38 protein-coding genes and 2 tRNA genes (1 of these 40 cut by a window edge) are annotated in these 42,867 nt (G+C 71.2%); 14 read left to right on the top strand and 26 right to left on the bottom strand.

The genetic code is table 11. The annotated features are described in order from the left end of the window. Nucleotides 1-120: 120 nt before the first annotated feature. From ACZ7PG_RS47520 to ACZ7PG_RS47500, 5 genes are all read right to left on the bottom strand, one after another. Nucleotides 121-960 (bottom strand): SAM-dependent methyltransferase, encoded by an 840-nt coding sequence (locus tag ACZ7PG_RS47520; protein WP_470245832.1) that lies wholly within the window; start codon nt 958-960, stop codon nt 121-123. A gap of 136 nt (nt 961-1,096) precedes the next feature. Next, nucleotides 1,097-2,191 (bottom strand): sialidase family protein, encoded by a 1,095-nt coding sequence (locus ACZ7PG_RS47515; RefSeq protein ID WP_470245831.1) that lies wholly within the window; start codon nt 2,189-2,191, stop codon nt 1,097-1,099. Nucleotides 2,192-2,248: 57 nt separating this feature from the next. Continuing rightward, nucleotides 2,249-2,380, bottom strand: a complete 132-nt coding sequence (locus ACZ7PG_RS47510) for a hypothetical protein (RefSeq protein WP_470245830.1) — start codon at nt 2,378-2,380, stop codon at nt 2,249-2,251. Next, nucleotides 2,377-3,231 carry an alpha/beta fold hydrolase gene (locus ACZ7PG_RS47505; RefSeq protein WP_470245829.1) on the bottom strand — a complete coding sequence of 285 codons (855 nt, stop codon included), beginning with the start codon at nt 3,229-3,231 and terminating at the stop codon, nt 2,377-2,379. The genes ACZ7PG_RS47510 and ACZ7PG_RS47505 overlap by 4 nt, the downstream gene beginning before the upstream one ends. Continuing rightward, complete coding sequence (locus ACZ7PG_RS47500) at nt 3,228-3,656, bottom strand: helix-turn-helix domain-containing protein (protein WP_470246480.1); 429 nt, start codon at nt 3,654-3,656, stop codon at nt 3,228-3,230. Before ACZ7PG_RS47500 ends, ACZ7PG_RS47505 begins: the two co-directional genes overlap by 4 nt. A gap of 168 nt (nt 3,657-3,824) precedes the next feature. Between ACZ7PG_RS47500 and ACZ7PG_RS47495 the strand changes: the two genes are divergently transcribed. Continuing rightward, complete coding sequence (locus ACZ7PG_RS47495) at nt 3,825-4,250, top strand: hypothetical protein (protein WP_470245828.1); 426 nt, start codon at nt 3,825-3,827, stop codon at nt 4,248-4,250. Nucleotides 4,251-4,302: 52 nt separating this feature from the next. Here ACZ7PG_RS47495 and ACZ7PG_RS47490 read toward each other — a convergent pair whose 3' ends face one another. The 3 genes from ACZ7PG_RS47490 to ACZ7PG_RS47480 form a co-directional block, all read right to left on the bottom strand. Continuing rightward, nucleotides 4,303-4,464 carry a hypothetical protein gene (locus ACZ7PG_RS47490; RefSeq protein ID WP_470245827.1) on the bottom strand — a complete coding sequence of 54 codons (162 nt, stop codon included), beginning with the start codon at nt 4,462-4,464 and terminating at the stop codon, nt 4,303-4,305. 123 nt (nt 4,465-4,587) lie between these two features. Continuing rightward, on the bottom strand, nt 4,588-5,130 hold the full coding sequence (locus ACZ7PG_RS47485; protein ID WP_470245826.1) for a type 1 glutamine amidotransferase domain-containing protein: 543 nt from the start codon (nt 5,128-5,130) through the stop codon (nt 4,588-4,590). A 76-nt stretch (nt 5,131-5,206) separates the two neighbouring features. Next, nucleotides 5,207-6,760, bottom strand: a complete 1,554-nt coding sequence (locus ACZ7PG_RS47480) for a SpoIIE family protein phosphatase (protein ID WP_470245825.1) — start codon at nt 6,758-6,760, stop codon at nt 5,207-5,209. Nucleotides 6,761-6,899: 139 nt separating this feature from the next. Between ACZ7PG_RS47480 and ACZ7PG_RS47475 the strand changes: the two genes are divergently transcribed. Next, the gene (locus tag ACZ7PG_RS47475; RefSeq protein WP_470246479.1) at nt 6,900-11,561 is read left to right on the top strand and encodes a HAMP domain-containing protein; all 4,662 of its coding nucleotides are present in this window, start codon (nt 6,900-6,902) and stop codon (nt 11,559-11,561) included. Here ACZ7PG_RS47475 and ACZ7PG_RS47470 read toward each other — a convergent pair. After that, nucleotides 11,513-11,586, bottom strand: a tRNA-Gly gene (locus ACZ7PG_RS47470). The genes ACZ7PG_RS47475 and ACZ7PG_RS47470 overlap by 49 nt on opposite strands. 78 nt (nt 11,587-11,664) lie before the next feature. On the opposite strand from ACZ7PG_RS47470, the gene ACZ7PG_RS47465 reads away from it, so the two are divergent. Both ACZ7PG_RS47465 and ACZ7PG_RS47460 read left to right on the top strand, forming a co-directional pair. Further along, nucleotides 11,665-11,738: transfer RNA gene (locus ACZ7PG_RS47465), tRNA-Pro, on the top strand. Nucleotides 11,739-13,059: 1,321 nt separating this feature from the next. Further along, entirely contained in the window at nt 13,060-13,959 is a 900-nt protein-coding gene (locus tag ACZ7PG_RS47460; RefSeq protein ID WP_470245824.1) for a pentapeptide repeat-containing protein, read from the top strand. Here the strand turns inward: ACZ7PG_RS47460 and ACZ7PG_RS47455 are convergent. Together ACZ7PG_RS47455 and ACZ7PG_RS47450 are read right to left on the bottom strand one after the other, a co-directional pair. Further along, nucleotides 13,926-14,726 (bottom strand): haloalkane dehalogenase, encoded by an 801-nt coding sequence (locus ACZ7PG_RS47455; RefSeq protein WP_470245823.1) that lies wholly within the window; start codon nt 14,724-14,726, stop codon nt 13,926-13,928. The genes ACZ7PG_RS47460 and ACZ7PG_RS47455 overlap by 34 nt on opposite strands. Beyond that, on the bottom strand, nt 14,723-15,502 hold the full coding sequence (locus ACZ7PG_RS47450; protein WP_470245822.1) for an SDR family oxidoreductase: 780 nt from the start codon (nt 15,500-15,502) through the stop codon (nt 14,723-14,725). The genes ACZ7PG_RS47455 and ACZ7PG_RS47450 overlap by 4 nt, the downstream gene beginning before the upstream one ends. 66 nt (nt 15,503-15,568) lie before the next feature. Here ACZ7PG_RS47450 and ACZ7PG_RS47445 point away from each other — a divergent pair, with 66 nt between their 5' ends. Continuing rightward, nucleotides 15,569-15,940, top strand: coding sequence for a winged helix-turn-helix transcriptional regulator (locus ACZ7PG_RS47445; RefSeq protein ID WP_470245821.1), 372 nt, complete (start codon nt 15,569-15,571; stop codon nt 15,938-15,940). Nucleotides 15,941-15,971: 31 nt separating this feature from the next. Here the strand turns inward: ACZ7PG_RS47445 and ACZ7PG_RS47440 are convergent, their stop codons facing one another. The 3 genes from ACZ7PG_RS47440 to ACZ7PG_RS47430 all read right to left on the bottom strand — a co-directional run bounded on the left by ACZ7PG_RS47440 (nt 15,972) and on the right by ACZ7PG_RS47430 (nt 18,989). Then, the gene (locus ACZ7PG_RS47440; RefSeq protein WP_470245820.1) at nt 15,972-17,540 is read right to left on the bottom strand and encodes a carbohydrate-binding protein; all 1,569 of its coding nucleotides are present in this window, start codon (nt 17,538-17,540) and stop codon (nt 15,972-15,974) included. A gap of 115 nt (nt 17,541-17,655) precedes the next feature. Then, nucleotides 17,656-18,108 carry a nuclear transport factor 2 family protein gene (locus tag ACZ7PG_RS47435; RefSeq protein ID WP_470245819.1) on the bottom strand — a complete coding sequence of 151 codons (453 nt, stop codon included), beginning with the start codon at nt 18,106-18,108 and terminating at the stop codon, nt 17,656-17,658. Between the two features lie 5 nt (nt 18,109-18,113). Then, entirely contained in the window at nt 18,114-18,989 is an 876-nt protein-coding gene (locus ACZ7PG_RS47430; protein ID WP_470245818.1) for a TIGR03619 family F420-dependent LLM class oxidoreductase, read from the bottom strand. A 148-nt stretch (nt 18,990-19,137) separates the two neighbouring features. Here ACZ7PG_RS47430 and ACZ7PG_RS47425 point away from each other — a divergent pair, with 148 nt between their 5' ends. Both ACZ7PG_RS47425 and ACZ7PG_RS47420 read left to right on the top strand, forming a co-directional pair. Further along, nucleotides 19,138-19,956: a hypothetical protein gene (locus tag ACZ7PG_RS47425; protein WP_470245817.1), complete on the top strand. Its 819-nt coding sequence runs from the start codon at nt 19,138-19,140 to the stop codon at nt 19,954-19,956. 23 nt (nt 19,957-19,979) lie between these two features. Next, nucleotides 19,980-20,819 (top strand): type 1 glutamine amidotransferase domain-containing protein, encoded by an 840-nt coding sequence (locus ACZ7PG_RS47420; RefSeq protein WP_470245816.1) that lies wholly within the window; start codon nt 19,980-19,982, stop codon nt 20,817-20,819. On the opposite strand, the gene ACZ7PG_RS47415 is transcribed toward ACZ7PG_RS47420, so the two are convergent. Both ACZ7PG_RS47415 and ACZ7PG_RS47410 read right to left on the bottom strand, forming a co-directional pair. Next, nucleotides 20,807-21,616 (bottom strand): Fpg/Nei family DNA glycosylase, encoded by an 810-nt coding sequence (locus tag ACZ7PG_RS47415; RefSeq protein WP_470245815.1) that lies wholly within the window; start codon nt 21,614-21,616, stop codon nt 20,807-20,809. The two genes, ACZ7PG_RS47420 and ACZ7PG_RS47415, sit on opposite strands and share 13 nt — an antisense overlap. Further along, nucleotides 21,616-22,089, bottom strand: a complete 474-nt coding sequence (locus ACZ7PG_RS47410) for a ribose-5-phosphate isomerase (RefSeq protein WP_470245814.1) — start codon at nt 22,087-22,089, stop codon at nt 21,616-21,618. Before ACZ7PG_RS47410 ends, ACZ7PG_RS47415 begins: the two co-directional genes overlap by 1 nt. A gap of 45 nt (nt 22,090-22,134) precedes the next feature. On the opposite strand from ACZ7PG_RS47410, the gene ACZ7PG_RS47405 reads away from it, so the two are divergent. Further along, on the top strand, nt 22,135-22,857 hold the full coding sequence (locus tag ACZ7PG_RS47405; protein WP_470245813.1) for a 2-phosphosulfolactate phosphatase: 723 nt from the start codon (nt 22,135-22,137) through the stop codon (nt 22,855-22,857). Then, nucleotides 22,854-23,663: an MBL fold metallo-hydrolase gene (locus tag ACZ7PG_RS47400; protein ID WP_470245812.1), complete on the top strand. Its 810-nt coding sequence runs from the start codon at nt 22,854-22,856 to the stop codon at nt 23,661-23,663. The genes ACZ7PG_RS47405 and ACZ7PG_RS47400 overlap by 4 nt, the downstream gene beginning before the upstream one ends. Nucleotides 23,664-23,670: 7 nt before the next feature. Here the strand turns inward: ACZ7PG_RS47400 and ACZ7PG_RS47395 are convergent, their stop codons facing one another. Then, a complete protein-coding gene (locus ACZ7PG_RS47395) occupies nt 23,671-24,291 on the bottom strand; it encodes a mycothiol-dependent nitroreductase Rv2466c family protein (protein ID WP_470245811.1) in 621 nt (206 codons plus the stop codon). Nucleotides 24,292-24,452: 161 nt separating this feature from the next. Between ACZ7PG_RS47395 and pepN the strand changes: the two genes are divergently transcribed. After that, on the top strand, nt 24,453-27,020 hold the full coding sequence (gene pepN, locus ACZ7PG_RS47390; protein WP_470246478.1) for an aminopeptidase N: 2,568 nt from the start codon (nt 24,453-24,455) through the stop codon (nt 27,018-27,020). Nucleotides 27,021-27,085: 65 nt separating this feature from the next. Here pepN and ACZ7PG_RS47385 read toward each other — a convergent pair whose 3' ends face one another. Together ACZ7PG_RS47385 and ctaJ are read right to left on the bottom strand one after the other, a co-directional pair. After that, nucleotides 27,086-27,574: a DUF5130 family protein gene (locus ACZ7PG_RS47385; protein WP_470245810.1), complete on the bottom strand. Its 489-nt coding sequence runs from the start codon at nt 27,572-27,574 to the stop codon at nt 27,086-27,088. Then, a complete protein-coding gene (ctaJ, locus tag ACZ7PG_RS47380) occupies nt 27,561-27,815 on the bottom strand; it encodes an aa3-type cytochrome oxidase subunit CtaJ (RefSeq protein WP_470245809.1) in 255 nt (84 codons plus the stop codon). The genes ACZ7PG_RS47385 and ctaJ overlap by 14 nt, the downstream gene beginning before the upstream one ends. Nucleotides 27,816-28,093: 278 nt before the next feature. Between ctaJ and ACZ7PG_RS47375 the strand changes: the two genes are divergently transcribed. Next, a complete protein-coding gene (locus tag ACZ7PG_RS47375; RefSeq protein ID WP_284742168.1) occupies nt 28,094-28,465 on the top strand; it encodes a hypothetical protein in 372 nt (123 codons plus the stop codon). Between the two features lie 100 nt (nt 28,466-28,565). On the opposite strand, the gene ACZ7PG_RS47370 is transcribed toward ACZ7PG_RS47375, so the two are convergent. Then, on the bottom strand, nt 28,566-29,063 hold the full coding sequence (locus ACZ7PG_RS47370) for an HNH endonuclease (protein ID WP_470245808.1): 498 nt from the start codon (nt 29,061-29,063) through the stop codon (nt 28,566-28,568). A gap of 358 nt (nt 29,064-29,421) precedes the next feature. Between ACZ7PG_RS47370 and ACZ7PG_RS47365 the strand changes: the two genes are divergently transcribed. From ACZ7PG_RS47365 to ACZ7PG_RS47355, 3 genes are all read left to right on the top strand, one after another. Further along, nucleotides 29,422-30,411, top strand: a complete 990-nt coding sequence (locus ACZ7PG_RS47365) for a mechanosensitive ion channel family protein (RefSeq protein ID WP_470245807.1) — start codon at nt 29,422-29,424, stop codon at nt 30,409-30,411. Between the two features lie 141 nt (nt 30,412-30,552). Further along, entirely contained in the window at nt 30,553-30,936 is a 384-nt protein-coding gene (locus ACZ7PG_RS47360) for a globin (RefSeq protein ID WP_470246477.1), read from the top strand. Then, nucleotides 30,933-32,483, top strand: coding sequence for a glycoside hydrolase family 13 protein (locus ACZ7PG_RS47355; protein ID WP_470245806.1), 1,551 nt, complete (start codon nt 30,933-30,935; stop codon nt 32,481-32,483). The genes ACZ7PG_RS47360 and ACZ7PG_RS47355 overlap by 4 nt, the downstream gene beginning before the upstream one ends. Here ACZ7PG_RS47355 and ACZ7PG_RS47350 read toward each other — a convergent pair. The 6 genes from ACZ7PG_RS47350 to ACZ7PG_RS47325 form a co-directional block, all read right to left on the bottom strand. Then, the gene (locus ACZ7PG_RS47350) at nt 32,480-32,914 is read right to left on the bottom strand and encodes a hypothetical protein (protein WP_470245805.1); all 435 of its coding nucleotides are present in this window, start codon (nt 32,912-32,914) and stop codon (nt 32,480-32,482) included. The genes ACZ7PG_RS47355 and ACZ7PG_RS47350 overlap by 4 nt on opposite strands. Before the next feature lie 39 nt (nt 32,915-32,953). Then, nucleotides 32,954-33,202 carry a hypothetical protein gene (locus tag ACZ7PG_RS47345; protein ID WP_470245804.1) on the bottom strand — a complete coding sequence of 83 codons (249 nt, stop codon included), beginning with the start codon at nt 33,200-33,202 and terminating at the stop codon, nt 32,954-32,956. Between the two features lie 52 nt (nt 33,203-33,254). Further along, nucleotides 33,255-33,890: a DUF8010 domain-containing protein gene (locus ACZ7PG_RS47340; RefSeq protein WP_470245803.1), complete on the bottom strand. Its 636-nt coding sequence runs from the start codon at nt 33,888-33,890 to the stop codon at nt 33,255-33,257. After that, the gene (locus tag ACZ7PG_RS47335; RefSeq protein WP_470245802.1) at nt 33,883-34,302 is read right to left on the bottom strand and encodes an acyl-CoA thioesterase; all 420 of its coding nucleotides are present in this window, start codon (nt 34,300-34,302) and stop codon (nt 33,883-33,885) included. Before ACZ7PG_RS47335 ends, ACZ7PG_RS47340 begins: the two co-directional genes overlap by 8 nt. Beyond that, nucleotides 34,299-39,284, bottom strand: coding sequence for an NAD-glutamate dehydrogenase (locus tag ACZ7PG_RS47330; RefSeq protein ID WP_470245801.1), 4,986 nt, complete (start codon nt 39,282-39,284; stop codon nt 34,299-34,301). Before ACZ7PG_RS47330 ends, ACZ7PG_RS47335 begins: the two co-directional genes overlap by 4 nt. 820 nt (nt 39,285-40,104) lie before the next feature. Continuing rightward, nucleotides 40,105-42,867, bottom strand: the 3' portion of a protein-coding gene (locus ACZ7PG_RS47325; protein WP_470245800.1) for a DNA polymerase III subunit gamma/tau domain-containing protein. 3 nt of this gene lie beyond the right edge of the window; 2,763 of the gene's 2,766 nt are visible here — the last part of the coding sequence; its start codon lies beyond the right edge, outside the window; the stop codon is at nt 40,105-40,107.

Here is a 42,867-nt window from a genome sequence, read left to right as displayed (position 1 = left end):
GGGACCCGGGGAAACAGGGAAAAAAGACACACACCAGACGAAAACCGTTAAAACCCCCCCGACCCCTGGGGGGGGGGGAAAACGGGTTCCAACCCTTTTTCCCCCCCCACGACCCGGGCGTCACTGCTTGCGGGCCACGCCGCCCAGCGTGAGGAAGTTCAGCTCGCTCAGCGGGTGGATGCGGGGGCCGTCGGGCCACCATTCGTGCAGGTAGACCAGCCCCGGCCGGAGCAGCTCCGTGCCGTCGAAGAACTCCGTGATCTGCTCCCGGGTGCGGAACACGCTGCCCAGCCCGGTGCCCTGGAAGCTCGTCTCCAGCAGCCGCGCCAGCTCCTGGCGGGGCGAGTCCTCTTCCGGGTCGAAGTTGTGCGTGAGCAGCAGGTACGAGCCGGGCACGAGCGCCGCCACGTACTCCGCGACGATCGACTTCGCGCGCTCGAAGTCGTCGATGTGGTGGATGATCGACGTCAGGATCAGCGCCACCGGCCGGGTGAAGTCCAGGTACTCCTTGACGACCTCGTCGGCCAGCGTCTCCGCCGGCCGGGTGAGGTCGGCGCCCGTCACGTGGGTCAGGTAGTTCTCCTCGAGCAGCGCCCGGCCGTGCACCTGCACGACCGGATCGATGTCGACGTACACCACCTGCGCGTCCGGGTTGTACCGCTGGGCCACCTGGTGGGTGTTCTCCGCCGTCGGCATGCCCGAGCCCAGGTCGAGGAACTGGTCGATGCCGCGTTTCCCGGCGAGGAACCGGACCGCGCGCACCAGCCAGTCCCGGTGCTCCTTCGCCATCGTGCGCGCGCCGGGGGCGATCGCGAGCAGCCGCCGCATCGCCTCACGGTCGACCTCGTAGTGGTCGTGGCCACCCAGCAGTGCGTCCGACAGCCGGGCCAGGCTCGCCTTGGAGAAATCGAGGGAAGCCGAGCCCCCCTCGGTTCCGGACCGCAGGTCGCCAGGCGTCATCGACTGTTCTCCCTCGTCTGTGGAGCCGGCCCCTGCCCGGGTCCGGCCACCTGTGTCCGGCAACGGACAGTGCTCAGACTACGACATGGCGTTCACCAAGTGAACCAGGCCGAAGGGCCTTACCTGCCAGGGACAACTACCCGATCGTCACTTCGCGCCAGATGTGTCCGCCGTCCGTGGTCCGGTACAGGGCGGAGCCACCGTCGGCGTCCGGCTGGCCGTCGACGACCACTCCGGTGCCCCGGCCGGGGAAGTCGAGATCGGTCAGGCTGAGCCCGCGATCGGACAGCACGGTCGTCGTCCAGGTGCGGCCACCGTCGGCCGTGCTGTGCAGGAACCCGCTGCCGCCGCCCTCGGCCGCGACCGTCGCGGACGCCGGCGAAGCCGCGCCGAAGCCCTGCGTGATCCCGGCGAAGGGCGCCGCGTCGGCACCGCTGAACGTCCCGCCGAGCTGTGCCGCGTGCCGCAGCCGGCGCTCGGTCGACCCTGGCTGCGGCGAACCGGGGCTGCCGCTGCACAACGCCACGACCTGCCGGTCGCGGACCCCGGCGAGCGAGGCGACCGACCCCACCGGGCACGGCGGTTCGGCGGGGGTGAAGCGGACGCCGTCACGCGAGGTCCAGTACTGCTCCGTGCCGTAGTCCGCGCCGAGCGCGACCTGCAGGCCGCCGCCGACGGCCAGGTCGCCGTAGGTGATCCCGCCCGCGGCCGCGAAGCCGGGCACCGGGACCAGCACCGGCGAACCGGCGGCACCGGAGTACAGCCGCGTCGAGCCGTGACCGTCGCCGAAGGTGGTGAGGACGGCGAAGACCCGGCCGGCGGTTTCGGTGATCTTCGAGAGGTAGTAGGGCTCCCGGGCGCCCACCAGGCCGACGGGGTGCCAGCTCGCGCCGCCGTCGCGGGTCGTGCGCACGTGGACGCCGTCGCTGACGTACGCGACACGGTCGCCGGCGAACGTCAGCGCGACGTGGTTGTGGTTGTCCGGCAACGCCATCGGCGGCGCGCCCAGGCGGCGCCAGTGCCTCCCGCCGTCGGTCGTGCCCAGCAGCGCCGGGCACCAGGACTGCGCGCACGGCGAGTACCCCAGGACGTACCCGGTATCGGGGCCGGTCCAGCTCGTCGAAGCGGGCCGGAACCCTTGGGGGACAACGGTTTCCGCCGTCGCGGGCGAGCCGGACACGGCCAGCAGGGTGAGGACGGACGCGAGCAGCGCCGGGATTCTCATGATCACCTGGACGTGCCGCGCGGGACGGGGTTGCCCGTCGCGCGCGAGGTTCCACCGCGCGGATCAGCGCGCCGCGGCCGGCCGGGCGTCGAGCTCGGTGCGCATGTCGAAGAACCGTTCGACCGGCACGACGAGGACGTCGGCCCCCTGGCCGTAGGTGAACCACACCGCGGTGCCGTGGCGCCGGTCGATCACGATCCCGCTCCCTTCAAGAACTTCGCCGCGGCGTCCGCCCAGCCGGGCAGGAAGTGCCCGGCGTCCTCGGCCAGCCGGACGTCGGCGGCCGGCAGGGCCCGCCGCAGCTTGGCCGCGGCGTCGCGCTGGTCGAGCAGGACGTCGTGCGCGCCGAAGTGGGCCTGCACCGGCATCGGCAGCTCGCCCAGCCGCTCGACCGGGAAGACCGGGATCTTCTCCAGCCGCGGCTTGAAGTGCTCGAACGTCGCCAGCGTGAACTCGCCGACCGCGCGACGCTCCAGGTCGGCGGGACTGCCCTTCGCGACCATCGCCAGCGAGCGCCGCCGTCCCCAGGCACCGAACCGGCTGTAGGCGGCGAACTTGAGCAGGGGCGCGACCCGGCCGCGGCCGATCCCGGACGGGTTGACCAGCACCAGCGCCGTGACGCGCGCCGGGCGGCGCAGCGCGTGGTCGAGCGCCCACCAGCCGCCCAGTGAGGTGCCGAGGAAGGCCGCGCGAGGCAGTTCGAGCGCGTCGAGGACGTCGTCGAGCCAGTCGGCGTGGGCCGGCGACCCGAGCGGCGGCCGCGCTTCGACGGTCCGGCCCGGCTCCCCGGGCGCGTCGACGGCGTGCACCCGCAGGTCCTGCGCGAGCGTCGCGATGTCGGGCAGCCAGTGCGCGGCGGTGCCGCCGGAGCCCTGCAGCGCGACGACCGGCGGCGCGCCTGCCGGGCCCGAGACCACGGCGAAGGTGTCGCCGAGACGGGTCTTCAGAGTGGACGTCTCATGCGGCACGGGCCAGCTGTCGAGAAGCGCGTCGTAGCGCCGCCGGACCGCCTCCGCGCCCTCGGCCGAGCGGTAGACGGTGCTCACGCCAGGCCTTCGGTGAACGAGGCCACGAAGCGCAGCAGATCGGCGCCGGCGGCGAGGTCGCCGAGCACGATGATCTTCAGGGTGGCGCGCTCCTTGTCGTAGATGGTCTCGACGCGCAGGGGCCGCTCACCCCCGTCCCGCGGCCCGTTCACCGAGGCGACGACGACGGTGGCGATCCGGTCGGCCATCGCCCGGTCGACGCCGCTGACCTCCGCGACGCTCGAAAGTTCGGCGACGGGCCGGTCCGGCCGCGGTTCGGCCACCGACAGCCCGGTGAAAGCCTCGAGGTCGTCGGCGGCGATCCGGTACTGCTTGCCGATCCGGACCGCCTTGAGCCGTCCGTCCCGCACGTAGTTCCGGACCGTCCGGACATGCAGCCCGAGCTTCGCGGCGACCTGGTCGACGGAGAAGACCTCCTGCGCCATGACCCTCCTCATGTTCCTCAAACTACCCTACCATGTCATCATTCAGGGAAGTTTGAGGAACGGGCGGTTTGCCCGCCCGAGTGCCGGGTATTCCCCGGTGTTGCTCCCGCTCGCCCAGGTACGTCCGCAGTGCGTCCACATCGGACAGTCGAAAGGACGGCGACGTCGATGCCGTATCCCCCGCCCCCCGAGCCCTACGAACCGCCGTACGAGCCGGCCCCGGCCGAAGAAGTCGTGGAGCGCACCCACCCGCGCATCCGGATCGTGCGCACGGTCAACGCCCTCATCCACCTCGTCTGCGCGGTGTTCGCCCTGGTGCTCGCCGTGCACATCCTGCTGGTGTTCGGCGAGGCGAACGCGGCGAACGGCTTCGCGCACCTCATCTCCGAGTGGTCGTCCGGCGTCTCGCTCGGCCTGCGGAACCTCTTCACCCCGGACAACGAGAAGTTCCGGGTGTTCTGCAACGACGGCCTGGCCGCGGTGATCTGGCTGGTCATCGGGGCCGTGCTGACCGACGTCATCACACGCGTCGGCGTGCCGGGACCCAAGCGGGTCTGGTACCGCCGCCGTCGCAACACCAGCTACTACGGCTGACGGACGAGAAGCCGCCCCGGCCTGGACCGGGGCGGCTTCTTCATGAGCTGGGTCAGCCTTTCGGCTGTTCGGCGACCGGTTTGACGGGCTCCGGCTCGGGCCGCGACGCGACCTCGGCGACATCGGCCGGCCGGGGAGCGGGAACGCTCTGAGTGGCGACCACGTCGAAGTGCTCCCGGCACCAGCGGCCGTAGCGGCGTGCCTGCACTGTCATGGTGTCCACCTCCTCTCCGCGAGCGATCCTGGTCACACCCCCAGCGTCCTCCGCCGGGCCACCGAAAGCCAACACATTTAAGCGGGACTTAACACACGGCCGGGTGAACGTCTACAAAGGACTTCAGCCCGCGAACTCCCGCACGACCGTCCGGCAGAACGCCGGCAGGTCGTCCGGGTTCCGGCTCGAGACCAAGCCGTTGTCGACCACCACTTCTTCGTCGACGACGGTGGCGCCGGCGTTACGCAGGTCGGTCCGGATGCTGGGGTAGGAAGTCAGCGTGCGGCCACGGACGACATCCGCTTCGACGAGCGTCCACGGACCGTGGCAGATCACCCCGACCGGCTTGCCCGCGCGCACGAAGTCGCCGACGAACTTGACCGCGTCGCCGTCCGTCCGCAGGTTGTCGGGGTTCATCGTGCCGCCCGGCAGCAGCAGCGCGTCGAAGTCGCCGATGCCGACGTCGGCCACCTTGCGATCGACCGCGAACCTGTCGCCCTTGTCGATGTCGCCGTTCATCGCCTGGATCTCGCCGGTGTCCAGCGACACGAGCTCGACGGTGGCGCCTTCGTCGAGGACGGCCTGGCGCGGCTGCTCCAGCTCGACCTGTTCGACGCCGTCCGCGGCCAGGATCGCGACCCGGCGGCCTTGCAGTGAGTTCGCCATGAAACTTTCCTCCGTGAGATCAATGCACGGAGGAATTACCCGCTCGGAACCCGGTCAAACCCGGTCCACAGTGGACTCAGTCGGAGCACTCGATCGCCAGCACGGCGATGTCGTCGTGGGCCGAACTCCCCAGCCAGTCGCGCACGGCCTGGCGCAGCCGCCGCACGACCTCGCGGGCCGGCTGGCCCGCCGCCGTCGCCAGCACCGCGCGCAGCCGGTCGTCGCCGAACAGCTCCGTCGGGTCGTGGCGGTTGCGGGCCTCGGTGATGCCGTCGGTGTACAGCAGGCAGACGTCACCGCGCTCGAGCCGCACCTCCGCCTCGGCGAACCGGGCCTGCGGCGAGATCCCGACCAGCGTCCCGGGGACGGTGACCTCCTCGACCACGCCACCGCGGCGGACGATCAGCGGCGCCGGGTGCCCGCCGGAGGCCAGGGTCAGGCCGACGCCGCCGTCCGACGGCCGGGCCGTGCCGAGCACCAACGTGGCGAACCGGCTGCTGCCGCCGGCGATGAGCAGCTCGTTGAGCAGCCGCAGCAGCGTCCGGCCGTCGCGCTCGACCATCGCGAGCGCGGTCAGCGCGTGCCGGACCCGCCCGGTCAGCGCCGCGGCCTCGGCGCCCTTGCCGCAGATGTCGCCGAGCACCAGGAACGCGCTGCCGTCGTCGTGCGGGAGGACGTCGTAGAAGTCGCCGCCGACCGCGAGCACCCCGGCGGCCGGCTCGTACCAGGTCTCGAACCGGGCGCCGTCGAGCTCGGGCGGGTCGACCGGGCGCAGTGTCGTCTCCAGGCCGCGCGTGGCCTCCTCCTGGCGGGCGTAGCGCTGCGCGTTGGCCAGCGCCGTCCCGGCCGCCTTGGCGAACTCGACGACCGCGCGGCCCTGCTCGGCACCGAACTCCGGGTCCACCTTGCGGCCCAGCAGCAGGGCGCCGGTGACGCCGGCGCCGCCGCTCGGGCCCAGCGACACCACCACCACCTCGGCGTGGCCGGCGAACCGGTCGGCGACGACCGACGGCAGCGTGGCGACCTCGGGCGCGGGCACCGGTTCCGGCCGGGGCTTGCCGGTGGCCGCGAACGTCGCCGCCAGCACCGGCGCGACCTGCGCCGGGACGCGGCGGATCCGGCCGTGGCCGTGCGCCGACGGGCGCTCGCAGCTCCACCACTCCCACCGGCCGCGGGTGGTCGGCAGCAGCACGAAAACGGTCTCGGCCAGCGCGGACGCGGCCAGCTCGGCGATCACCCGCGCCGTGCCGTGACGCCCGCGCGCGCCGGCCAGCCGGGGCCCGGCCTCGGCGAGGAAGTCGCCGACGTGCCGCTGGGGGACGTCTTCCGCGGGCACGGTCCAGGCGTGCCAGCCGCCCGGCAGGGCTCGGATCCGGGCGGGACGACGATTACCGGCCACCTCGACGTGCCCCGAGGTCTCGGCGATCGGGTGCAGCCGCGGCTCGGCGCCGCCGGTCAGCGTGCGTGCGGCCGGGTTCGCCCAGCGCAGCGCGCCGTCGGTGTCCTGGAGGAACACCGCGTCGCGCACGTCTTCGAGGACCGCCCGCCCGAAGGCGTCGAAGCCCGGCGGCGCGTCCTCACCGGTCATCGGCGGCAGGGCCGCCGAGGCCGGGGCCGGACGTGACACCATGCACGGACCTCCTGCCTCCGGACTGCTATCGCACGGTTACCGCGTGAGCGGGCGGACTGGCTCGAAGTGTAGGGCGAATCATGACACGCTGGGTCGAGGACCATGGCTGGCGCATGCGTGGTGGAGAGGGTCGGCACACATGACAACGGAATCCCAGAGCGAGGCGGCGGCGCTGGAGCGGCTGCTCGTGGCGGTGCGGGATCTCGGGGACGGCAACTTCCGCCGGCGGCTCGTCCCGCACGGCGACGGCATCTCGGCGCAGCTCGCGGTCGCGTTCAACGACATCGCCGAGCGCAACCAGCGGCTGGTCAGCGAGCTGCTGCGGGTACGCGCGGCCGTCGGCCAGGACGGCAGGCTGAGCGAGCGGGTGGAGGCCGAGGTCGGCCCCGGCGGCTGGACCACGGCCGTCGACAGCGTCAACGGCCTGGTCGAGGACCTCACGCGCCCCACGATCGAGCTGGACCGGGTGCTCGGCGCGGTCGCCGAGGGCGACCTGTCCCAGCCGATGACCCTGACGCTGGACGGGCGCCCGCTGCAGGGCGCGTACGCGACGCTGGCCAAGACGGTCAACGGCCTCATCGCGCAGCTGTCGCGGTTCGCCGCCGAAGTGACGAGGCTCTCTCGCGAGATCGCGGGCGAGGGCCGGCTCGGCGGCCAGGCGGTCGTCCCCGGCGTCTCCGGCACCTGGCGCGACCTGACCGACTCCGTCAACTTCATGGCCGACAACCTCACCGAGCAGGTCCGCAACATCGCCCAGGTCACCACCGCCGTCGCGCGCGGCGACCTGACCCAGAAGATCAACGTCGACGCCCGCGGCGAGATCCTCGAGCTCAAGAACACCATCAACACGATGGTCGACCAGCTTTCGTCGTTCGCCGACGAGGTCACCCGCGTCTCCCGCGAGGTGGGCTCCGACGGCAAGCTCGGCGGCCAGGCCCAGGTGGCCGGGGTCGCCGGGACGTGGCGCGACCTCACCGACTCGGTCAACCAGATGGCCGACAACCTGACCGACCAGGTCCGCGGGATCTCGCAGGTGGCGACCGCGGTGGCCAACGGCGACCTGACGAAGAAGATCGAGGTCGACGCCCGCGGCGAGATCCTGCAGCTGAAGAACACGCTGAACACGATGGTCGACCAGCTCTCCGCGTTCGCCGGCGAGGTCACCCGCGTGGCGCGCGAGGTCGGCAGCGAGGGCAAGCTGGGCGGGCAGGCCGAGGTGGCCGGCGCGGCCGGGACGTGGCGCAGCCTCACCGACTCGGTCAACGGCATGGCCGACAACCTCACCGACCAGGTCCGCAACATCTCCCACGTGACCACGGCCGTGGCGAAGGGCGACCTGACCCAGAAGATCACCGTCGACGCGCGCGGCGAGATCCTCGAGCTCAAGACGACCATGAACACGATGGTCGACCAGCTCTCGGCGTTCGCCGACGAAGTCACCCGTGTCGCCCGCGAGGTCGGCACGGAGGGTCAGCTGGGCGGGCAGGCGCAGGTCCCGGGTGTCGCCGGCACCTGGCGCGACCTCACCGGGTCCGTGAACTTCATGGCGAACAACCTGACCACCCAGGTCCGCAACATCGCCCAGGTCGCCACGGCCGTCGCGCGCGGCGACCTGACCCAGAAGATCGCGGTGGACGCCCGGGGCGAGATCCTCGAGCTGAAGACCACGCTCAACACGATGGTCGACCAGCTCTCCGCGTTCGCCGACGAAGTCACCCGCGTCGCCCGCGAAGTCGGCACCGAAGGCAAGCTCGGCGGCCAGGCCACCGTGCCCGGCGTTGCCGGCACCTGGAAGGACCTCACCGACAACGTCAACTTCATGGCGAACAACCTGACCGACCAGGTCCGGAACATCGCCACGGTGACGTCGGCGGTCGCGAAGGGCGACCTGACCCAGAAGATCTCGGTCGACGCGCGCGGCGAGATCCTCGAACTCAAGACCACGCTCAACACGATGGTCGACCAGCTCTCCGCGTTCGCCGACGAAGTCACCCGAGTGGCGCGCGAAGTCGGCACCGAAGGCAAGCTCGGCGGCCAGGCCACCGTCCGCGGCGTCGCGGGCACGTGGAAGGACCTGACCGACAACGTCAACGTCATGGCCACCAACCTGACCGACCAGGTGCGCAGCATCGCCACCGTGGCGGCCGGCGTGGCCAACGGCGACCTGTCGAAGAAGATTTCGATCGTCGCGCAGGGCGAGGTCGCGGCGCTGGCCGAGACGCTCAACGGCATGGTCGAGACGCTGCGCGCGTTCGCCGACGAGGTCACCCGCGTCTCGCGCGAGGTCGGCACCGAAGGCATCCTCGGCGGTCAGGCGCGGGTCCCCGGCGTGGCCGGGACCTGGAAGGACCTGACCGAGAACGTCAACTTCATGGCGCACAACCTGACCAGCCAGGTGCGCAACATCTCGCAGGTGACCACCGCGGTCGCGAAGGGCGACCTGACGAAGAAGATCGACGTCGACGCCCGCGGCGAGATCCTCGAGCTCAAGACCACGATGAACACGATGGTCGACCAGCTCTCGGCGTTCGCCTCGGAGGTCACGCGCGTGGCGCGCGAGGTCGGCACCGAGGGCAAGCTGGGCGGCCAGGCCGAGGTCGACGGCGTGTCCGGCACCTGGCAGCGGCTCACCGAGAGCGTGAACCAGCTGGCCGGGAACCTGACCACGCAGGTCCGCGCGATCGCGCAGGTGGCGACGGCGGTGACGGCGGGCGACCTGACCCGGCACATCGCCGTCGACGCGTCCGGCGAGGTCGCGGACCTCAAGGACAACATCAACCAGATGATCGCGAACCTCAAGGAGACGACGAGGACCAACCGCGAGCAGGACTGGCTGAAGACGAACCTCGCGCAGCTCTCGGGCCGGATGCAGGGTCACCGCGACCTGGCGTCGGTCGCGGCGCTGATCCTGTCCGAGCTGGCCCCGCTGGTCCGGGCCCAGCAGGGCGCGTTCTTCCTGGCCCGCGACGACGACCGCGACGGCACGGTGCTCGAGTGCATCGCCGCCTACGGCCTCGCCCAGTCCCGCGCCGGCCTGCGGTTCTCGATCGGCGAGTCGCTGATCGGGCAGGCCGCCGTCGACCACCGCACGATCCTGGTCCAGGACGCGCCGCCGGAGTACGCGCTGGTGTCGTCCGGGCTCGGGTCGGCGTCGCCGGTGAACCTGATCGTGCTGCCGGTGCTGTTCCAGGGCGAGGTGCTCGGCGTGCTGGAGCTGGCCTCGGTCAACGAGTTCAGCACGGTCCACCAGGACCTGCTGGAGCAGCTGCGGCACACGATCGGCGTCAACGTCAACACGATCCTGTCCAACTCGCGGACCGAAGCGCTGCTGACGGAGTCGCAGCGGCTGGCCCAGGAGCTGCGGGCGCGGTCGGAGCAGCTGCAGGCCCAGCAGGGCGAGCTGCGGCGGTCCAACACCGAGCTGGCCGAGAAGGCGGCGCTGCTGGCCCAGCAGAACCGCGACATCGAGGTCAAGAACAGCGAGATCGAGCAGGCGCGTCAGGAGCTGGAGGAACGCGCCGGGCAGCTGACGGTGGCGTCGCAGTACAAGACCGAGTTCATGGCGAACATGTCGCACGAGCTGCGCACGCCGTTGAACAGCGCGTTGATCCTGGCGAAGCTGCTGTCGGAGAACCCCGAGGGGAACCTGACGGAGAAGCAGATCCAGTTCGCGAAGACGATCTACGCGGCGGGCTCGGACCTGCAGCAGCTGATCAACGACATACTGGACCTGGCGAAGGTCGAAGCGGGCCGCCTCGACCTGCAGATGACCGACATCACGCTGCCGGAGCTGGTGGACTACGTCGAGTCCCTGTGCCGGCCGTTGACGGCGGACAAGGGCCTGGAGTTCGCGGTCCACATCGACCCGCCGGTGCCGGGCAGCGTCCACACCGACGAGCATCGCCTCCAGCAGGTCCTGCGCAACCTGCTGTCGAACGCGGCGAAGTTCACCGACGAGGGCCGCGTCCGCCTCCACATCCGGGCGGCGGACCCGGCGGAGGTCGAGCAGGAGGCGCTCCGGAACGCGCCGGGCATCATCGCGTTCGCGGTCGAGGACACGGGGATAGGGATCCCGGAGGAGAAGCTGGCGGTGATCTTCGAGGCGTTCCGCCAGGCGGACGGCACGACGAGCCGCAAGTACGGCGGAACGGGCCTCGGGCTGAACATCAGCCAGCAGCTGACGGAGCTGCTCGGAGGCGAGCTCCGCGTGATCAGCGAACCGGGCGTGGGCTCGACGTTCACGCTGTACCTCCCGGTGGCGGCATCCAACCTGGTCGACCCCGCGGTGACGGCCCTGTCGTCCCCGCGGCTGCCCCCGGTCCCGAGCACGGTCCTGGTAGCGGCCCCGGACGTGACGCCGAAGAGGTTCCACGGCGAGAAGGTCCTGATCGTCGACGACGATTTGAGGAACGTGTTCGCCCTGGCGGCCGTCCTGGAGCAGGCGGGCCTGGAGGTGGTCTACGCGGAGACGGGCGTGGACGGAATCAGGGCCCTGGAGCGCCACGAGGACACGGCGCTGGTGCTGATGGACGTGATGATGCCGGAACTCGACGGCAACGCGACGATCGCGGCGATCCGCGCGGAAGCGGTGAACGCGGACCTGCCGGTGATCGCGGTAACGGCCAAGGCAACCGCGGAGGACCGAGCCCGCACCCTGGCCAGCGGCGCCGACGACTACATCACGAAGCCGGTGGACACGGACAAGCTGCTGGACGTGATCGCGGCGTCGTTGGAGGCGGACGCTGCGTCGTTTGGAGCGGGTGACGGGAATCGAACCCGCGTAGCTAGTTTGGAAGACTAGGGCTCTACCATTGAGCTACACCCGCGTGCCCCCGAGGTACCCGGGTGCGAGGTCAGCTTAGCGTGACCCGCTAGGCTGACCACACACCCCCCTGGGGGTGTCACGGGATGTGGCGCAGCTTGGTAGCGCATCCGCTTTGGGAGCGGAGGGTCGCAGGTTCAAATCCTGTCATCCCGACCCGGGTTCGAGGCTTGGCTTCGCCTTCGCCTCTTACCCTCCTTCCCACTGCCCGGGGGGCCGAGCCCCCCGGACCCCCACGGTGCCTCTGGCCTCCCCCGTCGGGTCTGCCGTCATTCAGCCCTTCCGGGCGTTCGCTCCAGCGCGAACAGGCAACTGACTCGTCGGCGGATAAGTTTGGGGTGTCGCGCACCTGGTGCAGCACCGGGGTCATCAGGTCGTCTGTGTGGAACCGGGCCCGCTTGCCGCCAGCGTTCGCGGAATCCGCTCTCCCGACGCGGAACGCGGCCGAACCGAAGCTCCCTTCCTCGGGGCGCAGGCGGTCCAGTTTGCGGAGACGGAAGAGGACGCTGGTCGCCGCGCCCATGGCGCCGCCTCCGAGACACACGAGGAGGTCGCGCACAGCCGCGACGCCGGAGTCTCCGAGTCTCATCGCTCCGCTGAAGTCCACCAGGGCCGCGGTTACGGCAATCAAGATCAGGAGTACCAGCGCCCCGACGTTCGAATACAACAGACCGAGCGCGAGCTGTCTTCTGGCCATCAGGTCGGATCGCCGGTCCACAAGCGACTCGATCCTGGTCGCCGTGTCCTTGAGAATTCCCCGCGCGACCTCCAGTTCTTCGTGCGGTTTCACCTCGGTTCTGCGCGCCCGTCCGAAATGGGACAGCACCCGGGCGAGTCGCGATTCACGTGTCCTCAAGTCAGCCATCCGGTGTGCTTCGTGTTCGCGAAGCAGCGCACAAGCTCCGGGCAGCTGTGAAGCGATCATCGCTTCGCAATGCTGCACGTCCTTGGCCTTGAGGTCCCGCTGAGCACGGACGTAGCTGCTGGCGATGATCGTGATGGCCTCCGGCGAATACCGGTACGCCAAGTCGATGTCGTCATTCCCGACGCGTTCGCCCGCCGCATCGAGCAGTGAACGCACGCCCGGGGTCTCGCCATTCTCGGCACGGCGCTTCTGCAGGATGTCCAACGCGATCTCCGCGGCGTTGGACAACGTCCGCGTCGAAGTCAGCAAGCTCGTCGTCATCGAGTCCATACCCGCGGGTCGTTCGCCGGGTTCGGGAAGTTACGTTCGCGGAAAAGTGTCGCGCAACCGAAGCAGGACGGTTATTCGGTCGCCGAAGAGAGTCGATCCCCGGATAGGGTGTCGCGAGCACACGGGTGGGCGGGTAGGAGGCGCGACGCGATGGGTGGGTTCGAAGACCGATTTCCGCCACTCCCCGGCCATCCTCGGCGGGATGAGGTCGCTCCTGAGCCGCCGCGGCGGCGGTGGCTCGGTGCTCGGGCCGGGCTCTCGCTGCTTGCTCTTGGTGTCGTTGTGGCGTTTGTCGTCCTGGGGCCGCGGTGGATTCTCGACTGGGATCTCGGCGGTGCGGGGAGCGGCGATCGGGCCAAGGCCGTCACCGATGTCCGGGAAAGCCTGCTCAAAGCCTTCGGTGGACTGGCGGTCATCGCCGGGGCCACGGCCACCTGGCGGCAGCTGAAGCTCAACCGCCACAGCCAGGTCACCGATGCCTTCTCCACCGCCATCACCCAGCTCGGTGATCCCGTTCTCGACGTACGGCTCGGCGGGATCTACGCACTCGAACGGATCGCCCGCTCCTCCCCTGCCGATCTTCGCGCCGTCGAGGAGGTGCTGTGCCTGTTCGTCAAGAACCGCCCCCGGGGCACGGACGTCGACATCGCCGTGGTCGTGCTCGGGCGGCGGGAAACCCGGAAACCGATCAGGCCGTTGCAGCTGGACCGGGTGAAGCTGCCGGAAATCCGGCTGCGGTTCGCCGTCCTGCCCGAAGCGGACCTGCACTTCGCCGACCTCAGCGGTGCCGTCCTCTACCGCGCGGACCTCACCCGCGCCGATCTCACCGGCGTTTCCCTCAAGGGCGCTGTGCTCGTGGAAGCCTTGCTGTACCAAGCAGACCTGCGGGACGCGGTGCTCACCGGCGCCTTCGCCGAGGGCGTCGACCTGCGCGGCACCGATCTGAGCCGGGCGGATCTCACCGGGGCACGGCTCACCCGGGCCAAGCTGACGGACGCCGATCTGCGTGCGGCCGATCTGACGGACGCCGAGCTGACCGGGGCGGTCGTCGAGGGCGCCTACGTCGACGCCTCGACGACCTGGCCCGAGGGCTTCGAACCCGAAGGTGTGGTCAGCCGGGACGACCTGCCGCCCATCCGGCCGCGGGACTACGACGAAGCCACCCGGCCCGCCGGTAGCTGAGCCAGCCACGACGCCACCGTCGAGGCGATCAGCTCCGGCTGCTCCTCTGGTGTGTGGTGGCCCGCCACGACCGGGTGGTGGACCACCTCCAGCGACGCGAATGTCGACGACATCCAGTCCACCATCGGCGGGGTCAGCATTGTGTCGAAGCCCGGGTCGAACGTGATCAGGAGCTTCGGGACCGAACGCGACGATGCCAGCCAACCGTCGAACGACTCGATCCGGGACACCACCTCGGCCGGTTCGCCGCCCAAGGGCATTGAACGGGCCCAGCGCAGCAACGGGATTCGGGACTCCCGTGTCGGGTACATGCCTTCGTACTCCGGTGGGAGCGACTTCAAGAACATGTCGATCATCGGATCGGCTGTGCCGGGGGTCTTGAGTGCGCGGAACACCTCCGCTCCCGCCGGTGGGAACTCCTCCCACGTCATCGGCTTCAGGACCGCCTCCGTGAACGCCAACCCGCGGACTCGCGATGGGTGCCGCGACGCCCAGTCCGCCGCCAGCGCTCCTCCCCAGTCGTGGCCTACCAGGACCACGTCGTCGAGGGACAGGGCGTCGAACCACTCGTCCAAGTAGCGCGCGTGGTCGTCGAACGAATACTCGATGGGTGGGCGCTCCGAGGACCCCATGCCGATCAGGTCCGGTGCCAGACGGCGGCCCGGTACCAGTGGCATTACGTTGCGCCACAAGTAGGACGATGTCGGGTTGCCGTGCAGGAACACCACCGGTGCACCCGCACCCATCTCGCGATGGAACAGTTTCATTTGAACGCCGCCGCGTTCCGCGCCGCCCAGTCGGCGAACGGGCGGGGTGGGCGGCCCAGGATCTGCGCGACGTCCGGGCTCACCCGTTGCTCCGCGGGCGACGGTGAGCCCAGGATGTCCAGCGTTGCCTCCGCGACCTCCGGGGGCATGAAGTTCAGGAACGACGAAAGCGCTTCCGAACGAGTCTGCGGGATGAACCGCACCGGCTCGCCCAGCGCTGTACCGATCGCCGCCGCCTGGTCTCGTGGGGAAACCAGTGCAGGGCCTGTCAGTTCGTACGTGCGGCCCGTGTGCGACGGCGAAAGCAGCGCCGCGGCCGCCACCTCGGCGATGTCCGCCGGGTCGATCACCGGCAAACCGACGTCGCCGAACGGGGCGGCCACAACGCGGGAAGTACGCACGCTTTCCGCCCACTGCACCGCGTTCGACGCGAACCCGCCCGGCCGGAGGATCGTCCACGGGAGACCCGAGCCGCGCACCTCGTCCTCGAAGAACGACGGGTGCCGGCCGGTTCCGACTCCCTGCGATGACAACAACACGACCCGCGCGCCGTCGGCCGACGCGAGTATCGACGAAAGCGAACCGTGAAAACCCGGTGGCAGCAGCAAAAACACCGCCGTCGCGCCCTCGAAGGCCGGACGCAACGATGCCGCGTCCGCCAAGTCACCCGGGAACGGCCCCTTGCGGGACACCGCCCGTACCTCTTCCCCTGCCGCCGTCAGAGCCTCCACCAAGGGCCGTCCGACGTTGCCTGTCGCTCCCATGACTGTGATCATGCGAGTGACGCTACATTCGGACGTATAGTAGGTACCTAGAGGAAAGTATTGGACGGAGAGGCCAAAGTGACCGAGACCACACCCGAGCTCGCCTGCCCGATCGCCCCCGTCGTCGACATCGTCTTCAGCCGCTGGACGACGCCGATCCTCTGGGCGCTCAACGAATACGGGCGCCAGCGGTTCGTCGAACTGCAGCGCCGGATCGCCAGCATCACCCCGAAAGTACTCACCCAGCGGCTGCGACAGCTGGAGCGCGACGGCCTGATCACCCGCACCTACCACGCCGAAGTCCCGCCGCGGGTCGAATACGAGATCAGCGAACTGGGCCGCAGCCTCGGCCCGATGTTCGCCACCCTCGCCGAGTGGTCGGCCAACCTCGCCAAGGTCGAGGAAGCCCGCGCGGACTACGACGACCGTTCGCGCAGCTCCGCCAGGTAGTCGTCGGCCACCGACGCGCGCAACCCGAGCGTCACGGAGAACTGATGTCCAGGTAGTCGAGGTTCGCCGGGCCGTCGGCGGTCGTCGCCGTCACGCGGACCGTGTGCGACCCCGCGGCCAGGGACAAGGCGCGAGTCACCGTGCTCCACGTCGTCCACGCACCGGTCGGCGGGAACTGGACCCCCGTGGCCACCACCGTGCCGTCGACCGCGATGTCCACCGGACGCGCCGCCGTCGTGCCGTTCGCGTAGCCGAACGTCAGCGCCGACGCCGGGCCGGTCACCTGCCACTCGACGTAGCTGCCGGCCGCGTTGGCGCCGTTCGCGAAGCCGGTCCCCGAGAAGCCCGCGTGGTTCGCGTCGACCGTGCCGCCGGCCGAGAGCGTCGCCGACTCCGCTTCATAACGAGCACCGCTGGCGCGGGAAACCCGGTACAGCACCGTCGCGTGCGAGGGCACCGACGCGCTGATCGCCCCCGACGTGGCGCGAGAAGCCTTGCTCCACAAGTCCTTCAGCGTGTACGACGACGCGCCGCCGATGCCCGTCGCCGATGCCGAAGTGCTGATCGTGGCCGTCGCGGAAGTTTCGTTCGACAGCGCCACCGCGCGGTCACCGTTGGCGAGAATCTTGCTGTAGACGACCAGGCCTCCGTTCGAGCTGAGCACCGTCGCCTGCTTGCCCAGCGGGTCCTGGTCGAGCGCGATCACATCGGTGTTCTTCAGGATCGAGAAGCTGTCGTCGGACACCTTCCGCAGGTCGCTGCCGATGAGCAGCGGCGCCGCCATCATCGCCCAGAGGCTGAAGTGCGTGCGGTACTCGGCCGCGGTCATGCCGCCGTTGCCGACCTCCAGCATGTCCGGGTCGTTCCAGTGCCCGGGGCCGGCGTACTGCGCGAGGCCGCGGTTGGTCTGGGCCTTGCCGATCATGCTCGACCACTTGTCGGAGATGTCACCGGTGGTGCGCCACAGGTTCCCGACCGGCGCCGCCCAGGTCCACGGCTGGTTCTGGCCCCACTCGCAGATCGAGTACGCGATGGCGCGGCCGGACTTCGCCAGCGCGTCCCGCATCGCCTTGTAGCGCTGCTGCGCGTCGACACCCTGGTTGTTGCAGTTGTCGTACTTCAGGTAGTCGACGCCCCATGAGGCGAAGAGGTTCGCGTCCTGCTGCTCGTGGCCGAGGCCGCCGGGGAAGCCGGCCTTGTTGCAGGTCTTCGTGCCGGCGCTGGTGTAGATGCCGAACTTCAGGCCCTTGGCGTGCACGTAGTCGGCCAGCGACTTGATGCCACTGGGGAACCGCGCGGGATCCGGCACCAGGTTGCCCGCCGAGTTCCGCGAGGGCAGCGCCCAGCAGTCGTCGATGTTGACATAGGTGTAGCCGACGTCCTTGAGCCCCTTGCTCACGAAGAGGTCGGCGATACCTCTGATCATTGTCTCGTTGAAGTCGGCTTTGCACTGCGTGGAGTTCCAGTTGTTGAACCCCATCGGCGGCGTGCGCAGGAGCCCGTTCTCCAGCGCGGAAGCCGGGGTCTGACTGAGGACGGTGCCGCTGGCCGCGAGCGCGAACGCGGCGACCGCGACCGCCGTGCGCCGGAGGAAGGACATGCTTGCTCCCTGGTGGAGACATCGGAGGTCTACACCAGTTAGTAAAGGGTCCTGCCTAACCGGGCGTCAAGAGATCATGTATCAGATATGAAATTGGGGTTCCGCTGGCCGGGACCTACTCCTCCGCCGTCACCTGCCGGGCCGTCGCCATCGCGCGCTCGGTCTCCCAGAACGCCCGCATCGACGTGATCAGCCCGTCCTCGCCGACGCGGTAGACGAACACCCCGTCGGTGTCGACGCGGTAGCCGCCGGCCAGGTACGTCGTGATCGTGCCGACGTTGGCGCACTCGTCCCCCGCCGCGTGGGAGTCGCGGATGGTGAACTCGAAGCGCTCCACGTTGGCGATCGTCTTGTCCCAGAACGCGCTGATCCCCTCGCGGCCGTGGTGCCCCTTGCCCTCCTCGTCGAAGAACGACGGCCCGACGGGGTCTTCGACGACACCGTCCGGCGCGAAGAGGTCCAGCCACGCCTCCTTGTCCCCCGCCGTCACCGCGGTCATCGACGCCAGCGCCGCGCGCCGGGCGGGCGGCTGCTCGGCCGACTTGTCCCAGCTGACCTGCACACCCATGCCCGTCACTCCTCGAACTTGGCGATGATCTCGGTCCCGAACCTGCGGATGGACTCCAGCTTCGGCTCGATCGGCGCGTCGAACCCGACGCCGTCGAACACCCACGGCATGGTGATGATGTCGGTGACGCCCACCTCGGCCTGCTCGCGGTAGCCGTCGAGGCCGAACTTGTCGATGCAGACCGCCTGGTACTCGAACGGGTCGTCGGCGCGGCCGCGCTCGGCCAGCAGCTCCTTCAGCCGGGCGATCGTGTCGCGCAGCTCCTCGAGCTTCATCATCGCCGACGACCAGCCGTCGGCGACGCGGGCCGCGCGCTTCAGCGCGACCTCGGTGTGGCCGCCGATGTAGAACGGCACCCGCGACGGCGGCGCCGGGCTCATCTGGATCTTGTCGAAGTCGTAGAACTCGCCGTGGTACTCGACCATGCCGCCGTCGAGGATCAGCCGGAGGACGTCGATGGCCTCGTCGACGCGCTTGCCGCGCCGCTCGAACGGCACGCCGCAGTACTCGAACTCCTGCGGCAGCCAGCCGACGCCGAGCCCGAGGCCGAACCGGCCGCCGGTGAGCACCGACGCCGAGCCGACCTGACGGGCCAGCAGCACCGGGTTGCGCGAGCCGAGCTTCAGCACCGACGTGTAGAACTCGATGCGGCTGGTGACCGCGCCCATCGCCGCGGTCGCGACGAGCGGGTCCACCCAGGGCGTCTCGCCGGTCCAGAACCGGCTGCCGTCGGGGGTGTACGGGTAGTCCGTGTCCACCGTCTCGGCGTAGAACAGCGAGTCCGGCAGGGCGATGGAGGCGAAACCGGCCTCTTCGGCGGCCCGGGCGAGCTCGCCCAGCTGATCGAGGGGGTTCATCGCGATCGACAGGGTGAACTTCATAGCGTCGAACTATAACGTGTTCTAGTTTACTCGGCCAGCTCTGACGGTGTGCCGGATCACTCTCCGGGAACCCTCCGCGTAACGTCCGCGTTGTCCGAATCAAAGGTGGCTTCCGGTCACCGAGCACCCGAGCTTCTGGGAGTGGTCCATGGGCACCGCGATCTTCCTGATCGTGCTCGTCGTCGTGATCGTCGGTGGCGGCCTGTATTTCTCGCGGCAGCGCGCCGCGGCCCGGCAGCGCGAGCTGGACGACGCCAAGGCCGACGCGCGGCGGCTCGTCGAGCGGCTCGGCGGTCAGGTCCTCAACCTCAACGGCAACGACACCGCGTCGATGCAGGCGATGGCGGACGCCGCCGAGCGCTACAACGCGGCCGGCTCCCAGATGGAGCAGGCCCGCACGATCGAGCAGGCCCGCCTGGTCAAGGACACCGCCGTCGAGGGCCTCTACTACGTCCGCGCCGCGCGGGTCGCGATGGGCATGGACCCCGGCCCGCAGCTGCCGGAGGAGGCCGAGCGCGAGCGCGCCGGCAAGGTCACCGAGCGCCGCGACGTCGACGTCGAGGGCCAGCACTACGCCGCCTCGCCCGACGCGGGCCAGGACACGCCGTACTACTACCCCGGCGGCCGCGTGGCCGGGCGGCCGGTGCCGCAGGGCTGGTACAGCGAGCCGTGGTGGAAGCCCGCGCTCGTCGCCGGTGCCTGGGGTCTCGGGTCGATGTTCCTGTTCAGCGCGATGTTCTCCGGCATGGGCGGCATCGCCAGCGCCGGGGCCTGGGAGTCCGGCTACGACGCGGGCCAGCAGGACGCGCTCGAGTCCGGTGACGCGGGCGGCGACGGCGGCGACATGGGCGGCGACAGCGGAGGCGACTTCGGCGGCGGTGACGGTGGCGGCGACTGGGGCGGCGGCGGTTTCGACGGTGGCGGGTTCGACGGCGGGGGCTTCGACGGGGGCGGCTTCGACTTCTGAGGTCGCGCCGGCATTCTCGCCGCATGGCGACTGTCCTGATCCCGGTCCCGGCACGCGACTCGGACCCGTCCGAGGTGGCGGTGAGCCACGCGGTGCTCACCGCCGCCGGGCACACCGTGCGGTTCGCGACGCCGGACGGCACGCAGGCCACCTGTGACGAGCTGATGGTCACCGGCCGGGGCCTCGACCCGTGGGGCCGCGTGCCGGGCTTGGGCGGGCTGGTCGCGATCGGGCGGATCCTGCGAGCCGACAGCGCCGCGCGGGACGCCCACCGCGCCCTGCTCGCCGATCCCGCGTGGCAGTCGCCTTCGAGCTGGGACGAGGCCGAACTCGAAGACGGCCTGCTGCTGCCCGGCGGGCACCGCGCCCGCGGGATGCGCGAATACCTCGAAAGTCCCGTGCTGCAGGGCGTGGTCGCCGAGGCGTTCCGCCGGGACCTCCCGGTCGCGGCGATCTGCCACGGCGTCCTGCTCGCCGCGCGCAGCCTCGACCCGGACACCGGGCGCTCGGTCCTGCACGGCCGCACGACGACGGCGCTGACCTGGCAGCTGGAGCGCACGGCCTGGCGGCTCGCGCGGCGGACCCGGTTCTGGGACCCGGACTACTACCGCACCTACCGCGAGGAACCGGGGCAGCCCGAGGGGTACATGTCGGTGCAGCAGGAGGTCACGCGGGCGCTGGCGCGGCCGGCGGACTTCCGGGACACGACCGACCGCCTCCAGGCGAGCGGCCGGGCCCGTGACCGGCTCGACGACCCGCGTCCGGCGTTCGTCGTCGAGGACGGGAACTACGTGTCAGCGCGCTGGCCCGGTGACGTCCACACGTTCGCGAAGACCTTCGCCACCCGCCTTCACGCCGGCTGACAGGTCGGGCACCAGTAGAGGTTGCGGCCCACCAGCTCCGAGTTCGCCACCGGCGTCCCGCACACCAGGCACGGCTCCCCGGCCCGCCGGTAGACGTACACCTCACCGCCGTGGCGGTCCACGCGGGCCGCGCGGCCCATCGCCTCCGGCAGGTGCTCGGGGCGGACCGTGTCGATCCGGCCGACGCGGACGCCGTCGCGCATCAGCAGCACCAGGTCGGCCCAGATGTCGTCCCACAGCGCGCGGTCGAGCGCCCGGCCCGGCGTCAGCGGCGCGACGCCGTGGCGGAACAGCACCTCGGCGCGGTAGACGTTGCCGACGCCCGCCAGCACGGCCTGGTCCATCAGCAGCGCCGCGATCGACGTCTTCGACCGCGAGACGCGCGCCCACGCCTGCTCGGGTTTCGCGTCGCGGCGCAGGGGGTCGGGTCCGAGACGTGCCTTGATCGCGTCCACCTGGTCCGGGGACAGCAGTTCGCAGCGAGTCGGGCCGCGCAGGTCCGTCCAGTGGGTCCGCCCGGCCAGCCGCAACCGGACCTGTCCCACCGGCTCCGGCGCCGGCAGCGGGGACTCGCCGAAGGTGCCGTAGAGCCCCAGGTGGATGTGCACGATCCCGTGTGGACCGTAGTCGTGGAAGAGGTGCTTGCCGTACGCCTGGGCGCCGACGAGCACCTGACCGTCCAAACGGGACGCCTCGGTGACGAACCGGCCCTGCGGGCTGCTCACCTCGACCGGGGCGCCGGCGTACCGGCGCTTGTGCAGCCGCGCGAGCCGGTGGAGCGTGTGCCCCTCGGGCATCAGGCCTCCGGCAGCGCCGGCGGGGTGCCGGTGCGCTCGTAGTCCAGCAGCTGCCGGACGCGGCGCGCGTGCCGCTCCTCCGGCGAGACCTCGGTCGCCAGGAAGGCCTCGACGATCTCGGTGGCCTGCTCGACGGTGTGCATCCGGGCGCCGACGCCGATCAGCTGGGCATGGTTGTGCTCCCGGCACAGCTGGGCGGTCTCGACGCTCCACGCGAGGCCGCACCGCGCGCCGGGGACCTTGTTCGCGGCGATCTGCTCGCCGTTGCCGGAGCCGCCGACGACGATGCCGCGGCTGCCCTCGTCGGCCACCACGCGCAACGCCGTCTCGACGCAGAACGCCGGGTAGTCGTCGGCCGCGTCGTAGACCCGCGGGCCGATGTCGGTGACCTCGTGGCCCTGCTTCTCCAGGTGGGCGACGAGGTGGTTCTTCAGCTCGAAACCGGCATGGTCGGATCCCAAGTAGACACGCACGGCTGGGAGTCTGCCATCAGGGCCGGTTTCGGGCATGCTCCGGGGGTGGGCATCTGGGAGCAGCCGGGGTACGACGTCCGGCTCGACTGGGGTGCCGAAGGCGTGGCCGCGCTCGGCCGGGAGTGCGCCGTGCTGGTCGTCGTCGACGTCCTCTCCTTCGGCACCACCACGGATCTCGTCGTGAGCCGCGGCGGCCGCGTGCTGCCGGTCCGCTGGCGCGACGAGCGCGGCGTCGCCCAGGCGCGCGCGGCCGGCGCCGTCATCGCGGGCGAAGGCGCGTTCACCCTCAGGCCGTCTTCTGTGACGGAAATCCCGCCCGGGACGCTGCTCGCGCTCCCCTCGCCCAACGGCGCGACACTGTGCGACGCCGCCGCGGCGACCGGCGCGCGGGTACTGGCGGGCTGCCTGCGCAACGCCTCCGCCGTCGCGGCGAAGGCCCACGAGCTGGGCGGCCCGATCGGGCTCATCGCGGCCGGGGAACGCTGGGGCGTGAACATCTTCGGCACCGGCGACACCTTCGGGCCGCTGCGGCCGTGCGTCGAGGACCAGATGGGTGCGGGCGCGATCGCCGCCGCGCTGGCCGGGTACGGCCTGTCGTTGTCCCCCGAAGCCGCGCTCGCCGCCCGTTCGGTCGACGTCGCCGCGCTGGCGGACTGCGTGTCGGGCCGCGAGCTGACCGAGGCCGGGCACGTCGGAGACGTCACGCTGGCCGCGCGGCTCGACGTGAGCGATGCTGCTCCCGTACTGAGCGAAGGAGTACTGGCATGAGCGGGCGCTGGATCGAGGTCGCCGAGGGCGTGCACGCGCGCCGCTACGAGGAGCTGGACCTGACCGTCGGGCTGGTGGTGGGCGCCGACCGCTGCCTGGTCGTCGACACCCGCGGCGACCTGGAACAGGGCGCCGAGCTGGCGGCGGCGGTCCGCGAACTGACGCCGCTGCCGTGGTCGGTCGTGTTCACGCACGCGCACTTCGACCACACCTGGGGCACCGAGCGGTTCGCGCCCTGCGCCGTCTGGGCCCACGAGGGCTGCCGCGCCGAGCTGACCGAGTACGCGGAAGACGCGCGCGCGAAGTGGATCGCCTACTACCGCGAACAGGGCAAGGCGGAGACCGCCGACGCCATCGCGCGCACGACGTTCGTGGTGCCCGACCACCTGTTCACCGACCGGACCGAGCTCGACCTCGGCGGCCGCACCGCCGTCCTGCTGCACCCCGGCCGCGCCCACACCGACCACGACGTCGTCGTGCACGTGCCGGACGCGGACGTGCTCTTCGCGGGAGACATCGTCGAGAACGCCGAGCACGGCTTCAGCGCGTTCTCGTTCAGCCCCGAGTCGGACCTGACCGCGTGGCCGGACACCCTCGACACGCTGCTCGCGCTGAAGCCGCGGGTGATCGTGCCGGGGCACGGCGACCCCGTCGACGCCGACTTCGTCCGCTACCACCGCCACGGCCTGCACGAGCTGATCGCGCTCAAGGCCGGGGTCGGGCGCGGCGAGACGACCGAGGTGGCCGCCGTGGCAGCGTCCCGCTACCCCAGCGACGTCACCCTGGCCGCCTTGAACACGCCTTGAAGGCGGCTCAGTCGAAGTTCAGCTCACCGGACCGGGTGCGCTTGAGCTCGAAGAAGTCCGGGTAGCTCGCCAGCGCGACGGCGCCGTCGAACACCTTGAGCGCGTCTTCGCCGCGCGGGATCGAGCTGAGCACCGGGCCGAAGAACGCGACGCCGTCGATGTGGATCGTCGGGGTGCCGACGTCCATGCCGACCGGGTCCATGCCCTCGTGGTGGCTCTTCTTCAGCGCGTCGTCGAACTCGGTCTTGTCCGCGGCTTCGTAGAGTTCGGCCGGCGCGCCGATCGCGGCCAGGGCCTCCTTGATCACCGCGTCGCGGTCCTTGTTGCCCTCGTTGTGGTAGCGCGTGCCGAACTCGGTGTAGTAGTCCCGCAGCGCCTTTTCGCCGTTGAGCTGCGCGAGCGCGACCGCCACGCGCACCGGGCCCCAGCCCTTCGCCAGCAGCTCCTTGTACTGCTCGGGCAGCTCGTCGCGGCCCTCGTTCAGCACCGACAGGCTCATGATCCGGAAGTTCAGGTCCAGGTTGCGGTGCTTCTCCACCTCGAGGATCCAGCGCGAGGTGATCCACGCGAACGGGCAGATCGGGTCGAAGTAGAAGTCGACCTTCGTGGGCTGCTCGGCAGCGGTCATCAGGTTCTCCTGTGCGAAGTCAGGTCCGGTCCGGGGGCGGGCACACCCCCACACAGCGGGCCAACACCCGGGGGCCCGGGCTTGTTCCCCATCGCCCACCACCCCGTCCCCATGATTGGATGCGAGGAGTTGAAAACCGATACCAACGACCAGAGGTGCCTGTGCCCGCCCCCAACCTGACCCGCGACCAAGCCAAGCTGCGCGCGGACCTGCTCGATGTCACCGGATACGACATCGAGCTGGATCTCACCGACGGCCACGGCGGCCCCGGCGAGAAGACCTTCGCGTCGAAGACGACCGTCCGGTTCTCCAGCGCCCGGGCCGGCGAGCGGACGTGGGTCGACATCGTCGCCGACCGCGTGCGCTCGGCCACGTTGAACGGCACGGACGTCGACACCAGCGCGTACGTCGAGGACAAGGGAATCGCGCTGGCCGGCCTGGCCGAGGTGAACGAGCTCACCGTGACCGCCGACTGCCGGTACATGAACACCGGCGAGGGCCTGCACCGGTTCGTCGACCCGGTCGACGACAGCGTCTACCTGTACACGCAGTTCGAGACGGCCGACGCCAAGCGGATGTTCGCCTGCTTCGACCAGCCCGACCTCAAGTCGGTCTACCGGCTCACCGTGATCGCGCCGAAGGACTGGAAGGTCATCGCGAACACCGTGGCGGAGTCCGCCGAGGAGACGCCCGAAGGCGCCGTCCGCACGGTGTTCAAGGAGTCCGAGCGGCTCTCGACCTACCTGGTCGCGCTGATCGCCGGCCCGTACGCCGAGTGGCGCGACGAGTACACCGACGAGCACAAGACGATCCCGCTGGGCCTCTACTGCCGCGCCTCGCTGGCCGAGCACATGGACGCCGAGCGGCTGTTCACCGAGACCAAGCAGGGCTTCGGCTTCTATCACGAGAAGTTCGGCACGCCCTACCCGTTCTCCAAGTACGACCAGCTGTTCGTGCCCGAGTTCAACGCGGGCGCGATGGAGAACGCCGGCGCGGTGACGTTCCTGGAGGACTACGTCTTCCGCAGCCGCGTCACCCGCTACGCCTACGAGCGGCGCGCCGAGACGCTGCTGCACGAGATGGCGCACATGTGGTTCGGCGACCTGGTCACCATGCGCTGGTGGGACGACCTGTGGCTGAACGAGTCGTTCGCGACCTTCGCGAGCGTCCTGGCCCAGGCCGAGGCCACCGAGTACAAGAACGCGTGGACCAGCTTCGCGAACATCGAGAAGTCGTGGGCCTACCGCCAGGACCAGCTGCCCTCGACGCACCCGATCGCGGCCGACATCGTCGACCTGCACGCGGTCGAGGTGAACTTCGACGGCATCACCTACGCCAAGGGCGCGAGCGTGCTCAAGCAGCTCGTCGCCTACGTCGGGCTGGACCACTTCCTCGACGGCCTGAAGGTGTACTTCGGCAAGCACGCCTGGGGCAACGCGACCCTGGCCGACCTGCTGGGCGCGCTGGAGGAGGCGTCCGGGCGCGACCTGTCGTGGTGGAGCGCGCAGTGGCTGGAGACCACCGGGCTGAACTCGCTGAGCCCGCGCTACGAGGTCGGCGCGGACGGGACGTTCAAGTCGTTCGCCGTCGTGCAGTCGGGCGCGAAGCCGGGCGCCGGTGAGCTGCGCACGCACCGCGTCGCCGTCGGGATCTACGACGAGGACGGCTCCGGCAAGATCGTCCGGACCCAGCGCGTCGAGCTGGACGTCGACGGCGAGCGCACCGAGGTGCCCGCCCTGGTCGGCCGGCCCGCGGGCAAGCTCGTGCTGGTCAACGACGACGACCTGACGTACTGCACGATGCGGCTCGACCCGGCGTCGCTGACGACGCTGATCGACCGGGTCGCCGACATCACCGAGTCGCTGCCGCGGACGCTGTGCTGGTCGGCGGCGTGGGAGATGACCCGCGAGGCCGAGCTGAAGGCCCGCGACTTCGTGACGCTGGTGCAGCGCGGCATCCACACGGAGACCGAGGTCGGCGTCGTCCAGCGGCTGCTGCTGCAGGCCCAGACGGCCCTGAACTCCTACGCCGAGCAGGAGTGGGCGGCGGCGCGCGGCTGGCCGGCGTTCACGACGCGGCTGCTGGAGCTGGTCCGCGCCGCCGAACCGGGCTCGGACCACCAGCTGGCGTTCGTCAACTCGCTGGCCGGGTCGGTGCTGGACGCCGAGACGCTCGCGGTGGTGGCCGGCTGGCTCGACGGGTCGGCCCCGCTGGACGGCTTGACGGTGGACACGGACCTGCGCTGGCGCCTGCTGCACACGCTGGTGGCGCACGGCCAGGCGGACACCCCGGAGATCGACGCCGAGCTGGCCCGCGACAACACGGCGACCGGCCGTCGCCAGGCGGAGCGAGCCCGTTCCCTGCGCCCGACCGAAGAGGCCAAGGCCGACGCGTGGCAGCGCGCGGTGTACGACGACGAGCTGCCGAACGCGGTCAGCGACTCGCTCATCTCGGGCTTCTCCCACCCGGGCCAGAAGGCGCTGCTGGGTTCGTACGTGGGCCGGTACTTCGAGGTGATCGACGAGGTGTGGCAGCGGCGCTCGAGCGAGCGCGCGCAGCCGATCGCGATCGGGCTGTACCCGTCGTGGGCGGTGGCCCCGGAGACGGTGACGGCCTCGGACGAGTGGCTCGCGGGCGAGCACTCGCAGGCACTGCGTCGGCTGGTTTCGGAGGGCCGGGCGGGCATCGTGCGCGCCTTGGCGGCGCGGGACTTCGACGCCCAGGGCTGACCCCGAGCCGGACGTGAAAGAGCCCCGCACCTCGGCCGAGGTGCGGGGCTCTTCGTGTGCCTGGGTCAGCGGGGCGCGGGGCCCGCCTGGTCCGACAGCATGCGCAGCGCGTTCGCGAGGCCGTTCACCAGCCCGCGCACGAGGTCGCCCTCCTTGAAGGACGCCACCATGCTCGCCACCGCGAGCTTGCAGCCGCGGTCCGGGAGACGGACGTGGGCCGTCTTGCCCGTGACGATCTCGATCAGCTTCTCGCCCGGGCTGACCGCGATCAGGACCGCGTTCGCCGGGTTCGCCGTCGTCGAGTGGAGCTTCTCCGCCGCCGATCGGCTGTCGGTGCCCAGCTCGCCGAGGTACAGGCTGAAGTCGAGGCCGGTCTCGCGGCTCGCGAACGTCAGCGCCTCGTCGAGGCGGGCCAGCTGGCGGGTCGTGAAGGGGCTCGTCGGCGCTTCGGGCTCGTACATCTTCGCGGCCGACACGCGGCCGCTGGACGTGAGACCCTCGCCGTAGCCCAGTTCGGACTCGTCGACGCGCTTCGTCAGCTCACCAGTTGCCACGAGCGCCTCCAGCCGCGGTCGGGGCGCCCTCGGGCGCGTTGTTCTCGGCGCCGGCCTGCCGGTGCCCGGCACCGACCCCGTCGGGGTTGGCGCTCCACCACATGGCCGGGTAGTCCCAGGCCTGGCCGGACCGGTACCGCGCGGCGCCGCCGGACCTGCGCCGGAGCGTCAGCAGCCCGGCGAGGCCGTAGATGGCCAGCGGGATCACGGCGAAGACCAGGATCGTCTCGACGATGTTCACGGCGCTGAGCGTATCGGATGGCCTTCGGGCACACCGCGCGCGCCGCACTCGACCGTTCGTCGTAAGCCGAGTGCCGTCCGCCGCTTGGCTCGCGGCCACTGGAACGTTGGGGCGAAGACCGTCGGGCCGAAAGGTTGCAACTCAACGTACAGGCGGCCGCACCCGCCGCTGTCGCCTTGTCGCAGCCTTGAAATCCTCGTAGCTTTTTCACCTGTACGGGCCTTGCGCCCCGCTCCCCAGCCCCAGCAGGTTACGCACCGGTCCCAGGAGGCCCTGCCATGAACAGCGTCCACACCCCCGCACAGGCGATCACCGAGGCCACCTCGTCACCCAGCGAAATCGAATTCGTGCCCGGAACGCGTGTGACGGCGGGCACAAGGGTTACCCGCGGTACACGCGTCACTCGCGGTACACGCGTCACGGCGGGAACGCGCGTGACCATGGGCACCCGGGTGACGGCGGGGACGCGGGTCACGCGGGGTACGCGGGTCACCAGGGGCACCCGCGTCACGATGGGCACGCGCGTGACGGCCGGCACGCGCGTCACCTGCGGCACCCGCGTCACGCGAGGCACGCGGGTCACCCGCGGCACGCGCGTCACCATGGGGACCCGCGTCACCTGCCAGAGCGACTACGCGCTCGCTGCCTGACCTGCACTCCAGGGCCGCTCGCACCACCTGAACACGCGCAAGCACCCGGCTCGCCCCGGCCGCCGCAAGGCAGCCGGGGCGCCGTTATGTCCGGGGTCCGTCAGGCGGCGGAGCCCAGGTAAGGCTGCCAGAGCGGGTCGGCTTCCTTAGAGTGCGCGAGCAGCCGCCAGTGCGGGCCGTGCGGGGCCCGCGGGACGACGCGCAGCCGCCAGCCGATCTCCACGAGCAGCCGGTCCGCCTTGCGGTGGTTGCACTTGGCGCAGCAGGCGACGCAGTTCGTCCAGGCGTGGGGTCCGCCCCGGCTGCGTGGGATGACGTGGTCGATCGTCTCGGCCCGCCCTCCGCAGTAGGCGCAGCGGTACCGGTCGCGGTGCATCAGCCCGGCGCGGGTGAGCGGCACCTTCGCCCGGTACGGCACGCGCACGTACGTGCTGAGCCGGATCACGGACGGCACGGGCAGCGACACCTTCGCCGAATGCAGCTCGATGCCACCCGGGTCGCCGTGCACCACCTCGGCCTTGCCGCACATCACGAGCACGACCGCGCGCCGTAGCGGCAACGCGGTCAGTGGCTCGAACGTGGCGTTGAGCAGGAGCACCCGGCGCCGGCCCCAGGCCGGGACCGCCGGATCCCGGCCTCTACTACGCTGACCGGGCGGACGGGTAATGCCCCCTGGGCGGTTCCCCGGCCCGGCCGGGACGGGACCGCCGGATGCGGTACCCCCCGGATAGGCGCGCAGGACCACCTCTGGCGTCTCGGCGGCCATGGCTTGGCCGGAGACGCCGCGGGGGCTGGGTTGTCGGTCTGGCACTCGACCACCTCCAGGGGCGTAGGCATAGTCGACCACAGAACAGGCCCCCAGCGCACGTGTGTTACAAGACGTGTCACATCCGCGCGACCCAACATCCACTCGAAGTTGGGAAAACCGACCTGATCGGAAGGATGATCGAACTCCCGTGTCCCTTTTGCTGTCCTCCGCCAAGACGCCGTGCGTCGACGACCTGAGCACCCTGTGCTCCCAGGTCTACAAGGCCACCGGCAACGAGTGGCTGGCCGGCTCGACGAACTGGCTGCTGACCAAGCCGCTGAAGATCCTGATGATCATCGTGATCGCGTTCGTCGTGCGGCTGCTGATCAGGCGGATGATCAACCGCGTCACGACGCTCCCCCGAGGCAGCGGCAAGCTCCCGGCCCTGCTCCGCCCCCTGCGTGAGCGCGCCCCCGAGGTGCTCGGCTCCGCCGTGATCGAACGGCGCCGCCAGCGCGCGCAGACCATCGGGTCGGTGCTGAAGTCGATGGCGACGTTCCTGGTCTACGGCCTCGCCTTCATCCTCGTGCTGGGTGAGCTGGGCCTGGACCTCGGCCCGATCATCGCGTCGGCCGGCATCATCGGCGTCGCGATCGGGTTCGGCGCGCAGAACCTCGTGAAGGACTTCCTCTCCGGCATCTTCATGATGGTCGAGGACCAGTACGGCGTCGGCGACGTCGTCGACGTCGGCGAGGCGACCGGCACCGTCGAGGCGGTCGGCCTGCGGATCACCACGCTGCGCGACCTCAAGGGCACGGTCTGGTACGTCCGCAACGGCGAGGTGCTGCGCGTCGGCAACTCGAGCCAGGGCTTCGCGGTCGCGGTCGTCGACGTCCCGCTCGGCTACACCGCCGACGTCGAGCGCGCGACCACGGTCCTCGGCGAGGCGGCTTCGACCGCGACCGAGAGCGACGCGCTGAAGGACAACATCCTGGAGCCCCCGGAGATGCTGGGCGTGGAAAGCGTCACCCCGGAGGGCCTGCAGCTGCGCCTGACCGTGAAGGTCCGGCCGGGCAAGCAGTGGGCCGTCCAGCGGGCGCTGCGGGCCCAGCTGCTGGCGGCCCTGGAGGAGGCCGGGTTCGAGCCCCCGCTCGGCCGGCTCTTCCCGAACTCCGCCGCGGTCGTCGAGAAGAAGTAGCCTCCCGCGCCGGGTCGTGAGCTGCCTCACGACCCGGCCCGCGTGGTTACGCTGGGAAACGGGTTCGCGACCTTCCGGCGAGGGGTGGGACCGGGCGTCGGGAACCCGCACCCGGAGGGCAAGATGGAAGGCGTGTCTGCAGTGAGCGAACCGGCGAACCTCTACGAAGCGGTGGGCGGCGAACCCACGTTCCACCGGATCGTCGCGCGGTTCTACGAAGAAGTCGCGAAGGACGAGATCCTGCGCCCGCTCTACCCCGAGGAGGACCTCGGCCCGGCCGAGGAGCGCTTCCGGCTGTTCCTCATGCAGTACTGGGGCGGCCCGCACACCTACTCCGAGCAGCGCGGGCACCCGCGGCTGCGGATGCGGCACGCGCCGTTCAAGATCGGGCCGATCGAGCGGGACGCCTGGCTGCGCTGCATCCGGATCGCGGTCGACGAGGAGAACCTCGAGGAGCCCTACCGCGGGCAGCTCTGGGCCTACCTGGAGATGGCGGCGCACAGCATGATGAACAGCTTCGTATGAGAGCCGGCGCCTGGTGGCAGGACGCCGTCTTCTACCAGGTCTACGTGCGCTCGTTCGCCGATTCGGACGGTGACGGCGTCGGAGACCTGGAGGGCATCCACTCCAGGCTCGGTTACCTTGAGCTGCTGGGCGTGGACGCGCTGTGGCTGACGCCGTTCTACCGCTCGCCGATGGCCGACCACGGCTACGACATCGCCGACCCGCGGGACGTCGACCCGATGTTCGGCACCCTCGGCGACTTCGACGTGCTGCTGACCGAGGCGCACAAGCGCAACATCAAGGTCACCGTGGACGTGGTGCCCAACCACACCAGCAACCAGCACGCCTGGTTCAAGTCCGCGATGGCGGCCAAGCCGGGCAGCCCGGAGCGCGACCGGTACGTCTTCCGCGACGGCGTCGGCCCGAAGGGCGAGGACCCGCCGAACAACTGGGTCAGCGCGTTCGGCGGCCCGGCGTGGACCCGGGTCCCGGACGGGCAGTGGTACCTGCACCTGTTCGCGCCGCAGCAGCCGGACCTCAACTGGACCAACCCGGAGGTCGCGGCCGACCTCGAGCGCACCCTGCGTTTCTGGCTCGAACGCGGCGTCGACGGCTTCCGCATCGACGTCGCGCACGGCATGGCCAAGCCGCCCGGCCTGCCGGACATGGACCCGCGCGCCGACGCGCTCGGGCCGAGCCACTACTACGACCCGCGGTGGGACTACGACGGCGTCCACGAGATCCACCAGATGATCCGCAAGGTGCTCGACGAGTTCCCGGAGACCATGGCGGTCGGCGAGATCTGGGTGACCGACGAGGAACGTCTGTCCCGGTACCTGCGGCCCGACGAGCTGCACCTGGCGTTCAACTTCCGGCTGGTGCTGACCCACTTCGACGCCGACGCCATGCGCACGGCCATCCAGCGCTCCCTGACGGTGCCGGCGAAGGTCGGCGCACCCGCGACCTGGACGCTGGGCAACCACGACGTCTGGCGGCAGGTCAGCCGCTACGGCGGGGGTCCCGCGGGCGTCCGGCGCGCGCGGGCGATGGCGCTGGTCGAGCTGGCGCTGCCGGGCGCGGTCTACCTGTACAACGGCGAAGAGCTGGGCCTGGCCAACGTCGACATCCCGGTCGCGGAGATGGCCGACCCGCGCGCGAAGACCAGCGGTGCGGAGTTCGGGCGGGACGTCTCCCGGGTACCGCTGCCGTGGGAGGGCGACCTGCCGCCGTTCGGCTTCTCGCGCAACCCGCGGACGTGGCTGCCGATGCCGGCTTCCTGGGCCGGCTTGACGGTGGAGAAGCAGATCGAGGACGCCGACTCGACACTTTCGCTGTACCGCCAGGCGATCGAGCTCCGGAAGACGCACTCGGCGTTCAGTGGCGACGAGCTGGAGTGGTACGGCGCTCCGGCCGGCTGCTTCGCGTTCCGCCGCAAGAGCGGCGGGCTGGTGTGCGCGCTGAACACGTCCGCCTCGCCCATCGCGCTGCCGCCCGGCGAGCTCCTGCTGAGCAGCAGCACGCTGGTGGACGGGAAGCTGCCGGCGGACTCGGCCGCCTGGCTGGTTTAGAGCGGCACCCACCGGCCGGGCTTGACGACCTCGGCCGCCTCGGGCACCGGCGCGTGGGTGATCTGGTTGACGCGCTGGTGGGACAGCCCCAGCAGGTCGGCGATCGCCCGTTGCGAGATCTGCCCGTTCAACGCCGACACCAGGCGGGCGCGGACCCCTTCGCGCCACTCGGCGACGTCCTCGGCGATCCGGTGCGCCTCCTGGTACTGCAGGACGAGGTCGGTCGCGTCCTCGTCGTCGAACTCGTAGCGCCAGCGGAGGTAGAACCGCTCGGGTGGGAGGTCGGTCAGGTTCGCGATGATCTTCCGCATGCCGGGATCGATGTCGGTGAACCGCTTGAAGTCGCCCGCGGCGTCGAGGCCGTCGGTCACTTTCGCGGTCCACGAGCCTGCTTCGCGGGTCACAGTCACGGTGAACGCCGGAAACCTCATCGTTCGCCTCTCCCACGGGAAGGCGCGGACTCTAGCACGTCAGCCGCTCTGATTTCCCGATCCGTCGTCGAAGCCACCACTCGCCAGCCACGCCACCAGCGCGGCGGCCTGGAGGTAGGGCGCCGCCTGGGCGGCCGCCCGGCCCGCCGCACGCGTGCGGCCCCACCTCTCAGGACGCTCGGCGCGCTCCGGCGCCTGCTCCCCCGGCGGGCGGTCGCGCCGCCACGGCGTCTCGTCCGCGCGGACCTCGTCGAGGAAGTCCGCGGTCGGATCGTCGTCCGGGGTCATGGCTCCAGGGTGCCACCGAAAACCGGCCCGCGCCCCTGCCGTAAGGAAACCGTCAGAACAGCAGCGGCAGCAGCGCGTGGCGGCGCCGGACGATCGCGCCGTACCGGGCGTCCAGGCGCATCCACGAGTCCGTCGCCGACACGCGGACGACGTCGCCCGACAGGTCCGAATCCACGAAACCCATGCCCGACATCGCGAACAGGCAGCGCATCTGGACCTTGACCTCGGTCGCTTCGCCGGACACGGTCAGCACCGCCTGGTCCATCAGCGACGCGGGCGGGTTGCCGTGCGGGCCCGCGTTGTCCCTGGCCAGCGTCACGCCCCGGTCGGCCAGCTCCGCGACGACGCGCGCCGGCAGCTCGTCCACCAGCGGCCAGCGGCCGGACGGCGGCAGCTCGCCGTGCCACAGCAGGTCGCGGGCCGGGCCCGGGTCCATCTTCGGGCCGCCCGCCACCGTCAGCGCCGCCAGGAGCTCGTTGCCGGACACCGTGACGTCGCCGGGGGTCACGTCCCCCGCCACCGCCCGCGTCGCGAAGCACTCGAACGGCGTCGCCGTCCAGGCCTCGACCACGCCGTCACCGCGCTGCCGCAGCCGGACGGCCGTCTGGCCGTCCAGCCGGACCGCGCGGGCGACGAACGCACCGAGGGTCTCCCGGTCCGCCGCGTCCGGCACGAACAACTCAGGCATCCGCGAACCCCTGCTTCAGAAACTCCGACTCGGGCGAGCTGAGCCTACGCGGCCGCAGCGCGACCGTGTCGTACGGCGCCAGCACCGTCTCCGCGATGACCGCCACCGGGTCGGTCTCCGCCGGCCCGGTGTGGACGCGGTAGGCCAGCGTGAAGCTCGCCGCGCGCAGCTCCGTCAGGTCGATGGCGACGCGCAGCTCCTGCCCGGACACCACGATCGGCGCCTTGTAGGCGATCTCCAGCCTGACCACGACGATGCCCTTGGGCAGCTGGTCCAGCCCGGCCTCGACAGCACCCTTGAACAGCAGCGGGATCCGCGCTTCTTCGAGCAGCGTCACCATCTTCGCGTGGTTGATGTGGCCGTAGACGTCCATGTCCGTCCAGCGCGGGCGGACGTGCGATACGTAGGTCACCGCACCGTGCTCCGGATCTGCCGGGCCGCCACCGACAGCGTCGCGAGGTCGAGCCGGCCGGACTTGTGGATCTCGTCCAGCGCGACGCGCGCCCGCTGCAGCCGCGAAGAGTTCGTCTTCTCCCACTGCGCGATCTTGGCGTCCCCGGACGAGCCGGGATCGCTGTGCCGCAACGCGTCGAGCGTGATCGCCCGCAGCGAGCCGTAGACGTCGTCGCGCAGCGAAAGCCGGGCGAGCGCGTGCCAGCGGTTGCCGCGTTCGAGCGCGCTGATCTCGGTCAGCATCTTGTCGACGTCGAGGTGGTCCGAAAGCGCGTAGTACAGCTCCGCGGTCTCGGCCGGGCTGTGCGTCGCGTCCACGCCGATCTGCTGCTCGGCGAGCTCGGCCACCTCGGTGACGTCGAGCAGGCCGTAGGTGTGCAGCAGCAGCGACACCCGGCGGGCCAGCGCCTCGGGCACGTTCGCGGCCATCAGCTCGTCCACGTGCTTCTGCACCGACTCCGCCTCGCGGCCGCGGAGCAGGTCGCCGATCTTCGGCACCAGGTCGCCGAGCACGCGGCCGAAGCGCTTGATCTCCGACAGCAGCGCCAGCGGCTGCGGCCGGTTGGTGAGGAACCAGCGCGCGGCCCGGTCGAGCAGCCGCCGCGTCTCCAGCACCATCGCGTCGGCGACGTCGGTGTGCACGACGTTGTCGAGCGCGTCGATCTCCGCCCACAGCGACGGCAGGTCGAACACCTGCGTCACCACGGCGTACGCGCGCACCGCGTCGGTCGCGGTCGCGTTCATCTCCTCCATCAGCCGGTAGACGAAGGAGATGCCGCCCCCGTCGACCACCTCGTTGGCGACCAGCGTGGTGATGATCTGGCGCTTCAGCGGGTGCTCGCCGATCGCGGGGCCGAACCGCTCGCGCAGCGGCTTCGGGAAGTACTCGGGCAGCCGCGCCGCGAACACCTTCGAGTCGGGCAGGTCGCTGGCCAGCAGCTCGCCCTTCAGCTCCAGCTTGACGTGCGCGAGCAGGGTCGCGAGCTCCGGTGAGGTGAGGCCCTTGCCCGCCTTCTCCAGCTCGCGGAACTCGGAGTTGCTCGGCAGCGCTTCGAGCTTCCGGTCGAAGGCGCCCGCGGCGACGAGCGCCTGGACCTGGCGCGCGTGCACCGACAGCATCGGCGCGGCGTGCGCCCGGCTGACGCCGAGGACCGCGTTCTGCCGGTAGTTGTCGGCGAGCACCAGCGCGCCGACCTCGTCGGTCATCTCCGCCAGCAGCTCGTTGCGCTGGGCCTCCTCGAGCTTCCCGGTCTGCACCAGGTGGTCGAGCAGGATCTTGATGTTGACCTCGTGGTCGGAGCAGTCGACGCCGGCCGAGTTGTCCAGCGCGTCGGTGTTGATCTTGCCGCCGTTGCGGGCGAACTCGATCCGGCCGTGCTGGGTGAGGCCCAGGTTGCCGCCCTCGCCGAAGACCTTGACGCGCAGCTGCTTCCCGTCGACGCGCAGCGCGTCGTTGGCCTTGTCGCCCGCGGCGGCGTGGGTTTCGTTCTCCGCCTTGACGTAGGTGCCGATGCCGCCGTTCCACAGCAGCTCCACCGGCGCCAGCAGGATCGCCTGCATCAGGTCCATCGGGGCCAGCGCGGTGACGCCCTCCGCGAGCCCGAGGGCCGCGCGGACCTGCGGGCTGATCGGGATCGACTTCGCCGTGCGCGGGTAGATCCCGCCGCCCTCGCTGATCAGCGAGCGGTCGTAGTCGTCCCACGAGCTGCGCGGGAGGTCGAACAGCCGGCGGCGCTCGGCGAACGTCGACGCCGCGTCCGGGTTCGGGTCGAGGAACACGTGCATGTGGTTGAACGCGGCGACGAGCCGGATGTGCTCGGACAGCAGCATGCCGTTGCCGAAGACGTCGCCCATCATGTCGCCGATGCCGACGACGGTGAAGTCCTCGGTCTGGGTGTCCTTGCCCAGCTCGCGGAAGTGCCGCTTGACGCTCTCCCAGGCACCCTTCGCCGTGATGCCCATGGCCTTGTGGTCGTAGCCGACCGAGCCGCCGGACGCGAACGCGTCGCCCAGCCAGAAGCCGTAGCGCGCGGACATCTCGTTGGCGATGTCGGAGAACTTCGCGGTGCCCTTGTCGGCGGCGACGACCAGGTAGGAGTCGTCGGCGTCGTGCCGGACGACGCCCGGCGCGGGCACGGTCTTGCCCTCGATCCGGTTGTCGGTCAGGTCGAGCAGGCCGGAGATGAACATGCGGTAGCAGGCGATGCCCTCGTTGAGCTGGGCGTCGCGGTCGATGCCGGCGTCCCCGGTCGGGGCCGGCGGCATCTTCACGACGAAGCCGCCCTTCGCGCCGACCGGCACGATCACGGCGTTCTTCACCGCCTGCGCCTTGACCAGGCCGAGGATCTCGGTGCGGAAGTCCTCACGGCGGTCCGACCAGCGCAGGCCACCGCGAGCGACCTCGCCGAAGCGCAGGTGCACGCCCTCGACGCGCGGCGAGTACACGAAGATCTCGAACTTCGGCCGCGGCTCGGGCAGATCGGGCACGCCGGCCGGGTCGAGCTTGATCGCCAGGTAGGTCTTCGGTTTCCCGTCGGCGTCCGTGACGTGGTAGTTCGTGCGCAGCGTGGCCTGGATGACGGCCATCAGCCGGCGCAGGATGCGGTCTTCGTCGAGGCTGGTGACCTCGTCGATCATCGATCCGAGCTCGCTCGCGAGGGCGTCGGTGGCGGCTTCGCGGTCGGCGTCGCCCAGCTGCGGGTCGAAGCGGGCCTCGAACAGCCGAAGCAGCTTCGTCGCGACCTGGGTGTGGTTCAGCAGCGTGTTCTGGACGTACTCCTGGGAGAACGCGCTGCCGGCCTGGCGCAGGTACCGCGAATAGGCGCGCAGCACGGCGGCCTGGCGCCAGGTCAGCCCGGCCCGCAGGACCAGGCCGTTGAGCCCGTCGACCTCGGCGTCCCCGCGCCAGGCGGCCTCGAAGGCGTCCTGGAAGCGGCCGCGCAGCTGGTCGACGGCGTGGTCGTCGCCCTCGTCGAGCATCTTCTGCGCGACGCGCAGGCCGAAGTCGTAGATCCAGCAGGCGCCGCCGTCTTCGCGGTGCAGCTCGTACGGCCGTTCGTCGACCACCTCGACGCCCATGGCCTGCAGCACCGGCAGCACCTTCGAGAGGGTGACGCCCTCACCGCGCAGGTAGAGCTTGAAGCGCCGCTCGCCCGGCTCGGCGTCGGACGGCCGGTAGAACGACAGCGCGAGGTCGCCCTCGTCGGTCAGCGAGTCGAGGGCTCGGAGGTCGGCGAGCGCCTCCCCGGCCGAGAAGTCTTCCTTGTAGCCCTCCGGGAAGACGCTCGCGAAGCGCTGGCCCTGCTCGGTCGCCGACTCCTCGCCGAGGACGCCGACGGCCACGCCGCCGTCCGAGCGCTCACGGCGTTCGTCGAGGACCGCCTCGACCATCCGGTCGTCCCAGCTGCGGACGGCGCTGTTGAGCCGGTCCTGGATCTTCGCCGTGTCGGGCTCCAGCCGGCGCGCGGGGTCGGTGTGGACCATGAAGTGCACCTGCGCGAGGACGGTCTCGCCGATCCGGGCGCTGTACTCGAGCTGGGTTCCTTCGAGCTCTTCCAGCAGGACTTCCTGCATCGCCAGCCGCGACCGCGTCGTGTAGCGGTCCTGCGGGAGGTAGACGAGGCAGGAGTAGAAGCGGCCGTACGGGTCGCGGCGCAGGAACAGCCGCAGCCGCCGGCGGTCCGACAGCGTGATCGCACCGGTGGTCGTCGAGTACAGCGAGTCGGTGTCGGCGGAGAACAGGTCGGCGCGCGGCCAGTTCTGCAGCACCTCGAGCATCCGCTGGCCCGAGAACGACTCCATCGGGAACCCGGCGCGGTGGATGACCTCGCGGACCCGCTTGCACACCACCGGGATGTCGAGCACGTTCTCGTGCAGCGCGGTGGTGGTGAACATGCCGAGGAAGCGGTGTTCGCCGGTGACGTTGCCTTCGCCGTCGAAGGTCTTCACGCCGACGTAGTACGGGTAGACCGGCCGGTGCACGGTCGAGGGCGCGCTCGCCTGGGTCAGCACCAGCAGCGTCGGCGAGAGCGCGGACGCGGCGGTGTCCGGGCCGGCGGTGAGGCCGCGGGCGGCGAGGCTGTCCTGGCGCAGGACGCCGAGCCCGGAGGCCAGCACCGCGCGCAGGGCCGGGTCGTCGGAGTCGGGGTGCGGGTTGTCGACGAGTTCGTAGCGGCGGTAGCCGAGGAAGGTGAAGTGGCCGTCGGCCAGCCAGCGCAGCAGGCGGGCGCCCTCGGCGACCTCGGCCTGCGGCAGGTTCGGCGGCTCGGTTTCCAGTTCGCTCGCGAGCTGGCAGGCCGTCTGGGCCATCTTCTCGGCGTCCTCGACGACCTCGCGGACGTCCCCCAGGACGCTGGAGAGGCGGTTGTCGAGCTCGCGGGCCCGGTTCGGGTCGGTGACGAAGTCGATCTCGATGTACATCCACGACTCGGCGGCCGAGTTCGCGGGCGGCTCGCCCGGGTCGGCGTCCGGGTGGACGTCCTGGAGCTCACCGGTCAGGTCGCGGCTGACGACGACGATCGGGTGGACGATCCGCTGCACCTGCACGCCGTCACGGGCGAACTCGGCGGCGATCGAGTCGACGAGGTAGGGCATGTCGTCGGTGACGACCTGCACGACGGTGGCCTCGCGCGCCCAGCCGTCTTCGGCGACGGTGGGGTTGAGCAGCCGCACGGCCGGGCGGCCGGGCATCCGCGACTTGGCGAGCTGCAGGTGCGAACGCACCGCGCCGACCAGGTTGACGGGTTCGTCGCCGACGATCTCTTCGGCCGGGATGTGCCGGTAGTAGAGCCGGATGAGCTCGCCGATCTCCGGCGCCAGGCCGGCGGCGGCGTCGATCAGGTCGTCCCTGATCTGCTCCGGGCTGGCCGGGGAGCGCTGGCCGAATTCGGGTTCGGTTTCGGCTCCGGTTCCGGGTGGGGACGAGACTCCGGTCGAGCTCATTTGAGGCAACTCTCCAGTATTCGTGAGGTGGCACCGCGCCGGTTCGGCGTTGAACTCCGGCCACCCCACACTAATGCGCCGCGGTCGGGGATCACATGAAGACCCGGGGGTTCCCCAGTGTCGGAAAACCCTTCCGGGCCAGCGGATTCGCGTGATCGGTCAAGCTACTGACGGGTTGCGTTCGAGCGCCCCGCGCGCCGCTGACCAGCCGGACGCGCCGGGCATTACCCGACGTAGAGCCAACATGATCGGTTCAGCTGACGCGCGAAGTGGCCGTTCGGCGAACGTTGTCGGCCGGTCGGCGACCCCGGAGTGCGACGGACGACATTGTCTCGGGGCCTTCGGCAGGTCGGCGACGAATAGGGGTGTCTCGCCGACGAGGGGGTGGGTGGGCGGCGGTGCGGGGCGGGCGAATCCGGCAATTCGGCGACCGGTCGGGGTGGTTTGGGGACGGTCGCTCGGCCGGTGCCTCGCGTTGCGCGGAGCTGCCCGGGGTGACCGGCGTTGCCGGGCTGGGCGAGCGAGTTGCCCGGCGCGACCGGTCTTGCTGAGGTGGGCGAGTGAGTTGCCCGCCGCGACCGGCCATGCTGGGCTGGGCAAGCGAGTTGCCCTCCGCGACCGGCCTTGCCGAGCCCGGCGAGCGAGTTGCCCGCCGCGACCGGCCTCGCCAAGCCAGGCGAGTGAGCTGCCCGCCGCGACCGGCCGTACCGAGCCGGGCGAGCGGCGCATCGGCCGGGCTTCACCGTGTGGCAGGCACGCCGCCGTCGGCCGAACGGCGCCCGGTGGCGGCGGGGACGCAGCCGGGGGCGATGGGCTTCGGTCAGTCGCCTGTGCCGTGGCGGCGGGAGTCCGGGACCTCGGCTCCGTGGCCGTTGCGGCCGTGACCGTTGCGGCTCGTGTCCTTCGAGCCCAGTTTCTTGACCAGCGCCGCCGCGCTCGCCGTGCCGGCCTGGTGCTCGGCCAGCGCGCGGGCCAGTAAGTCGGCGAGGCCCGCGTCCGGTGGGGGCTCGTCCTCGGCGATCGCGCGCGCGTAGCTCTCCGGGAACGGTGCCGTCGCCGGTGTCCAGTGGCCGAAGTCCTCCATCGGCTCCAGCGACGGTGGCATCCGCAGCCGCGGGAGCCAGGGCTCGGCTTCGTCGCTGTAGTCCGACACCGGCGGCGGCTCGTCCTCCGGTCGTGGCGGCGGTGCCAGCTCCTGCTCGGGACGTGCCCGGCGCGGGCTCTCCTCGCCTGTGTCGGTTTCGCGCGGGCTGTCCGCGTCCTCCGCCCGGCGACGGCCCCCGCCGGCACCGCCCGACGACGAGATCCCCAGCCGGTCCAGCACCGACCGGGCGGCCACCGAACCGTGCTCGGCGTCGTGCCGGGTCGACGGCTGCGGATCGCGCCGCGCCTCCGGCTCCCACGGTTCCCGCTCGGCGGCGGGCTCGGGCGCGAGCGGCAAGGCCGGCGTGATGCGTGTGGGCGCCGACTCCCGTTCGGCGGCGGTCTCCCGCAGCCGCGACTCGGCGAGCGCCGCCCAGGAGAACTTGGTCTTCCCGTTTTCGGCGGCCGCGGGCTTCGGCTCCGCCTGGAACTCGGGCTCATGAGGACGCTCGGCTCGAACTTCAGGCACCGGCCGCACCTCGACCGGCTCCGGCTCCGGCTCCCGGCGACGCCCCGACGGCTGAGCCTCGACGGACTCCGGCTGCCGCCGACGGCCCGCAGACGAATCCTCAGTCCCCGACCGCACCTCGCCCGATTCTGGCTCGCGGCGGCGCCCCGCCGGCTGAGCCTCGACGGACTCCGGCTGCCGCCGACGCCCCGCGGACGAATCCTCAGTCCCGGACCGCACTTCGATCGGCTCCGGCTCCCGGCGACGACCCGTCGCCGAAGCCTCGACGGACTCCGGCTGCCGCCGACGCCCCGCAGACGAATCCTCAGTCTCCGACCGCACCTCGACCGGCTCCGGCTCCCAGCGGCGACCCGTCGCCTGAGCCCCGGTCTCCGGCCGCACCTCGACCGGCTCCGGCTCCCAGCGGCGACCCGTCGCCTGAGCCTCAGTCCCCGACCGCACCTCGATCGGCTCCAGCTGCCGGCGGCGGAGCGCCGACGGATCCTCGATCCCCGACCGCACCTCGATCGGCTCCGGCCGGACCGGTGCCGGACGTCGCTCCACCACCACCGGCTCCGGGCGCACGCGCGGCTCCGCGGGCTCGTCCCGCACCGCCGGCATCACCGACGTCTCGGCCGCGTCGGCGGTGACGCGCGGCCGCTCGAACGACCACGCGGGCGCCGCCGGCTGGGGCTTCGGGCTCTCCTCGCGGCCGAACGACCACGCCGGCGTCCGCGGCGAAGCCTCCGGAGCAGCCGGGGCCGGAACCGCCACTACCGCCGGCACGACCGGGACCGGCCGCGACGGCACCGCCTTCAGCACCTCGTCGAGGTCGACCGACGCCGGCTCCCCCGTGCCGAACTCGCCCGCCAGCACTCCGCACGCCTGCCGCCGGGTCCGTGCGTGGAGCTGCTCGGCCGCCCGCGACCGATACAAGCACGCGATCGCTTCCTCGGCCTGGCCGAACCGCTCCTGCAGCTGCGCCAGCTCCAGCCACAGCCGGGCGGTGATCGCGGACTGCCCGTGCCGGTCGGTGCTCGCCACAGCCTCGCGGACCAGCTCCATCGCCGCCTCGCCCGAACCCGCGGGCAGGTGGATGCGCGTCGCGACGGCCAGCCGCAGCCAGCCCATCGGCGCGACCCCGGCCGCCCGTACCGGCTCGGCCAGGATCGGCTCGGCGATCTCGTACGCCATTTCCGCGTCGCCGCGGTCGAGCAGCGTGCTCACCAGCAGCAGCACCAGCCGGATCCGGACGAGGCCGCCGTCGTCGGCCGGGTTGTCGAGCTTCTCCAGGAAGCCCAGACCCGTGCGGGCGGCGTCGGCCGCCGCGGTCAGGTCGCCGTGACGGCGCCGGTGTGCGGCCGTCCCGACGCGCAGCAGCGCCCGGACCAGCAGCTGGGTGTCGGCGCCCAGGGACTCGTCGCCGAGGACGAGCTTGTCCGCCTCGACGAGGGCCCGGTCCAGCTCGGCTTTGCGGCCCAGCAGCCCGAGGCCGCCGACCAGGTGGCACAACGCGGCGGCACGGTGCACCGGCGACACGACGGGGTCGGTGAGCACCGGCCGGAGCGCGGCGAGACCGGTCAGCGGCACGCCCAGGCTGCGGGCGCACACGGCGAGGTCGATGCGCAGCCGCGCGGCGATGTCGCCGTAGCCGGCGTGCTCGGCCGCGCGCAGGGCCGCGACCGCCCGCCCGACCGTGCCCGGCCGCTCGCCGAGCCGGACGCGCGCGGACACGACCAGGCTCTCGGCCCGGATCCACTGCTCGTCGGCGCCGGCCGCTTCCGCCAGCGCGGCCGCGCGCTCCCCCAGTACCAGTGCGAGCTCGGGCGCCCGCAGGTGCAGGGCGTCCGCCCGCTCGATCAGCCGTCCGACTGCGGAGAGGGTTCCCCCGGCATTGGCGGAGCGCCCGCTCTCGCGCCCCGCCGACGCACGTCCTCCCGCGGAGGCGGCATCGGACAGAGCCGGGCCCGTCAAGTGCTGCTTGCTGGCTTC

It is taken from the genome of Amycolatopsis sp. NPDC114504 (assembly GCF_055633595.1).
The sequence above is the reverse complement of the archived record's forward strand: the minus strand, read 5'-3'. Positions and strand labels throughout refer to the sequence as shown.

Bases quoted from the DNA above. Each gene is read 5' to 3' on its own strand.
- ACZ7PG_RS47520 (WP_470245832.1), bottom strand. From the start codon at position 960: ATGACGCCTGGCGACCTGCGGTCCGGAACCGAGGGGGGCTCGGCTTCC.
- ACZ7PG_RS47500 (WP_470246480.1), bottom strand. From the start codon at position 3,656: ATGGCGCAGGAGGTCTTCTCCGTCGACCAGGTCGCCGCGAAGCTCGGG.
- ACZ7PG_RS47495 (WP_470245828.1), top strand. From the start codon at position 3,825: ATGCCGTATCCCCCGCCCCCCGAGCCCTACGAACCGCCGTACGAGCCG.
- ACZ7PG_RS47490 (WP_470245827.1), bottom strand. From the start codon at position 4,464: ATGACAGTGCAGGCACGCCGCTACGGCCGCTGGTGCCGGGAGCACTTC.
- ACZ7PG_RS47485 (WP_470245826.1), bottom strand. From the start codon at position 5,130: ATGGCGAACTCACTGCAAGGCCGCCGGGTCGCGATCCTGGCCGCGGAC.
- ACZ7PG_RS47480 (WP_470245825.1), bottom strand. From the start codon at position 6,760: ATGGTGTCACGTCCGGCCCCGGCCTCGGCGGCCCTGCCGCCGATGACC.
- ACZ7PG_RS47475 (WP_470246479.1), top strand. From the start codon at position 6,900: ATGACAACGGAATCCCAGAGCGAGGCGGCGGCGCTGGAGCGGCTGCTC.
- ACZ7PG_RS47455 (WP_470245823.1), bottom strand. From the start codon at position 14,726: ATGAAACTGTTCCATCGCGAGATGGGTGCGGGTGCACCGGTGGTGTTC.
- ACZ7PG_RS47450 (WP_470245822.1), bottom strand. From the start codon at position 15,502: ATGATCACAGTCATGGGAGCGACAGGCAACGTCGGACGGCCCTTGGTG.
- ACZ7PG_RS47440 (WP_470245820.1), bottom strand. From the start codon at position 17,540: ATGTCCTTCCTCCGGCGCACGGCGGTCGCGGTCGCCGCGTTCGCGCTC.
- ACZ7PG_RS47435 (WP_470245819.1), bottom strand. From the start codon at position 18,108: ATGGGTGTGCAGGTCAGCTGGGACAAGTCGGCCGAGCAGCCGCCCGCC.
- ACZ7PG_RS47430 (WP_470245818.1), bottom strand. From the start codon at position 18,989: ATGAAGTTCACCCTGTCGATCGCGATGAACCCCCTCGATCAGCTGGGC.
- ACZ7PG_RS47425 (WP_470245817.1), top strand. From the start codon at position 19,138: ATGGGCACCGCGATCTTCCTGATCGTGCTCGTCGTCGTGATCGTCGGT.
- ACZ7PG_RS47420 (WP_470245816.1), top strand. From the start codon at position 19,980: ATGGCGACTGTCCTGATCCCGGTCCCGGCACGCGACTCGGACCCGTCC.
- ACZ7PG_RS47415 (WP_470245815.1), bottom strand. From the start codon at position 21,616: ATGCCCGAGGGGCACACGCTCCACCGGCTCGCGCGGCTGCACAAGCGC.
- ACZ7PG_RS47400 (WP_470245812.1), top strand. From the start codon at position 22,854: ATGAGCGGGCGCTGGATCGAGGTCGCCGAGGGCGTGCACGCGCGCCGC.
- ACZ7PG_RS47395 (WP_470245811.1), bottom strand. From the start codon at position 24,291: ATGACCGCTGCCGAGCAGCCCACGAAGGTCGACTTCTACTTCGACCCG.
- ACZ7PG_RS47375 (WP_284742168.1), top strand. From the start codon at position 28,094: ATGAACAGCGTCCACACCCCCGCACAGGCGATCACCGAGGCCACCTCG.
- ACZ7PG_RS47355 (WP_470245806.1), top strand. From the start codon at position 30,933: ATGAGAGCCGGCGCCTGGTGGCAGGACGCCGTCTTCTACCAGGTCTAC.
- ACZ7PG_RS47350 (WP_470245805.1), bottom strand. From the start codon at position 32,914: ATGAGGTTTCCGGCGTTCACCGTGACTGTGACCCGCGAAGCAGGCTCG.
- ACZ7PG_RS47345 (WP_470245804.1), bottom strand. From the start codon at position 33,202: ATGACCCCGGACGACGATCCGACCGCGGACTTCCTCGACGAGGTCCGC.
- ACZ7PG_RS47340 (WP_470245803.1), bottom strand. From the start codon at position 33,890: ATGCCTGAGTTGTTCGTGCCGGACGCGGCGGACCGGGAGACCCTCGGT.
- ACZ7PG_RS47330 (WP_470245801.1), bottom strand. From the start codon at position 39,284: ATGAGCTCGACCGGAGTCTCGTCCCCACCCGGAACCGGAGCCGAAACC.